This window comes from Shewanella nanhaiensis (genome assembly GCF_019457885.1).
Lineage (GTDB): Bacteria > Pseudomonadota > Gammaproteobacteria > Enterobacterales > Shewanellaceae > Shewanella > Shewanella nanhaiensis.
In genome coordinates, this window is record NZ_JAHZST010000013.1 from 115343 (window position 1) to 158665 (window position 43323).

The following is a 43323-nucleotide window of genomic DNA, read 5'->3' on the forward strand; positions in this document are numbered from 1 at the left end:
TTCTCGCTCAAAGCGGCATTAAAAATCAGCTTAGGATCGAACAAGCGATCAGAGCCGACAGCGACGAATTTGGTATGACTGCAGCGGGCTTGTGGATCATTAACCCACCTTGGCAGCTCGATACTAAGGCAAGTGAGATACTTGAATATCTTTCACCTTTGTTAAATCAAGGCGGTGGCAAAACCACCATCAAGCAAGAAGTGCCTGAATAGTATTAACAAGCCAGCTTTAAGCTGGCTCTTTTTTCATCTAGAAATAAAGGCTTAAAATGCTTCACAGGGCGTGCCCTGATGAAAAATCATCTGCCAATTGTCTCCACTTTTTTTCCAAAGGGAGCTGCGCAGAGAGTAGCGTGTAATAAACTCATCGGGTTTAATCATGGACGCACGATAAAGCAGTTGAGCCAGATCCGGTGCTAACACCCTTAACTCAAAATCGGTAGCGCAAAACTCAGGACACCTCTCTTTAGGCAGCCTCATCAATACCTCCTCCTTGCCAAAGCGAATACCTGAGCCACCAAACTCTAAAAAATCATCGTGGATCAATCTAGCAAGCTCCTCTGCCGAAGATCTGACTTCAGACTTAAGCAGATAAAGTTCAAGCTCTATAAGTTGTTGCTTCAAACCAGTTAGCATACTTTCACCTTATCACCCCCCTAATCTCTGTTTCTACTTCCAATCTTCTTTAAGGGGATTCCGACTTGTTACTGTAATTATTCACTTTATTCTTAAACATGGACTCAATTTCTAAAAAGATCCACTCCATTACAGGGCCATAAGCTTGATCCCGCCGATTAACGACGCCTATTTCAACCAGTAATGGAGAGGGAATATGCTCAGTTGATAGAGTCACGATATCATCTGAATACCACTCACTATCGGCGATATGTTCAGGAACCAGTGCCCAACCTACTCCACGAATAACCAGAGCCGTCATATAGTAGTAACTGTCGATATACCAATGGTTAGCGGCGAGTGATTTTGCCTGCTTATCCCCCATTCGATCACGGATCACTAGCTGTCGGTGCTGATTTAACTCTTTAATTTTAGGTGCCGGGTACTGAGCAAGAGGATGATTTACCGATACAATCAAAGACTGCTTAAACTGGCCGATGGACATAAACTCCAACGATTCAGGCAGTTCGTTGCGAGAGTGAAATAAGATGCCCATATCGGCTTTTCCCTCATCAACCCACAAGCCGATATCATCTTGTGAACCATTGATGATAGTGAGTTTTAGCAGCGGAAATTTTATCGATACCTGCTCAAACAGAGACTCAAATGCATTGATCGGCACCGCCTCATCCATGGCAACTGTCAGGCTTATCTCCTGCCCCGTTGATAGCGTCATGGCGCGAGACTCAAGACGCTGGCACTGCTGCAGTACAGCTTGGGCTTCAATAAACATATCTTCACCGCAAGGGGTCAAAACAGGGAGTCTGGCACTGCGATCAAACAGCTCAAAACCTAGATCATCTTCAAGGTGACCAATGGCTGTGCTAATTCGTGACTGTGCTCTCCCCAGCTTTCTTGCTGCTGCTGAGAACGAACCATATTTAACAGATAGAACAAAAGCTTCCAGCTGATACAAACTCCAATTCACTCTACTCCCCCTATCACTATCATTACCAATCCCTAAACTACCTATCCGATAAGCGGATACTAACTAACTTATTCAATCCGAAATTTGAAGATACTCTATCGCTACCCATTAATACCAGTAGAAACTCATGCACAGCTATCAATCACCATCAGATCAGACACCAAGCTCAATCAGCCGAACATTTTGGCGTTACGCCATCCCTTCGGTTGCGGCGATGCTGGTCAATGGTCTATATCAAATTGTTGATGGTATTTTTATTGGCCAGTACGTTGGATACCAAGGGCTAGCAGGTATTAACATGGCTTGGCCTATCATCTATATTTTCGCTGGTATTGGTCTAATGATAGGCATGGGCTCAGGCAGCTTACTCTCCATCAATCGCGGTGAGAATAGCCTAACTGCCGATGAAAAAAACTCAGTATCAACCAAAGTAAACAGCACCTTAGCCAGCGCTCTTCTGCTCGTTATTGGCTTTGGGTTAATCGGCTCTATCATATTAAATTTTAGTGTCGACACCCTATTGCTCATGCAAGGCGGTAGCGGGCAAACCCTACTGATGGCGCAGCAATATACCACTCCCTTTACTTGGTCTTTAGTATTTACGATTCTCGCAGCTGCGATCCCCATTCTGGTTCGCAATGATGAAAGCCCCAATATCGCCACCGGCCTGATGGTCATGGGCGCATGCTTAAATATCGTGCTCGATTATCTGCTGATAGTGCAATTTAATATGGCACTTCATGGCGCAGCCATCGCCACTATTTCGGCCCAGATATCTGTGTCTATTTTAGGGATAGGCTACTTTATCTCATCAAAAACAGACTTCAAATTTAACGCCTCTGCATTCATTTTTAGTCCAAAACTAGCCGGACAGATCATGATATTGGGCGCCTCAAGTTTTGTCATGTACCTGTATACCAGCTTCGTGTTTGCGCTCCACAACCGGCTATTTATGGAGTATGGATCTTCATTAACCGTCGGGGCATTTGCGATTGTTGGTTATCTAATGGTGCTCTACTACTTTGTCGCAGAGGGACTCGGTGAGGGGATGCAACCTCCCGTCAGTTTCTTTTTCGGCGCAAGGGAGCCCAAAAACATCAAACGTATGTTTCAGCTTGCCGCTAAGGTCTCAATCTCTGCGGGCCTGCTTTGGGTGCTGATTTTAAACCTGTTTCCCGAGGCCATTATTGGGCTGTTTAACAGTGAAGATAGCGCCTTGATGACAGAGACAATAATTGGTATTCAACTGCATCTATTTGCGATGTTTCTCGATGGGTTTGTGGTGCTGGCGATCATGTATTTTATGGCCGTAAACCAAGGTGGGAGGTCCCTGTGGATATCTGTTGGTAATATGGTGGTTCAACTGCCCTTCCTCTTTATCCTTCCTAAGGTATTTGGGATAAATGGAGTATGGTTGGCGATGCCGGTATCTAACTTAGTGATTTTTGCCGTTGTCGCCCCTATGGTCTGGAGACATCTTAACTCAGCCATAGAGTCAGATAGGGAGTTGAGTACAGCTTAATGCCGCCTATTTTAAAGCTAGATCACGCTCTGCCCACACTGAGATCACCCTAAGCTCTGATAACGCTTTAGCAGTATTTTAACTCGCTCAACATACGCTATGGTCTCAGGATATGGTGGGATCCCTTTATGCTCGGTGACCCTTGTTGGGCCTGCGTTATAAGCCGCACAGGCTAGCTCGATATCCCCATCGAAGCGTTTAAGCATCTTAGCTAAATACCGAGCTCCACCATCAATATTTTGCTCAGGTTTAAAAGCATTTTTGACCCCAAGCTCCTTTGCAGTTTCCGGCATTAACTGCATCAAGCCCATGGCACCAGTTTTGGAGATAGCATAGACATTAAAGGCAGACTCAGCATGGATAACAGCGCGGATTAAAGCGGGTTCAACTTGATGGTTTCTCGCCGCAAGTTGAATAAGATCATCGAAACGCTTCGAATAAAGCGGCATCTTTTTCCAATCAAGATCTGAGTCTGGTCGACAGGCGTAACAATCATAAAGAATCACCTGATACTCGCTCGCACCTGGGGCGTGGTCGGTAAACACGGCCACACCATTCTCATCCTGATACTGATAAACTTTCACTCGATCATCAGAAGTCGTCTCAAGGCGGTACTGCTTTCCAGCACTGGAGTTATCCAGCACATGGCGTGATGATACAGCTTGAGCTCTCTTTTCAGGCCTAGGGGCCACTGCTGAGCGATTAAGGGAGGTTGAGGAGCTGTTGATGATCTGAGCACTGCTGTTATCTAACATTTTGATGCCAACAGATTCAGAGGCTAGCTCATTAACTTGCCCCGTCACAACTAAACCACTCTCTGAGCGGCTCGCTTTATAGTGAGGCTTATCTGCAGCTTGCGTAGAGAGAGAATGTAGGGTGACTAGACAAACAAAGAGTATCTGCATCCCCCTAAACAGGCTTATCTCTCTATATGCTAATATCATCTATAGGCCCGTATATTCATCGAGTTTGAGTACTTCAATCATAGCAAATAACTGACGCATCTCTTTGTTAATCTGACTGAACTCATACTCAAAGGTGGCGCCATGAAAGATGGAGCCTAGCTCAAACCTATCCTCACTGCTTGCCAACATGATAAGTAACTTATCATCATAAAATGCGCACTGTATCTTGCCACTGAAGCAGCTAGCCAACTCCTGAAGCCGCTCCATAAAGGTCACCGTCAACAGATACCTAGCTTCAATTTGATCTGAAGAGAACACATCAAACTGCTTCTCAAACCTAACATCTTCAAGTTTTACTCGAGAGAGGCTTTTAAAAGAATCCGAAAGGAAGTTGATCAATCCTCCCCGAGTTTTCACCACCACAGTATGACCAGTAAAAGGTTTATGACAGCTCAACTGCACCATCACCCCATTGAATACAGTTTGTGTCTCACTACGTTTATCCCGCTTCACCTCTTTGGTTAGCTCAAGCTCATTAATAGCTATCTCTACCCCTTTATAAGTTCCCTGAACATAATCCTCAAAACTCGCATTATCATAACTGGGGAGTAGCTTAGAGCGTTTTAACGCCGAGAGGCTCATTTGGTGGGTAGAACTAAAGATAAAATCATCACCGAAATAGCGAAATATCTTAGGGAAGACTCGCTCTTTTACATCGGATTTATAACGTGAAACCGGTCGTGAGGACCACCAGATTAAGGGGATAAGAGGAAGAAGAAAAAACGGCCAAGGAAGCCCTAACCTCTGTTGGTTATCGATAAGCACCGAAACAGTAAAGATACCAACAAATATAGCCAAGCTCATATACAGTCGCTGTCTAAGGGCCTTTAAACTAGCAACACGGCGATTCTCAAATTTACGGGTTAATGGCTCAATATGTTCATCATAGTGAGCCTGCAGCGAGGTTAATTCATCACCGACAGCAACGAGAGGTTTAGACTGACGTTTAGGCTTAATCGGCGCCCCAAAAATAAAACTAACAATATTCATTTAAACTCAGTGAAGCTTACGGCCAAGGGCCGCAATTAAGATTAATTCAAGAAATCTGCGGCATTAACTGGCGCTTTAGCGGCTTCATCGGCCTCATAAAAAGGCATCACCTTAATATTCGCCATCGAAGCGATAATTGAACCGGGGAAGATCTCCACCGCATTATTCAACTCTGTCACCGAGGCATTATAGAAACGACGCGCTGCTGAGATATGCGCCTCAACCTCATTATAGGTCTGCATCGCCTGAAGCATGGTATTGTCAGACTTAAGCTCAGGATAGTTTTCTACCGTTACCATCAACTGCCCCATCTTGCTATTAAGGCGTTCAGCAGCCGCCAGATGTTGCTTAATCTCCGTGGCATCACTGTTGTCATAACTATTAGTAACTTGGGCTCTTAACTCTGTGATCTCAGTAAGAAGTGATTTCTCATGATCCATAAACTTCTTAGCGATCGTTAAAATATTAGGAACGACATTAGCCCTTTTCTTCAGTTGTACATCTATGCCTGACAGTGCCTCACGCCCGGCATTGCGCTTTTTGACCAAGCTGACATACCAAAGGTAGGCAATAATCACGACCAGACCTAAACCTAATAACACTCCATCCATACTATGTCCTTATTGTTCTTTATTGCTTTTATTTTTTTTATCCAGATCTTCAATCTTTATCGAGCCACAACCCACTACCATCACCTATTTTTCCCACTATTTCCAGCGATTTATCAACTAGAAAAACCGAATTAAAGAGGGTGCTAATTGTGCATATTTCAAAATAGTCAGACTAAAAAAGCCTTTCTAGGTTAGTTAAACCCGAATAAACGAACCCGATAAAGTTAAATCAGTAATTAATGCCTTTAATTACGATTTAAAATAAATTATTAAGCAAGAAATAGTGTAACCCTTTGTTAACAGTAATACTAAACAAAAAGTAGAAACGGTAAAAAATAACCACCACCTCAAAAAAAGCCAAGTTCACAGTGCTTAAAGCCTAACTAAAGCTAAGATAATCCTTATTAGAGGGGGATTGTATACTCAATAACAAAATAGTTTTCGCTTCTGTATCATTATTCAGCAGTCGTACAGGCAATAACGCTTAATATCTCTCTATCCCACCAAGGACGCTTATTAATCGTGTCTTACTTAGGCCTCTATCCCAGAGGCCATTTTTTTTATCCGCTAAACGATAAGCACAAACTAAATCCAGCCTAAAATACTGGTAACGTCATAATTAAATTATGACTAACTTGAATATCTCATTCAGTCTCGGTTCAGACAGTTATCGTTATATTAGACTCAACCAAATAATTAGCTTTTAGATAATATCTAGAGGTTAATTGCATCACCATCATCCCCTTTTTTGGGCTCATGCTTCTACCTGCATGGGTCCATTTTTTTTGCCTAAAAATCGAAAAAAAGGGCGCACTCTGCAGAGTACGCCCTATAAACACCAACAAGCTTGATTTAATCTAAAGTTAACTCAATCGTATCAACCAAATCAGCTTCAATCTGCGCTTCAGTAAACACAACAGGTCGCCACTCCCCCTTAGAGAACAGACGAGTTTGATCCACAAAGTGCTCAGACTCGGGGTCGTGTGACTGACCATAGGTTAAGAAGGCCTCAGCTTGAGGTCCAGATTCTGTAAACTCCAGTGCCATTAACCAGCTCGCTCCATGGAATACTGGGTAACCATAACTGGCAACCTTAGCACTGCTACCTGTGTTGATATTAAAGACTCCATCTATGGTTCCACCGCCGGGAATGGCAATTTTCTCATCATTTTTCATATGATATTGGATTGAGCCTAGTGGCGCAGACAGTGGAATATTCACACTAGCAAGATGCTTGACCGTGCCAGCTAACGCTTGCAGGATAGGATCGCTGTTACTGCTGCCTTCATGCTCCATCAGCTGATAAGGTGTTGCTATAGGCCTTTTGACATTAAAGCCTTTGCTAAAGAGACTATCACTCAAGGCTTGCTCACCACCCACATCAAACACTTTAAGGAACTCTCTGAAAACATGAGCCCCCTGACTCTCATTACGATATAGACCATCCCAATTTGCTAATGTGGTACACGCAGCAGAGATATCCACAACCTCCTGACTCTCAAGAGTAATATCCGTTACTCCTGTACAGCGCTCCACCAGCTGATCTTTAAGCAGTTCAGAAACTTGTGCCCGCTCACTGGTAGCCACTCCTTTAAGCTCATCAATATTGAACTTACCGTCAGCACCTGAGATCCCTAGAGGTGAATGCTCCTCTAACATAGTGGCATTCATACGGGTACGAGGGCTACGGATCGTTTGCTCTGGGCCATACACAAGGGAGTACCCCTCTAACGGCTCAGTGCCATGGGTAAGCCAATGACTACTATTAGCATTGAAAACATAATCACTACGCATAGCTTTGGGCGCACGCTCGAAAGGAACAACGCCAGGAATAGGTGTAGTGCCAGTATCTATCCACTCAAACAGTGACATACTGCCATCGAGTACAAGCTGACCACGACCGCCTTGCCACAACGCCTTACCTACAGGATCGTTATTAACAAAGTCCTTTAGCAGAACCAGCGCAAACGCATTCAGGTTAGGTGCTCTTGAGCCATCGATATAGAAGGCATTACCTTTATTATCTGTGGCCATGGTATTGACCCAAGGGATCCCTTGGTAGGTCGCAAAGGCCGCTTCAAACTCCTCAATTGAGGTCGCTCGTCCCATGGCAAACCATTGACTAACCATATTGCCGTTATTGAGATTCGCATCGCGATAGGTCACAGCACTGCCATCAGGATACCAGCCAATCATGGGGCCATAATGAGAAGAGTAGAGGGTCTTTTTCACCTCAGAGTGACTGCCATCTTCATTCTTAACTGAGACGCTATAATCTTGGCTCGTCATCTGCTTATACTCACCATCATAGAGATAACGGGTCGGATCGGCAGGATCTAACGTCAGGCGGTAGGTAGTCAAACGCTTAGATTGAGAGACGGTATGAGTCCAAGCAACATGCTCATTGAAGCCGATTAATACTCCTGGGACACCAACAAAAGAGACGCCGGTAACATTCATCTCACCGGGGATCTTCAAATGGTTCTCCACAAATCGCAGGTTACCACCCCAGGGAAAATGTGGATTAGAGAGCAGCATGCCACTACCAGATTCGGTTTTATCACGGCCTAGCGCCCAGCCATTACTGCCCAAGCCTTCGTTTTGAGCGGCGATCTCATTAAAAGTTTGCCCTAGTGCCTTTTCACTCGTGGTGGGCGAGGCTGTCGCAATTTGCGCACTTAATGCACCACCACTGGCAAATAGCGCTAACTTAAGATGATAAGCTTGCAGATCGGTCACGGTAATTTCAGGTATCCAATCGACCCCACGACAGGGAGAGGGGTAGTTTTGTGAGCCCGCTTTATCGATCACCGCCTGATTAAACCCATCCGCGTAACCTGTTAGCAAGTCAAGCTGCTCCTCGGTCATCCCCTCAATGGAGTTTTCTGCATCACTATAGATATTTAAGGCTTGAGTTCCAAAATCTGTGATGAGATTTGAGTTACCGTTTCCGGCACCAAAAGTCAGCGCTCGCTCTCCACGAACTTCAACGATCTGCTCAGCCAGAGTACACATATTTTCCTGAGCATGGGCATAAGCTTGTCCATAACCTAGGGCTTTAAAATCTGATGCTGTAATATGGGGAACACCAAAGGAGGTGTACTCAATTTTTGCGCTACTTGGTAACACAACCTCCTCTTCTGGCTCACTATCACTGCTGTTACAACCGGCTAACGCAAATGTTAATGCCAGTGCGATAGGTGTAAGGTGTCTCTGTTTATTATTATATTTCATCGCAATTAAACCTCTGGTAGCTGCCACCCTGTGAGTTCCATGGGCACACCACTTCATCAAAATAAAAGTTCATGGTTTGATAACCATTTGTTACTTTATTATCTATGTGGGTTCTACTCGACCGCCCCGACCCGTTCGGACTTTTTGATTTACAATAAAAATCATAAGGTTATAATTCACACCTCAATTTTTAGTGTTTAAATTGTTAAAAGGCAGTAACACAGGCCATTTATCGGCATCACAAGGTAGAGCAGAGGAAAGCGATGCAGTTAATGACAATCTTGTTGCTTATCTCTGTTGGAATGAGTTTCTTTATGATGGGATATGCGGCCACCACGCCCCATCAAAATGCCAAGGCGCGGCTCTGCTTTTCACTGATGTTAGTGGGTTTGATAAGCTTGATGATCGAGCTGGCAATTTTTGAGGAGGGAGGGAGTTTTCTCTACATCATCTCAATCTCTGGCCCTCTATCAGTCTCGGTTCCTATCTTTTTTTATCTCTATTTCAAAGCCAGTGTTGGTTTAAGTGATGAGTTTCAGTGGAGAAATGCCAGACATCTGGTGATCCCATTTATCTATCTCGCTATCATGATGCCCTATAACCTTTTGGATGAAGCAGGTAAGAGCCACTTCTTCTCACAGGTTTATGCTCAAGAGGTGATATCTTGGCCCCTGTCGATGACGCCTATCCGCTTCTCTCGTCTGCTTATTCTCAGTAGCTTGGGCCTGTTTTACCTCTACCTAAGCTGGCGAGAACTGCATGTAGAACTCAATAATAAGAAGCAAGATGTGCTCAGAGAGATGAACAAACTCAAGGGCGCATTTTTAGGAATAAGCCTCAGCTTTATCGTGATTTTTCTCTTCTTTCTATTTCGACTGCCACACCAATTTACTTGGATGATCTCATCCATACTTCTGGTGATAACAGCAATCAGCTGTATGATCTTTTACTATCTGCCAGTGCTGGGAAAAAAGCTCATATCAGATGCCGATCTACATCAGCTGCTCCCCAAAAAAGCACAAGAGCTCCAACAAGAGGTAGGCCAAGCAAGCCCAGAACCTGACCCACTGGATAAACAATACCGCTCATCGGTAACAACTGATTTGGCAAAAGAGGTGATCCATCATCTTAATTTATTGATGGAGAGAGGGATCTACAAAGATTCAACCCTCTCATTGGGCAAACTAGCCTCACAGCTAAAACTCAGCACCCACCACCTGTCCCAGATCATCAATCAACAAACCCAAGGAAACTACTTCGATCTGATCAATCAATACCGAATTAAAGATGCCCAACATCTACTCATCGATACCAATATGAGCATCATAGATATCGCCTATGAGGTGGGTTATAACAGCAAGTCCTCCTTCTATACCGAATTTAAACGTCGAACCCAGATGACACCAAACCAATTTAAGAAGTCTAATAAGGAGCCATAATGGTGATATTATCGCCTCTCTACGTCCATTTTTAAGCCAAATTAAGTTTGAATTAAAGCAACTAGGACACTATGAAGAGTCCACTCGGATATTTCGAGTAAGAAAAAGCCGCGACTAATGATAATTAGTACACAGACGGTAAAAATATAATAAAAGGGATAAAAAATGGGATTGAATAAAGATGAGAGCTTGCCGCAAGATCTCAACTCTTCAGGGTCTCCTGAGAAACAAAGTGGCGCATTTGTTCGCTTTCTGAATATTGTCGAACGCCTAGGTAATTTACTTCCCCACCCCATTACACTCTTTGCCATCTTCTGTATGGCCGTAATCGTGATCAGCGGTATTGCTGGTTATTTTGAGCTTACCGTGACAGATCCAAGACCTGTTGGCGCCTCTGGCCGCAGCGAAGATGGACTTATCCATGTGGTCAGCTTAATGAACGCCGAAGGCTTGAGAATGATAGTCTCAAACCTTGTCACCAACTTCACAGGGTTTACTCCCCTCGGAACCGTACTGGTCGCACTCTTAGGTGTCGGTATCGCAGAGCGCTCTGGCATGTTATCAGCGGCTATGCGCTCACTCGTAATGGGCGCTTCTAAACGTCTAGTCACACTGACCATCGTCTTTGCAGGTATTGTATCTAACACCGCCTCAGAGCTTGGCTATGTAGTGCTTATCCCGATGGCAGCCTTGATATTTCACTCTCTGGGTCGTCATCCCTTGGCAGGCCTTGCGGCAGCCTTTGCTGGTGTCTCTGGTGGCTACAGTGCAAACTTACTATTGGGCACCGTCGATCCTCTGCTCTCAGGGATCACAGAAGCAGCTGCTCAGATGATTGACCCTGACTACATTGTTGGTCCTGAGGTGAACTGGTACTTTATGTTTGTCTCGACCTTCCTTATCACAGGTTTGGGCGCCTTAGTCACAGAGAAGATTGTCGAGCCTAAACTTGGAAAATACGATCCAAGTGAGGCCAATATCGACCTGTCTAATCAGCCCATGGATGGAGTAACGGCACTTGAGAAAAAAGGGCTAAAGGCGGCAGGCATCGCCATTGTAGTCCTATCTGCGCTCGTCGCACTAACTGTTGTACCAGAGAATGGTCCCCTCAGACACCCAGAAACAGGGCTAGTTGCAGGCTCACCTTTCCTTAAAGGGATTGTGGCCTTTATCTTTATCTGTTTTGCGATCCCAGGTCTGGTTTACGGTAAAGTGGTCGGCACCATGAAGCGTGATAAAGATGTGATTGATGCCATGTCCCACAGCATGAGCTCAATGGGCATGTATATCGTACTCGTCTTCTTTGCCTCGCAGTTCGTTGCCTTCTTTAAATGGACTAACTTAGGTGCAGTACTTGCGGTATCTGGCGCCGATGCCCTAAACGCCATCGGCCTAACCGGCCCGCTGGTATTTGTACTATTTATTATGATGTGTGGGTTTATCAACCTTATGCTCGGTAGCGCTTCGGCTCAGTGGGCCGTAACCGCTCCTATCTTTGTACCTATGTTGATGTTGGTAGGCTACGCACCTGAAACCATTCAGGCGGCTTATCGTATTGGGGATTCAGTGACCAACCTTATCACCCCCATGATGAGTTATTTTGGACTGATCTTAGCGGTTGCTTCGCAGTATAAGAAGAACTTAGGAATTGGAACGCTAATCGCGACCATGCTGCCCTACTCGATCGTCTTCTTTATCGGTTGGACCTGCTTCTTCTTCCTTTGGGTATTCGTACTTGGTTTCCCAGTAGGCCCAGGCGCTGCAACCTACTACACACCATAAAGCACTTTATTATATGGCTCGGTAAACTCTGTTTATCGAGCCATACTTTTCGTACTGTTATAACTGCTCAAACAGAAGATAAAACTTGTGCTCTAAGGTACCATCGTAAACATAGATTTTATCGAATATCGCCTTAGCTTTATTGTCCACCAGCTCACGTATGTTCTCTCTCTCCTCATCGGCAATACCACTGGCAGAGTTAAACGGAGTAAAGATACCGACGAGTAAGATCCCACGCCCGAATGTTCTATGGGCTTGCAGCATGGTTTTCTTATCATATTTCTTAGCAATCACCCCATGAACCACAGATTGAAAATCAGGCTCAATCTCAGCCTCGTCACGTGTTTCATCAACAATGTGGGGGACATCATCGGCGATACTATTCATTAAGCTGCGAGCATGCTCCTCATCTAAAAAAGCATCGGTGATCTCAATCCAAGTTTTCATTTTATCTATGTTAACAATGGCTTCAGGTGGATCTGGTTGCTCTAAAATTTCAAGCGACTTCCCCTCTAGCTTTAAGTGGTCGGCAAAAGAGTTCAGCACAGCAAGTTCATGCTCCTGCTTTAAGTTTCTACGACTAACCATAGCCCTCCTCCTGAAATATATATCCAAGGAAACAGTTCTTATTTTTATATCTGAATTATATTTCTTACTTTTATATTCTCTCTATTTCCTGTTTCAAATACGCCCTTTACTGCTAACAATCACTAAGGTCTTACGCCGATATTTAGCAGCTAAAAATAAACCTATTAGCTCTATTATAGAAGATATTAAAGGTGTAGCTGATATATAAGTCTTTATAAAGACACTTAAAAGATAAAATAGACGCGGTTTTAGCACTGAAAAAATTACGATTTAAGAGTAAATTTTATTCTCTTAATAAGGGAGATTTAAGGCTCGCTTTTATCTATGAGGCAACAAAAAGCCCGGCAAGTGCCGGGCTTTTTATCAAGGAGTCATTAGATCACTCTGCGACTTCAGTGCTTGTTTTCTTTTTCTGCTCACGCTTACTGAAAATACGTTCAACAATCACAAAGAATAGTGGCACAAAGAAGATACCTAGGAAGGTAGAACTTAACATACCACCCACAACACCAGTACCAATCGCATTTTGCGCACCAGAACCAACACCGGTACTGATAGCTAACGGCACAACACCTAAACCGAAGGCCAATGAGGTCATCAGGATTGGGCGTAAACGCACTCGTACCGCATGCAAGGTTGCGTCAGTCAAAGAGGCGCCTTTCTCATAGTATTCCTTCGCGAACTCTACGATCAAGATAGCGTTCTTAGTCGCTAGACCCACAGTGGTCAACAGACCCACCTGGAAGAACACGTCGTTATTAAGGCCGCGACCATAGGTTGCCAACAGCGCACCAATAATCCCTAATGGAACCACCAATATGACCGAAATAGGTACTGACCAGCTCTCATACAGGGCCGCCAATACCAAGAACACCACTAAGATAGACAAGGCATATAGCATAGGCGCCTGATTACCCGATAAGCGCTCTTCATAGGAGAGACCGTTCCAAGCAATACCGAAACCAGCTGGTAATTTACCTGCCATCGTCTCAATACTGTCCATGGCCGCACCGGTACTAAAGCCAGGCATAGTAGCACCTTGAATGTTTACCGCAGGTAAGCCACCAAAACGCTCCAAACGCGGCGCACCAAACTCCCAGCTACCAGTAGCGAAAGCCGAGAAAGGCACCATCTCACCTTGATCGTTGCGCACGAACCACTTGTCTAGATCCTCTGGCTGCATACGCGACTCAGCTTCACCTTGAACAAATACCTTCTTAACACGGCCACGGTCGATGTAGTCATTCACATAACTGCCACCCCAAGCCGTTGCCAATACACTGTTAACATCATTGATGCTAAGGCCTAAAGCACGCAGCTTGGCATGATCGACATTAAGCTTGTATTGTGGTGCATCTTCCTGACCGTTAGGGCGTACACCCACTAGATTAGGATCTTGTCCTGCCATGCCTAACAACTGATTACGGGCAGCGATAAGCGCATCATGGCCTTGACCGTTCTTATCCTGTAGGAAGAGGTCGAAACCACCCGCTGTCCCCAACTCCAATACCGCAGGGGGAACAAATGCAAACACGAAGGCTTCTTTAATCGTCATAAAGTAGCCCATAGCGCGATTGGCAATCGACTGTACATCCTGACCAGGATTAGAGCGCTCATCCCAAGGTTTCAGACCAATAAAGGCGATACCCATGTTCTGACCCATACCCGCGAAACTAAAACCAGAAACCGCAAATACAGATTGTACGTTTTCCTTTTCAGATTCCAGCAGGTAGTCGCTCACTTTATCCATCACCTTCATGGTGCTTTCTTGAGTCGCATTTGCTGGCAACATCACTTGAGAGAAGATAACGCCCTGATCTTCATCTGGTAAGAATGCCGTTGGTAAGCGCATAAATACCCAAGCAGTAGCAACCACTAGCGCCAGATAGATAACAAATACACGACCTGTACGTTTGATAATAACGGCGACACTTGCTTCGTAACGTGACGTCCAGCGATCGAACGTACGGTTAAACCAACCGAAGAAGCCTTTATTGGTGTACCCATGACCCTTCTCCACAGGCTTGAGCATAGTGGCACATAGCGCAGGAGTTAGAATCACAGCCACCAATACCGACAGCGCCATAGCTGACACGATAGTGATAGAGAATTGACGGTAGATAACACCAGTAGAGCCAGACATAAATGCCATAGGCACGAATACGGCTGACAGTGTCAAACCGATACCGACCAAGGCACCTGTGATCTGATCCATCGACTTTCGAGTCGCTTCCAGTGGGCTACAACCCTCTTCCGCCATCACACGTTCGACGTTCTCCACCACAACAATGGCATCATCCACCAGAAGACCGATGGCCAGCACCATAGCAAACATGGTCAAGGTGTTGATTGAGAAGCCCGTCACCGCCAAGATCCCGAATGTACCCAGCAATACCACTGGTACTGCAATCATAGGGATTAGCGTTGCACGGAAGTTCTGCAAGAACAGGTACATAATAAAGAATACCAGTATTACAGCTTCCAGAAGAGTGTGTACAACCCCTTCGATAGATTTACTCACAAATGGTGTTGTATCGAATGGCAGAACCACATTCAAACCTTGTGGGAAGAATGGTTTCATCTCATCGATTTGAGCCATAACAGCTGCAGCTGTATCCAGTGCGTTAGCACCAGCTGCCAACTGAATTGCCATACCAGATGCAGGTTTGCCATTGTAGAAAGAGTTCACCATGTAGCTTTCTGCACCGACCTCGACTGTCGCGACATCACCAAGGAACACCTTGGCACCGCTCACATCAGATTTCAGTACAATCTGCTCAAACTCTTCAGCGGTTTGTAGACGACTCTGGGCAGAAATAGTCGCGTTTAACTCTTGCCCCTTCACTGAAGGTGAACCACCTAACTGACCAGCAGAAACTTGCGCATTTTGCTCACGGATCGCCATCACCACATCGGCGCTGGTCAATGAGTACTGTTTCAGCTTCATTGGATCTAACCAGATACGCATCGCGTACTGTGCACCAAATAGCTGAATATCCCCCACACCAGCAACACGACTCATTGGATCTTGAATGTTAGCCGCCACATAATCGGAAATATCCGCCTTATCCATGCTGCCATCATCAGAAACAAAACCCAGTACCATCAAGAAGCCAGCACTGGTTTTCGCGACGCCCACACCTTGTGCTTGTACCTCTTGAGGCAACAAAGGCATCGCCAACTGTAGTTTGTTCTGCACCTGTACCTGAGCGATATCACCATCCGCTTCGGCATTAAAGGTTAGTGTGATCTCTGCATTACCAAAACTATCACTGGTAGATTTGATATAGCGCAGGTGGTCAAGACCAGTCATACGCTGCTCAATCACCTGCGTTACAGTATCTTCAACCGTTTTAGCTGAAGCACCTGGGTAGTTAGCAGTAATAGCCACCGTTGGCGGCGCAATACTGGGATACTGGGATACGGGCAAGCCCTTAATGGCCATAAGTCCCGCCAGCATAATAATAATGGCGATCACCCAAGCAAAGATGGGGCGATCGATAAAATAACGTGCCATAAATTTGCCCTACTATTCTGCTTGAGCTTTCGCTTCAGAAATTAACTGAGGTGTAACTGGCGCACCTGGACGTATCTTCTGTAGCCCCTCAACAATCAGTTGATCGCCAGCCTCTAGGCCTTTAGTGATCAACCACTGATGATCGATAACCTCAGCGGTCTCCACAATACGAGGCTCAACCTTGTTCTCAGCATTAACCACCATGGCAACACCTTGACCCTTAGGATTACGAGTCACGGCTTTTTGTGGCACCAAAATCGCTTCAGGGTCGGTTCCGACCGTCAGTACAGTGCGAACAAACATGCCAGGTAGTAGCAGACCATCCGGGTTAGGGAACTCAGCGCGTAGTACTACGGCACCAGTGTTTTCATCGACGGTAACTTCAGCGAACTGCAGCTTACCTTTATGGCTGTAACGGCTGCCATCTTCCAAAAATAGGGCAACTGGAGCCGTATTATCATGCAACAACTGGCCACTGGCAATACGTTGCTTAAGGCGTAGCATCTGCGTGCTCGATTGAACGATATCGACATTAATTGGGTCAAGCTGTGAGATGTTTGCTAATGCTTGCGCTTGACCAGCCCCAACCAGTGCACCCGCAGTCACGTTAGATTTGCCGATACGACCTGAAATTGGCGATTCAACTTTAGTGTATGCAAGGTTAATTTCAGCAGTGTTAATTGCCGCTTTGGCGACAGCAACGCTGGCTTTGGCTTCCAGATAGTTAGCCTCAGCAGTATCAAAGTCTTGCTGACTAATAGATTTGCTTTTAATCAGTGAGCTAAAACGTTTAGCCGTTGCCTTAGTCGATTTTTCAGCCGCCTGTGCGCGCTCAAGCTCAGCCTTCGCACTCACTAACGCAGCTTCATACTGCGACGCATCAATTTGATAAAGAGACTGGCCTTTCTTGACCTCTCCACCCTCATTAAAACTACGAGCCAGTACAATACCACTGACCTGTGGACGTACTTCTGCTTCTAAATACGCACGGCTTCGGCCAGGCAACTCCAAGGTGATCTCCTGAGGTTGAGTTGCCACTTTTATCACATTTACAGGGACACTTTGTGGGCCTGCCGCCATACCTGAACCTTCTGGTTTTTGGTCACAGCCAGTTATCCATAACGCCACACTTAAAACAGAGGCAATTTTCACTATTTGCCGCATGAGAACTCCTAATTGACGCCACCAGTCGAGGTCACAAATACGAGCAGCAGGAAACTCCGCAGCTTATACACGTGGGCAGCATAATTTTTTGTGTAAGATTTGAACTTGTCTTTATCTCATAACTGACCGTTTGCAACAAGGAGAAGCGGTGGGAATTTTGTAAGCTAATGCAAATTTATACACTAGATCAGACTCTTATGTTACAGGTAAGTTAAATCCATCGTCAGTTAGATGTGCTTGTTGCCTGCATGTTTAATGGCCGCTGAAACTATTGGAATAATTAACTAAATTTTTCACACCTTCCGCTGACTCCTTCTGATAGCAATTCATTCATAATTGTTCATATTTATTAGCGATTGATTCATCCCATCCCCCATTGCTATTCACAAATACCCCCTATAGTGCTTCTGTGCTAACAAATACATTAAATGAGATGACTTCCATGACTATCAAGATGACACTTCAACACAAGTTACTATTAAGTGGATTACTACTATCAGCAGCCTCTGTAACTCAAGTTCAGGCTGAAGAGAATAATCAAGTGCTCGGCGGTACCATCAATGGCAACCTAACCTTTGCATCTGATTATGTTTTCCGTGGTGAATCTGAAACCTTAGACGGTGATGTTCCTGTGGTGCAAGGTACATTAGGTTGGGGTAACGATGATGGTTGGTATGGTGGTGTTTTCGCTTCTAACATCAAGTTCGCCGATCCAAACCTTGAGATCGTTACCGCACCATTTATCGGTAAAGCTGGTGAGTTTGGTGACAGTGGTATCACCTATGACGTGATGGTCTTCTCATATCTTTACCCAGGTGCTTCATACTCAAACTACACCGAACTTTGGCTTAAAGTGGGCAAGCAGTTTGGTCAAGCCAACATACAGTTGGAAGTAACACCAACGATAGATGATTGGTTTGGTGTCGATGGCTGGCAAGGTGTTAACTACGCAATTCACCCAAGCTATGAGTTTAGCAATGGCGTTAACCTTTCTGGATCAGTTGGTTACCAAGAGCTTGATGGCGAAGGCGCTGAAGGTTGGGGTCACTGGAACTTAGGTATCAGCAAAACTTATGTCGGTCTTAAGTTTGACCTTAGATACCACGGCAGCACCGTCGATGAAACACATAAGGTGTATGGTACACAAACAGAAATTTTTGATGACCGATTTGTAATCGGTGTCAGTAAAAGCTTTTAAGTTCTAAATTTTACCCTGCGACATAGCTCAATCTTTATCTCTATTTATTGCTGATTTCTTGGCGAACATCCACCAGCCCTACCGGGCTGGTTTTTTTAGTTTAAAAATTTAAATTCGACTGTCTCCAACACTGCAAGCAAGCACTCTACTGATATCAGCTAAACTGCGACCCGATTGCTGCTGCCAAGTATTAAATACCCCCTGAACCTGCTTTAAACCGCTCTTGGAGCTAAAACCAAAGTCCACCAACTTATGAGAAGTGAGGTAACCTTGGACATCCCCTGTTAGCAAAAAGGTATCTTTACCTATCGCCCGCAAAAAATAGGGACCTGTATTACCACCTAATCGAGTACCACGGCGTTTAAGCACAGCCCAAAGCTCTGTGATCTCCTCACTTGGCCAATTAGCGATATATTCAGCCAAACTGCCGTGCTCACGGGCAATATCATGGGTCATCAGAGCATTATCATAGATAGCCATGGTCTTCTTCATATGACGAATAAGATTGGGATCGCTCGCCCGCTCCTGTAACTGCTCAGGAGACAACATCAATACCTTGTGTGGCTCAAAACCAAAGAAAGCCGCTTCATACGCTGACCATTTATTCTCAACGATTCGCCAGATAAATCCAGATTGGAATACTTTTTTACTCATCTCAGAGAGAAGTTCAGCATCTTTATATTGACCAATCTCATCTGGCGTCAAACTGGAAGTAAGCAAACTCTCAAGGCTCTCATCTCCACCCTTACGCTCACTTGCTCTTTGATAAATAGATGAAAAAGATTCTAACTGGCTCATATTTTTATACTGACACTCAAACAAATATTGGGCTCTATAGTATGAAAATGATAAGAGAAAGCAAGCTAGAGAGAGGGGGATTAGCAACGAAAAATGGTTCTAGAGTCACCGGAAAAATCAGGTTATAGCCACAACCCAAGCTTACTAAGCCCACTTAAGGCATCTTATGCTGTCAACTGCCTTTTAGGCGAGTTGTTCGTTGCAGGCTTGACAGTCATTCTAGTGCCATAGGTTCGGCATCACTACTCCGTCCCCCATAAACGACTATAATTGCCAACCTTTTTACCGCCGCTAATGACCCCATCCATTAGCGGCTTTTTTCTCTCTTTTATTGAGACACCCATTTTAATTTCTTATAATTTTCACAAAATGAATGCCCTTTCTTATCAAAGTAGAAGTTTTCGCTTTCTTACATTAATAATCAGATTGAGTGCTAATAGAAATTGGTTCAGAAGAGGGGATATGGGTCAATTTACTGAAAATCAGGCAACAAGAGCATCAAGCTGGGAGCTTGATTGGTAAAGCGTACTCTCTTTACCTAAAACAAGTGAGCTAAGCGCTGTCTAGCCATCGATGGCAATTTGCAGCACCTTGCCTGCGCTTTTTCTCTTGATGTTCACAAAAAGCATCTAACTCTTGAAGTGTTCCTACTGCTCCTTTAAATAAATCGCCAAAGTCAGTCGAGAGCTTTAGCCAGTTTTCTTGAGGAATATTGAGTCTATCGAGTATTCGCTGTGAAGTTTGGCTAATGGCACCACGTTTATCCTGTCTAATAATACGCCCTGTATCATCAACGAGTTGCAGGTAATCTTTAGCGCTAAACATCAGTCCTTTTGGCATTTCGTTACGTTCATTACCCACAAATGGCAGTAACGATGTTGGCTGCTCGCCATTTAGCGCTGCTTTTATACGTCGTTGTATACTGGTGAAGTTTGAGTTTTCTGGGGTTGTAGCCATCTTGGCTCTGATAGGGTTAAGGTCTACATAGGCCATGCAAGCCAATACGGCCGCATCATCGAGCAGGGCTTGAGACTTAAACCTCCCTTCCCAAAACCGCCCTGTGCACTTGTCTTCTTTGTTCGCCATACGTGCAATAGGCTCATTTAGAGCACGCATAAACCAAGAAATATCACTCAATCGACTTCGATATTGCGCTATTGAGTGCTTTAAACTATTAACTTCAAAGCTTTCTATCACTTCTCCTTTGGTAAATTTTTGCGTGATATCTGTGCCTTTAAACAAGTTATGCCAATGCTCAACAACCTCCCTATCGCCCCAAGCATTCGCTTCATAGATATCGACTCTTAAGACCAAATGTAAGTGATTGGACATCACCGCATAAGCCGCGATATCGATAGCAAAGACCGCTGCTAGCTTCAGCAACTGAGATTCAACCCAATCACGTCTGTGGTCGTAGTTCTTGCCAGTAAGCGCATCATCACCAAACAGGAATGCTCTTCTCGTGACACGACTACAGCAATGATACATAGGTGTATCTTCTAAACTAATTTGACTTCTTCTTGGACGGGGCATAACAACCTCTCATTTCAGCTCATAAGTAAAGCATAGTAAGAGGCATCAAGACATGCCATTAATTGTGGGTGGCTCTATAAATCCTATTGTGGGTGGCTCTATAAATCCTATTAATTGTGGGTGGCTCTATAAATCCTTTAATTATTTTCTCGGCTTTTATACTCATTAATATAGTGACTAATTTCGTAAGCCGTCCCTGTCTCGCTTAATCTACCTGATTTCTTATCAATAATGATTGGTGCGTTTCCACCAACCATATATCTAAAATCACCAGTTTCTTGAAATTTCTTTGTGTTATAAAAAAAAACCCAACCAAAACTTTCTGTTAAAGTTTCATCATCAAGAATTACAAGCTCTTCACCCAAGTCTAGTTTTGCAATGTATTTTTGAGCTAAAGATTTTGCATCGTTCAGCGTAATAATTTCCATTCTTAATCTCTAATTTGTTTTCATTAAACTAAAACTTTTAAATCCATCTAAATTGGCTGCTCCACCAGTTTGTCCATCCAAGAACCTAACAGTTCCGTTTTGATTAACGACGTTGAAGAAGTGACCAGTCTGAGAACCACGAGAGCCAAATATAATACCTCGGGAACCATCACCAGCTTTAAGCATTTGAGCTTGGATTCGACTTGCACTTGTTAAAGTTCCAAAAGTATTACCAAAATGCTTTTCCAAATCTGCAACTGTTGTTATTCCGCCATTCAGTGCCGAAGCGGGATTACCTGCAATAGTCGCATCGGTTGCAATAGAGCAGTTTGCACAGTTTTGCTTTCCACCTAGTTTATTAACATTTCGTATCGAACCAGCGGTACTGTTCGCAGCTGGCAACCTAGCCATCGCCACATCCGTTATATCACCACCAGATCCAGCAACAAATACTAATCCAACCGCTTCAGCGCCAATATATGTCGATAATACACCGCCAGTTAGAATCACGGCACCAGTAAACCCAGCTTTGCCAGAGGCATCACTTCTTATCGCTTGATCTTGTTCAATACTAACACCACCCGGAGGGAGTCTGAAGTCTCCACCAGCGTCATTAATAAACCTCATGCTAGGCATGAACCCCATGGAGATTAGCTCGTCATCGCTATAGCCTCCAGAGTCACTAGCAATCTCCCCCTGCCCACCAATCTCATTAATCTTAAAATCAACTTCAAGGGTTGTTTTCTTATCTAACTGGAAAGTGGCAGTGTAGTTATTACCACCGTTACTAGTAATGGTACCGCTAATCTCTGTTCTACCCCCTTTTTTACTAGACTTCGGTAAATCCTGCGCCCCAAAACTAGTACAGCCTGCTGCAGACCTGCCCTTAATCCTTGTTCCACAATACCCTGTAGGATCCGTCCCTGCTAACGGATTATTCATAATATACGAATAAGGGTTCACACTTTGCGTCGACGTCGGACTCTGGATCAAAGGATCCACCGACATAAATCGACCCAAGTTGTAGTCATACACACGGCCGTTCATATGAATAAGCTTCTGCTCATTCAAATGCTCATGGTCGGTGAAGCCGCGGCGATTACGGTTGGTCTCGAGTAGGTCACCAAAGCTGCCTGAAGCACTCGCAGTGGAGGTGCGGCCGAAGGGATCGAAGTAGCGGCGGCTTATCACATTACCTTGATGATCTACCATAGTAGTGGCGCTGCCTAAGCGGTCTCGCAAGGTGTAGAGCAGTTGATGGCTCTTCTGCGGGGTGTAACTTAGCACGGCGATGTCAGAGATGTACGCCCGCCAGCTGCCGTCATTATCGGTTTCAAACAACTTATCAACATAGTGAGTCTTGGTCGTAGTGCCGCTCACTGTGCGGGTTTGCAGGGCACGCATATTGTCACTGCCGTAAACAAATCCTGTGCTGGTGTTATTGCCTGCTCCTCTACCTACGATAGTTAAAGGTTTATCCAGCGCATTGTAGGTCATGGTGAGGTTGTCACCGCTTATCAAGTTACCGCGCTTGTCGTACTTAAAGCTGACCTTAGTGCCATTAAGTTTCGTGATGGCACAGACAGCATTTGGCCCCGCGTTGCTGTCAGAGGTACAGCTGCTGTTGTACTCATAGGCATTGGCGGTGTTGCGGCTGTAATCAGACTTTTTAAGCAGATTACCCACAGCGTCATAACCATAATCGACGGTCGCCGCAAACGGGGTTGCACTGTCATAAATCGCAAACCCTGCGTTGCTAAAGCTGTACTGCTCTAGGCGGTTGAGGTTGTCATAAACGTAGCGCTTCTCTAACCCTGTGACCGCATTACGCTCTGCGGTGAGGTTCATAAAACTGTCGTATTGCTCATAATAGTGCTGATGCAGTAGGCCCAAACTGCTAGTAACTTGGGTGCTGGCCATGGTGCCTTCGCTGTTATAGCTGCTGCTTTGGGTTAACAGCGCGTTAGCCATCTGGCTGCCCGTTAGATGACCGGCGGCGTCCATGTCGGTGACAGTACGGTAGATGTACCCCGATGCCGCATTGCGGGTTTGATTCAGGTAGCCCGTATCGTTATAGCGGTATTCCAGCGTTAAGTTGTTGGGGTAGGTTAGCGCTTTAGGACGGCCGTAGAAGCTGTCGTACTGATGCTTGACGGTGCGAGTGACATTGTCACCGCCTGCGCTAGTTGCCACCTTGACCGAACTGGTGGCCAGTTGCAGGTTACTTGTATAGGTATAACTGCGGGTAATGCCGTTTTGAGTCTCACTGCTGAGCATGCCCTGTTTAAGGGTATCCCAAGTGTAGCTGGCACTGCCATTGGCATTACTGCCAGTGAGGGTTTTGGCTGTGATACGCCCTAAGGTGTCGAGGGTGAAGGTCTGGGTCACACTATTGGCATCGGTTTGGCTGTCGAGCTCGCCTAAGGTGTTATAGCCAAAGAGGGTGGTGCCTTGGTTAGGGTCAACAACCTGAGTTTTATGACCGAAACCGTTGTAACTGGCGACTATCTTACTGTTGTTGGCGTCTTGAATAATCAGTGGTCGCCCTGCGCCGTCATAGGCGAAGCGGTTACTGCCACCTGCGGCATCGACGGTTTCATAGAGCAGCCCCTGCATACCGTAGGTACGGGACATAGTACGACTATCGACTGTGATATCGGTTTTAAGGCCTATGTAGTCATAGGTGGAGATTAACCCGCCCGACTCACCATTTGGTAAGCTGCGCTGCGTTGGTCTGTCGAATCCATCGAACTCGCTGAAAATCGTGTAGTCAGCGCTATCGCCATCATAAAAAGGCAGCGACTCATGGGTTAGGTGCCCTAGGCTGTCGTACTTTTTATCCAGATATTGATAATTGCTGCCATCAAAACCTTGAGTGGCGCTACGCAGAGTACGACCTAAGCTGTCGAGATAGAGCTCTTGCGTTGGCATGCCGGCAGAGGTGGTGCGGGTCATCAACTTGGCATGTGTTGGTGCATGACTGCCGCTGGACGCTAACAGGTAGCGCAGGTATTTGGTCGGACTGCCTGTTTGGCTCATCTGTACTGGGCGACCGATGGCATCGTACTGAGTTTGGGTGATGATACTATTTGGTGCGGTGACCTTAGTCGGTACGCCTAAGCCCATCTCATACTCGGTTGTCGTCACATGACCCTTAGCGTTAGTGACTTTATAGGGCAGGTAGCCGTCATCGGCTTGGCTAGTGCCATTTTTGGTATAGGTGAACGAGGTGCTACGCGCCGTTAATGCACTACAACTACTGCTATCACCTGTGACACTGACCTGACTTGGTAACCCATAACTATTGAGCGTGGTCGACTCTACCCGACTACAACTGCTGCCACTGGCGGTATGAGTGACTTGAGTGGGTTTATAGTGAGTGGCGTCCCAACTGTCGACAGTGAGGGTTTGCCACAGCTCGGTGTCGGTACTTGTATAGGGGTCACTCGCCCAGCCACGCGCCGTGACGTTAGTGGTCGTTTTTCTAGACTCAAATTTACCCAAGAACCAGTTATCAGTATCGGGGATGAACACGGTATCAACCACAGTTTGGTAGCGGTTAGCGCCACCATCGATATAGTCAGTGACCACTTTAGTGCGTTTTTTGATGTTGCCATGCTCTGTGACATCGGCAGTATCAATGGTTTGTTCAACGCTGGAGCGTTGCTCGCTAGAGCCGCTGAGGCCATAGCTATGGGTGACCGTGCTGGTGTTGATGTTGTGATAGACACCGCTAATGCTGTGCTGAGGGTTATCGGCCCAAGTTTGCTCTGTTGTCGCAACCGTGGTGCCATCGATATTAACCGTTTGCGACTCGAGTAGGCTGACCTCGGGGAATTTTTGCTTAAAGACGCTTGAAGTGACGCGATTTCGCGCAACATCTTTTTCGATTATCTCCCTAAAGCCGGTGAATCCTCGGCCTTGCAGGTTATACATGGCGCCTTTGTAGGCGTATTCAGTCTCATTAGTACCGCCTACGCCGTTACTTTGCTCAAAGGATTGCACCACATACATGCTAGAGCCAAAGTTAATGTATTTACCATCAATATAGCTATGAGCAACACCATATAACTTTTCTTCACCTGCGCTTTGCACGCCTGTACTGAGTGGGCGATACAACCATTTTGTAGTATTTCCTAAACCATCAGTCGCACTCGTAAGATAATCATTAGCCTGATAAGACTCTCCTGTTGAACTTTGACTCCTTGACAGGTATGTACCATAACCATTTAACCAACTTGGCAAGCTTTGTCCACTCTTTATCCAATTACCAGCGCGCGGAGCATAGACAAACAACATGTCTTGTAGACCTTCACCAAAGATGTCAAGTATTGAAGATTGTGACGCCGAACCAATAAAGTTTGTCGGTTTACGAGTTGCTGTAACCTCTCCCCCATTTACAGTAAATTCAATTGCATCAAATTTATAAACACTATCATCTTTTCTGGCTGCATCAATAAGTTGTGTTGGTTGCGCGCGTTCTTCTGGATAGAAGTTATATGAAGGGTAGTAGTCGCCGTATAGCTCCCCACCACATTTATCAACTTCCTTAAATGTCTCATTGCGTCGATCTAATGCAACGACTTTGGAGCAGCCTTCAACAATACGTTCTCCAGGAAGTAGTAGTTCAGCAACACCATTAGTGTTTGTGTCACTCACTTTTAGTGCACCATTAAAAAGTGGCACCTGATAATGTATCTCTTCACCATAAGGGTCGACCATAGCAACATACCTACGAGTAGCAATGAGGTCATTACCCAGATTTATTGACTCACCAAACTCTGCTAGACCATTATTAAGTCTGACATAAAGGTTTGGGGTTGAAGAGTAGACACCTTCTGTAGTTTTCCAGCCTAACCAATCATTTAAACCATCTCCGTTAACATCAATAAACATGTTAAAAATGTTGGCTGATTCAACGATTGGCGGCTTTCCGCCTTCAAATTCCTTGTAGGTGAAGCCACCATCTCCCTGTCCCAGCAAAAAGCCTTGAGGGTATCCGCCAGGAATAGAAATATGGGCGCCATTGAACCCTGGAACAATCGTCTTAGTAACGAGTAAGTCAGCAAAACCATTACCGTCAACGTCTCCAATAAAATTTGCTTTACGGTAAATAGATTGGTCCCAATCAGATTCACCATCGCTGAAGATCCCAAAACTGAAAATCTCTATGCCATTATTAGAATACGGGGAGCCCACATTACCAGAATGAAGATAACGATATAGTTTAGGTTTAGCATTATCGTAATGATACAGAACTAGGTCTGGGTAACCATTACCATTAAGATCACCACTGTAGACAACACTATCTTGGTTATATTTCTGTCCACTTCCTAATGGGATGTAGGTATTGTAATCACCACTTGCACTGAGTGATATATTGAGTTGCCCATTAACTATACGGTGACTATCAGTAATGCCGTCCATATCTGCATCAAAAGCGACGCACGTTTCGATACCTATATAGCGGTTAACTTGACAATCATCGTAGTACTTACTGTGAGTACCTATCTTGTCTCCTTCGGCATTCAGTAAGACCTCAGGGAAGTCAGCTACTCCATTACCATCAACATCACCTTTTGGCATAATGTCTTTAATTATGATGACGTTATTAAATAAAGAGGAGTATTCTAATTTTTCTTGTGCAACGTTTCCAGAAGCTAAAAGCCAGTCAAAAGTCGTTGGTAATCCGCATTGCTCAACACCACCAGAATATGCACACTTTTGGATGCTGTCTAGAAGGTTTCTTTTACTCGCCGACATGCGAGAGTGTGACAATTTGTAGCGACTTACTTGATGCGAATTGCTCAAAAAAGTATCAACTCGTAGTAGTTTTCGAGTTTGTTTTATTTTTCCACCAGAAATAAATGAAATTCGTTCGTCATGGCTCGCATCGTAAATAAAATCTATATAGCGTTCCCCTTGAGAGCCATTACTACCTGTGTAGTAAATTTTGGATAACAGATGCTCACCAGTTATGCTGGTATCGTATTTATAATCTATGGTGTTGTTACCACCAGACCAAGACTCTTGCGTCACTTTCCAGGTTAGCGTGGTGGTTAAACCTCCGGGGGTGAAGCGGCTATTATTGTTACTGCCATAAGTGGCTTGTGAACCATCAGGGCGATATACAGTAAAACTGGTTGAAGCTGAGTTTATCTCACCTGACTGTACCACTTTGACGAAGCTGTCCATCTCGGTACGGTATTCAGTTCCACTGGTGCCGTAACTGCCAGACGTGATAAGTCGTTGACCATTGAAGCAGAGTCTGTCGGTACCGGCATTGAAAGTGACTGCACGGGTGAAACCATCTTGGGCGTAGGTTGCACCACAGCGGCTAATGGCAGAGCCTGCATTGAGCGACCACCCCACACCTGCTATGCCGTTACCGCTTTGAGAGTTATAACTCAGCGATACCTTAGGTCGGATACCGTTACGCCCTGGTGGTAGGTCGATTGGTATTTGGTAGCTGGCTTGACCACCAGATACTCCCGCCTTTCCTTTCAACACAGCGGCTGTTAAATCGACTGATTCTGATGGAGCTGTGTTTGAACCTGTTGCGTTATCAACAGTGGTGTCAGCAATAGAGCGCCAAGCATCAGCGCTGATATCACGTTCAATAACACTATGCTCGCCAGCATTAATATCACTAACTATATAACTATCAGTAAATTGGCCATCAAGAGAGATAATAAGATCTAGATCTGTCGTCCCTTCTAAGTTTTGGTATCTCACAGCTGCTTGCTCTTTTTTAACAGCATTAACAGCTAAAAACTCTTCATAGGTGATTTCTGATAATGTCCAAGTGTCGCCACTTTCAGTCATGACTATGACATTACCTTTATCTGCAAGGAAGATAGGAACGAATATCTCCCCCGCTATTGGGACAAATATAGGAGGGCGAACGAGATAAAGTTTGCCACTAGAATCTTGGTAAATATGGTAGGCGAGCTGCTCTATTACGATTGAGGGTGTTGGTGTTGGTGTTGGTGTTGGTATCGGAGGAGTTACAGCCTCTCCTAGCTGTAACGTGCTTCCGTATTGGCCACATATGCCTATTTCACAGGCACGGATTTTGTAATAATAGACAGAGTTTGTTCTAGCTGATAATGATATGAATAAGGGTCCACCACCTATCACATTACATCCATCACCACCGCCAAGGTTATCGCCACCAAAGGCTTTTACTGTTGAAAGACTAAAGCTGGCACTACCACCACCAGAATTTCCAGCCCCCGTGTAGACTGTCGACCACGAACTTGCATTGGTGGACTCTTGAATTTCATAAGTCGCAGAATTACAACTATTAATACTATTCCAGTCAAGTTGAACACTGGAAGAATACTTTGTGCCGCTAAGTGATGGGGCCGTTGGGCCACTGATGGGGATAGCTGATACAGAAAGTGAAAACAGAACAGATACAGTGATAAGAAGCTTCATCATCCATGAAGTAGGGCGCATAATAATCCAGATACCAATCGAAGGTTGTATGAAACGTAAACATTTTGAAACATAATGTCAACAAGGTCGAGAGTTGGTTTTATTGCACTTTATTAGAAATAGTCTACCAACATATAGCGCGTATTCAGCAAAAATATCTAAAAATAGGTTTAAAAACGACTTATATCGCTTCCTTGTAAATAAGGTGGTTTTTAAGTTTCAGCACACAACGCCTCATTGAACTCTACTAAGATTAAACTAACTAGTATTAACTCTAGATACACTAATACAAGCTGGACAAACTCTTCTCTTCCCCCTAGTTTTAATAAACAATCTCTATATATTTTGTCTCTTTGCAAATAAAGAATAAACAAAAGTCAGTCAAAGAATTAGATATCAAACTTACGAGGGGATGGCGATGGATTCAGCTCAGCTCTATCGAATGTTAGTGTTTGCTAATGTGGTCGAACAGGGCTCCTTAACTGGAGCGGCTGATGAGCTAGGGATCAGCCGCTCTATGGTGAGTCAACACCTTAAAAAATTGGAACAGAGATGTGAGACTCAGCTGATTGAGCGTACAACACGTAAGATGGCGCTAACGGAAGATGGTCAGCAACTTTACCACCACTGTGCTGAACTCCTGTTACTGGCTAAACAAGCTGAAGAGACCACCCAACCAAAAAGCACTGAGCTCAGGGGTCGGGTTTCATTATTAACCCCTATCTGTTTTGGTGAGCAGTTTATCACTCCCCATATTGGTGAGTTTCGCCGACAGTTTCCTAAACTCGAGATCAACCTTCAATTAGATGACAGACGCATCAACCGCTTAGAAAACAATGTTGATATCGCCATTCAAAACGAGACTCAACAACCAACTGATACCAGCTTTATCAAACTAGGTCAGTTCGATGAATATATCGTGGCTACGCCTGAGTATGTGCAACAACATGGCTCTCCCCTACATCCTGATATGCTGTTAAACCACCAATGGATATTGCAAACTTCGACTCATCTGCCTCAATCACTTCTGTTAGAGAACAGCTATGGTGATAAATTTACCATTAAGGTTTCTCCGTTTATCTGCTGCAATAGCAGGCATGGAATTTCACAAATGGTTAAGCAGGGAGCCGGAATAGCTATATTGCCCAGTTACTTAGTTGAAAATGAGATAGCAAAAGGTGAGTTAATACATATTCTGCCTGACTATCATCTCGATAAAGGCGGGGTTTACGCCATTCACCCTTTCGATAAAGTGATCCCCCCAAGAGTCAAAGCATTTTTAGACTTTATCCAAACCAAGATGAAAACTGAGAATATGAAAGATTGAATTTGACGCGGAACTGAGTTAAGAATAATAAGCTAGAGTTACCAATAACAGCAGTTGAATTCACTGCAATACATTTAAAACATCGAGTACAGACACAGTCACCAAAGCACAACTATCTAGGAGGCGGGAATGGAACTGTTTTATCACCCACTCTCCCGTTATTCGCAAAAAGTCTTGCTTGCACTCTATGAAAAACAGGCAAACTTTTATCCTAGAGTGATAGAGCTTTCCGATCCCCTCTCCAGACAAGATTTTTGCCAATTTTACCCTCCAGGGAAAGTGCCTCTACTTAAGAGCAAGAAGGGGGTGTTGATACCTGAATCCAGCATTATTATTGAGTACATAGATAATGAATTCTCTAAAAGAGGCACCCGCTTAATCCCAGCTAAACGCTCCATATCTCTTGATACTCGACTGCAGGATAGATTAATCGACCTTGAACTCAGTAATGTACTTTTTGAGCATGAGCAGCAAAAGCTTAACCCTGAGGACACCAATCATATAAAGCTTAAGCAGCTAGAAAAAAGCATCGAACGCTTTCTGCAATACCTCGATGATATTCTCGAAACTAACCACTGGGTATGCGGGGACAGCCTAACCTTAGCCGATTGTGCACTCATCCCTTGTCTTCTCTATGCTAAAGAGCATTTTCAAATATTTAAGTATGACAACCTAAGCCGCTACTGGGATCAGGCACAGTTACGAGGAGCCTACCTTCAAGTAAAAGAGGAGATAGAGCTGGCCGAAACAGAGGTATTAATAGGCCGTAGGCCAATACCATAATAGTTCTAGGTTCTAGCAAAAGCTTAATCATTAAAATGCACTGGGTCCTACATATTGCGCTCTTTTTTTAACTGCAAAAACTCTTTCCATTTCACCACTTCTGCCGGCAACTCAGGAGCGGGGCCTTCAAAATTGACCTCTTTCACCATGGTATCAATCGGAACTTGTTTGCCCTTACACACAAATACACCACGTACATGCACGATACAATGCAGGGTATTTTCACTGACGAACCTTTGCTCAATATAGAAATACTTTTCATCCCACCCTACCAGTCTGGTTTCAATCTCAAACTTAGTAAAAGGCTTGATATCTCTGATATAGGTAAACTCGGCCGCATTAACAATCGGCATCCATTTTAGTTTAATAAAGCGGTTCAAAAAGCCCATTTCAGCCAGCATATAGGTTCTGGCCAGATCCAAAAATGCCGGATAACGAGAGTTAGTGACATGAAAATTGATATCACAATCACAAGGTAGAGCACGATAAGCGATGCGGCTGGTGCCTAAAAAACCGATAGATTTACAGTGGCGCACACGCCAAACAAACAACCAAAACAGCCTAAAATAGAGATTCATCTAGAACTTAGCCCACATCCTTGAAAATTAAGAGCGCAAAGGCTAACAAAGGTCATACCAGATAACAAGACAAGCTATATCGCTTATCCTCTCTCGGCTTTTAAACTAACTCACTCTCATGCACTTAATCGGGTCGATAAGATCAGCTATCCCTAAACTATTTATATGCGATACTGTGTAAAATTTTCCTTTGATAAGCATAAAGATAACCGATGAAAATCTTAATTGTTGGCGCAGGAATAGCTGGATTAGCTCTCGCTCGCCGCCTTGACCAGTTACAACAAAAATACACGCTGATTGAACGTTCACCTGGGTGGAGTCAGGATGGCGCCGGGATCTGTTTACCCGCCAATGCCGTAACAGGCCTAGAAAGATTGGGGTTAAAAGAGGAGCTGCTGAAGCTCTCCTACGCGGTTCAGAAGATAAAATATGTAAAACCTAACGGTCACTTACTATCATCGGCCTCTCTTCTTACTCCGCCATTTAACGAGCAACCTTTCCTCGCCCTTCCTAGGGCTAAGCTTCTGACACTGTTACGCAAAGGAATGGAGAGTAAGGTCACTTTCAATACCAGTCTACGCACCATAGAGCAGCTAGACAGAGGGGCAAAGGTTACTTTTAGCGACTCCCATGTAGAGGAGTTCGATTGTGTAATAGGCGCAGATGGTATCAACTCGCAGGTGCGTGAGCTGATATTTAATCAGCCGGAACTTGAAGATCTACAAGTAACCAATTGGCGATTTTTAATCGAGCAGCCAACAGCCGATCTTCAACCAACCTACTACTTAGGCTCAGACAGTTTCTTCATGCGCTACCCAATGCCAGACAACAAGGTTTACTGTTACGCTCATGTGTTCGATAAACATCATCAATGGACTAAGTTGCAAGACAAACAGTGGCTACTGAAGCGTTTTAAAGGCTTTGAAGATAAAGTAGTAGAAGCCATTCAAGCGGTGCCTTGTGATGAAGAGATTATTCCCGGCCGCCTACAATCTGTCGCATCCAGAGAGGTATACTCCGGCTCTGTTTTGTTAATTGGTGATGCACTGCACGGCTGCCCTCCCGCACTACAACAAGGTGTAGGAATGGGACTGGAGGATGTTCACTGCCTTGCAGATCTATTTGATAAACATCAAGAGCTTGATACTATTTTCAGTCTCTTTAAACAACAAAGATTAGAGCGAATATCTTGGGTCATCGACGAGTCCAACCGGATCATAAGATTAGCCTCTAAAGGTCGAACATTCTTGGGAAGGGTCATACGTAACTTTGTTGTCAGAAAAGGTGGTCCAGCAAATGTAAATGGCTGGCGTAAACTGCTCCTGTGGGATAGCTAACTTTGAACTTGTGAATATAAAAATTGGCCATAAAAAATGCCAATCGATTTAAACCGATTGGCATTTTTTGAGATTAAACAAACTTAAGCGTTAATCCCTGAATGACGCAGCAGTGCATCTATCTTTTGATTCGATGACCACGAAAACGTTTAAACAATTCAATTTTACACCCAGATTTAAGCATTAATCCCTGAGTGTCGCAGCAGTGCATCAATTTGTGGCTCACGACCACGGAATCGTTTAAACAGCTCCATCGGCTCTTCACTTCCGCCCATCTGCAATACGTTTTCAAGGAAGCTACGGCCAGTTTCCGCGTTAAAGATCCCCTCCTCTTCAAAACGCGAAAACGCATCAGCCGAAAGTACTTCAGCCCACTTGTAGCTGTAGTATCCAGCGGCATAACCACCAGCAAAGATGTGAGCAAAACTGTGTTGGAAACGGTTAAAATCGGCAGCCTTAATTACAGCAACCTGACTACGCACCTCATCGAGCTTACCCTGAATATCTGCACCCTGTTGTGGGTCATATTCCAGATGCATTCTAAAATCAAATAGAGAAAACTCCAGCTGACGTAGCATCCCCATACCCGATTGGAAGTTTTTAGCTGCCAACATCTTATCTAGCATGGCTTTCGGCAGTGGTTCACCAGTTTCATGATGACCAGAGATCTCAGCCAGCGCTTCCTCCTCATAGCACCAATTCTCCATAAACTGACTTGGTAGCTCTACCGCATCCCAAGGCACGCCATTGATACCAGATACTCCAGCCACATCTATCTTGGTCAGCATATGGTGAATGCCATGACCAAACTCATGGAACAGTGTCGTAACCTCATCGTGAGTAAAGAGCGCAGGCTTACCATCAACAGGTGCATTGAAGTTACAGGTTAAGTAAGCAACCGGATTTTGCAGGCCGTTAGGCGTCTGGCGGCGAGCACGACAATCATCCATCCAAGCACCACCGCGTTTGCCTTCACGGGCATAAAGGTCGAAGTAGAAGCTACCTCTATGCTCACCTTCACTGTCCTCTATCGTGAAGAAGCGCACATCTTTATGCCAAGTATCAAACTCTTTCTGCTCGGTGATCTTAAGCCCAAATAGACGGTTTACCGTGTAGAAAAGGCCAGATAAAACTTTGTCTTCTGGAAAATATGGGCGTAAAAGCTCTTGAGAGATCTCATATCTGTGATGCTTTAACTTCTCTGCATAGAAACTCAAATCCCATGATGCTAGCTCAGTGACGCCATACTCCTGCTTTGCAAACTCAGTTAACTCAGCCAGCTCGGTCTTACCTTGCTCTTTGGAGCGTAGTGCCAACTCATTAAGAAACTCAAGCACCTGCTCTGGGCTTTCAGCCATCTTAGTGGCTAGGGATTTATGGGCAAAGCTATCGAAACCCAGTAGTTGCGCAAGCTCATGGCGAAGGGACAATATCTCATCCATTAACGGACCGTTATCAAACTCACCGGCATTAGGCCCTTGGTCTGAAGCTCGAGTAACGAAAGCTCGGTAGCACTCCTCTCTGAGCTGACGATTCTCGCTATAGGTCATCACAGGCAGGTATGAGGGGAAATCTAAGGTAAATAGCCAGCCGTCTTGCTCTTTCGCAGCAGCCATCGCTTTCGCTGCGGCAACGGCGGACTCAGGCAGTCCGGCAAGCTCAGCTTCATCCGTCACTAGCTTGGTCCAAGCCTGAGTGGCATCGAGTAGCTGATTTGAAAAGCTGCTGGTTAGCTCAGACATACGCTTAACCAGCTCTCCATAACGCTGCTTATCGGCATCATCTAGCCCAATCCCCGACAGCTCAAAATCTCGTAAGCTATGCTCAATCACGGTTTGCTGCGCCTGAGTCATCTGCTCAAATTCGGCCGAAGCTCTCAATGACTTATAAGCCTGATACAGGGGCTGATGCTGACCGACAAAAGTGCCATATTCAGATAACAGTGGCAGACAAGCATCGTGGGCTGCGCGCCACTCTTCCGTACTCACAACTGAATTCATATGGGAGGCTGGAGACCAGATCTTACCTAAAGCATCATCCGTCTCCTCAAGTGGAGCAACAAGATTATCCCAAGTGAAAGGCGCTGTTTGCGCTAATACTTCATCGATTTTACTACGACAATCTGCAATGCCTTGCTCAACAGCAGCTTGAATATGTTCAGGTTTAATCTTGGAAAAAGGGGGTAAAATTGTGCTGGTTAGCAAAGGGTTGCTCATGATTATTCCTCAGCATCTGCGATAGAGAGATTGGAGCGCTAAAGGAGCGCAAAAATCTGATTAAGATAGATATGGGGCTTTTACTTCAATATTCAAGTAAAACATTTATGCGCATAATATGGCTGACTATCAGGCTAAATAGGCCAATACTTTGACCCAGCTCAAAAAAATACTTTACCAAATCTTTACACTGCCGGAGTTGATAAGCCGATCGCAAATACAAAGCGTTATCATTTACACATTAAAGCTGAGCTGTATCATCCGCAAAACTGAGACACCTAGCCTATATTTGAGTCATATATGAAGAACACACTCACACTACTAACATGCTTGATCAGTATGGCAGCTCCTGCTGCAGCTGACACAAATTCGGCTATCGACGATTCCCATAGCACTAACAAGTTCACACCCAATCAAGGCAATGAAACACAGTATTTAATCGATCTTGGTTGGGACTCTGACTATATCTCTGAGGGGCGAAACAACTTAGACAAGGGCGGCATCTTTTGGAGCAGCGCCGCCGTTCAACATGGGAACCTCAATGTCTACGCCACCATGGGCCGCGCCGATAGTCAGCACTACACCGAGTGGAATTTAGGACTGGAATACAGCATAGCCCTGAGTGAAAACCTAGAGACCACTTTAGGCTACCAAAGAATAGAGTCTTATGGTGATGAGCGTTGTAGCGACAACGAGCTGTTTGGCTCGCTCACCTATTCAGGCGTTGAATGGCTGACACCCTCGATTAACTACACCTATGCTACAGAGGCCAGCGGCTACTTTGTCGAGGCCAGCCTGCACAGCAGCTGGGAACTTCTAGATGGGTTTACATTTACCCCCTATGTAACTCAAGCCTTTGACTTTCAATATGCAACCGAAGAGCACAATGGCCCGAACCATTTTCAATTTGGTGTCGAAGCTGAGTACCAGTTAGCTCAAAATATCATTATCTCCGGCCATGTTAGTCACACGATCGCTCAAGAGGATATCAAGTTAGAGGCTAAAGTGGATGGAGTAGAATCCAGTTTAGATCAAACCTTTGCAGGCGTTCACTTTACCTGGGTATTCTAATACCAATTAGGTTAAATATCGGTTTGAAAAAGTGACTCTTGTTGACTAGATTTATAGTCTTGATACAGATATACCCAAGCCACCTCAAGTTGTTTGGGTATAGAACAAAAGACAGGGACTGTCTTTAAACTCTCACAGAGGAACATGGAATGTCACTCTCTCATACTCCAAGGCTGAATGCTTCGACTCGTTTACCACTGCTGCTCACCATTTTAATTCTCAACCTAATCCCCTCTTCCCACGCTAATAACTCTCCCCCCTTGCCACTGGGCTCTGTACTCGACAGCCAAGGTAATCCCATACAGCTGCCATCAAAACAGGAGAGTGCACTGGAGATCCCCGCAATAAAACCAACCAAAGAGTATCAATCCACTCCCACTAAGAACAAAAAGAGAAGCCAAAGTAGATCAAAGAAGAGCAAGCTTTCACGTAAGCAGCAACTTGCCAGTCGAACAAGTGTGGCGAATGATCCTGGCTGTCGCTGGCTAGATGCACGTATGGATCACCTTGAAAGAAAACTCAGTTATAGCGGTAACTCAAATACCAATAGCTACCATAGAAAGGAGCTAAGTATTAGAGAACAGGAGTGGAAATGCTTAAAATGCGGCGCCGAAGGACCCAAGCAGACAGATCACGACCACTGCCAATATCGACGTTAGTTTTTGGCGAGCAATAAAATGATTAGCCATCAGGTCTACTCCTCCAGTCTAAGCGCAAACAATCAATTACTGGTTTGCGCTTAGTTTTCCCCCTACAATGTGGACAAAGCTTATAGTGTATAACCCTTCTGGAGATAATAATGGCCCAACATTTTGACTATATCTGTCTTGGCGCAGGTAGTGGTGGTATAGCATCGGCAAACCGAGCGGCGATGCGCGGTGCTAAGGTACTATTAATCGAGGCAAAAGCCTTAGGTGGAACCTGTGTCAACGTAGGCTGTGTCCCTAAGAAGGTGATGTGGTACGGTGCTCAAGTTGCTGAGGCGCTACATCTATACGCTAAAGACTATGGTTTCGATGTCACCGTCAATAAGTTCGATTGGAACACCTTAGTTGCCAGCCGCGAAGCCTATATCGAAAGAATCCATGGTTCGTACGATCGTGGCCTTGAAAATAACAAGGTCACACTAGTCCGTGGTTATGGCCGCTTCGTTAATGAGCGCACCATAGAGGTTGATGGCCAAGAGTACACAGCGGATCATATTCTGATCGCCACTGGCGGTTCACCTAGCATTCCCAATATTCCAGGTGCTGAACATGGTATCGATTCTGACGGTTTCTTCGCGCTAAGAGAACAGCCTAAGCGTGTAGCTGTTATCGGTGCAGGTTATATTGCCGTAGAGCTTGCCGGAGTACTGCACTCACTTGGCAGCGAAACCCAACTTTTTGTCCGTAAGCATGCTCCACTACGCGGCTTCGATCCTATGCTAAGCGAAGCGTTAATGGAGTCGATGGCAACTGATGGCCCGACACTTCATACCAATAGCACCCCAGAATCAGTCAGTAAAAATGCTGATGGCAGCCTAACCCTTAAGCTTGAAAATGGTAAAAGCTTTGAAGTCGATAGCCTGATCTGGGCTATTGGCCGTAAACCTTCAACCAATAATATCGGTCTGGAGAATACCCAAGTTAAGCTAAACGATCGTGGTTATGTGGTTGTCGACGAGCAGCAAAATACTACCAATCCAGGGATCTACTGTGTCGGTGATATCATCGAAGGTGGCGTCGAGCTAACTCCAGTTGCCATTAAAGCGGGCCGCCTACTTTCAGAGCGTCTATTCAATGGCATGGCTGATGCTAAGATGGATTACACGCTTATCCCAACGGTAGTCTTTAGCCACCCAGCTATAGGCACCATGGGACTTTCGGAGCCTGAAGCTGTTGCTCAATATGGTGCAGATCAAGTTAAGTGCTACACCTCAGGTTTCACCTCTATGTACACAGCGGTCACGTCGCACCGTCAAGCCTGTAAGATGAAGCTAGTATGCGCAGGCCCTGAGGAGACCGTTGTCGGTATTCACGGCATAGGCTTCGCCATGGATGAGATACTGCAAGGTTTCGGTGTTGCCATGAAGATGGGCGCAACCAAAGCGCAGTTTGATGCCGTTGTTGCAATACACCCAACTGGCGCCGAAGAGTTCGTCACTATGAGATGATCTGGCTAACCCGCCAAATTATCGACAACAAAAACCGCCTATTGGCGGTTTTTGTTTTAACTTAACTAAATAAACCTTGAGTATTATCTACTAGGACTAGCCAAGCGATGTAGATAGCTGGACTTAAGCACACAAAGACAATGGTCGTCCCAGCAAAATGATAGCCAGACCCCACCTCATCTTCTTCATCATTATCTGCACCACCGATATGTTTTAAAGCATCCGCAAGTTCATCATCACTTGAATTTGATGAAAAAAGTTTCCCGATTGCTTCTCCCATTTCAGCCGGATCAGACACTGGTCGATATTGGTCAATATCCAACCTCTGACCTAAGCCATTCTCAGTTATCAATAATTCGCTGTATGAGTAGACTGAATTAGGGAGCACGACATCTGAATCAATTTCTTTCTCATCGTCATCGTCATCGTCATCGTCAAAGTTATAACAGGCGTGAAACTCCTGACCTAAAATAAAACCTACAATCAAGATGATTGATGATGAAGTCACCACAGAGACCATCCACTGATAGGGTAAAGTAAGCCAGTTTGCATAATCAGCAAAGACCACAATCGCCGAAGTTAATAGGAAGAGATGCAAGGCTCCCCACCAAAAGTCCCGCTCTTGGACAAACCAACTGCCTTTTATGATGTAGACTTGATAGGCTGAAAATAGAAAAATATAAAGGTAAAAATACCAACTCATAACACGATCTCCTTCCCAGAAAGTACACCTTGCTGAGAAAGTGAATTCAATACCTGTTTAGGGAGCAATACAGCCCAAGCCTCCTCCTCTTCTCCCTCAGTATCTAGAAGCCCCATAGTAAAGTTGGCTTCTTTTTTTAGCATTAACGCAAGATGAATAATAAAGTTCTCAGAGACTGATCTAGAAAAGTGTTTAAAGAACCAATGCTGAGGCCCCTTACAAGTGTCAAACTTAAGGTCGACACTCTTAAAATCTTCATCAAATACACAGCTAATATTTTCAATCTCTAGAATTGTTGCATTGGCTGCGACCTTTTTCATCACCTCAGAATAGTACTCTTGTGGATCAAAAATCTCTTCGCTTTGCCAAATAATACTCTGGTCAGCCAACACCTCCTGTACAAAGTGATTTGTGCACAGAGGATCACTGCGAAGGTCATAATCCTCAATATACTCCTTGATTTGGCTTTTAACTTCTGATGATAACTTGAGTACACCAGCTTTAAGCAAAACCATTAAAACTCGCTTCATCTCACTTTTGTTTTCCGACACACTGATCGGATTGTCGAACTCTCCCTCATCAAGGTCACACTCTTCAAACTCATCCAAATCTTCTTTGAGTGCTTTATAAGCACGTACCTTTTGCTTTTCTGAAGCCGTCCCAGAAAAAGCTGCTGCAACATCCGATATAGGCTGTAAAGCTCGTCTCTCTTTCCAACTTGAAATTGCTGAAAACAACAAACATGGCAACCAAAACCCCCAAAATGCAGGCCAGAAAAACCAAGTTTCACTAAAAAAACCAAAAAATAGAGAGAGGATTAAAGCTACAACTCCTGATTTAACCCCAGAGATAAGCCACATAAGTAGATAAGCATTTTGCAGTAAGGTAAATATTCTCAATGTACGATCCTTCGTATTAATTACATCTACTTAATAAGTTAAATGGACTCTTCTTTAAAGGCAATAGTATTAAAAATAAACCCGGCATATAGCCGGGTTTATCGTCAATCACCTATACAGTCTAGAAACTTGCGGTAAAGGTGTTAGAGCATCCAGAGGAGTCACAGATCTTATACTCAGCGCTATCAGCTGTGGTAGTTCTGAAACGGTCACGGAAGCGACCATCATTACTCGTCTCAGCCACCATCTCACCATCACGATAGATGCTGACAGTGTTTCCGATCGCACCATCCCATCTGAGATCCACCATCACACTGCCACGGCGTGACTTAAGTGCGCGGATAACTGAAGCCTCAATGTCACTTACAGGAATAGTCACATCATAGCTCTGACTCACAGCGTGTTGAGCGCCGTCATCATCAGTAACAGTCAGTGAGACAGTATAGTTACCAGAACTATTGTAGTTGTGAGTTGTGTTCTCACCACTACCAGTACTGCCATCGCCAAAGTCCCAAGCCCAAGTTACAATGCTACCATCGGCATCTGTACTGGTACTACTGAAGGTGCCTTCACCATCAGTAAAACTGGCATCGAAACTGGCAACCGGTGGCAGATTAGTCTGATCGGCGCTATAGGAGCCAGTCAGTGTCAGTCCGTCATAAGCAGAGTATGCATTAACCATCACATACCAAACACCTGCATCAGGCGTCGGGAAGCTACAGGTCTCATTGCTGCTTGAGGAGTAGGAGCGACAATCGTAGTCACTTAACGTCGGCAGAGTACCTTGTTTAGCATAAAGATCTGCATCACCATTTGACCCCGCGGTAATGAACTCCAGATCCGTCGCACCTGCCGGCACCTGCATATAGAAATAGATAGCCTCACCAGTGTCTGCCGCAAGATCGGTTCTCGGTACATCATTAACCAGTTCATCCTGACCTTGGTCGAAGATAGCTGCCTGAGTGTAAGCCGTTCTCGACGCCCCCTCATCATCGGTCACTTTAAGCGATACCTCAAAGTTACCGCGAGCAGTATAAACATGGGATGGATTCTCAAGCTCGCTGGTATCACTACCATCTCCGAAGTCCCAAAGGTAGCTCACAATAGTGCCATCTGGATCTTCAGAGCCTGCACTGCTGAAATCTACAGTGGTATCAACAAACCCTAGATATGGGCCATTCATACGAGCAACGGGAAGTTGGTTGTCACCAGGATCGGTTGCATTCATTCCGTCTATGGCTATTTGACCTGTGTTTTCAGGATCAAGCCAAGTACTCAATCGGGTGCTAGCCGTACCGCCACCATCCCATGAGGTATGTATACGTCCATACCAATCTGACAAGTCATTACCACATGCTGCACCACCGCCGTGGAGCTGACCAATTACTCGCTTATTTTGATCGAATAGGTGTGAGCCCGACGAGCCACCTTCGGTTGTCCCCAGATCCCAGTCAATAACCCTAATATGGGTGCCATCCCCAGGGCTGGGGTTGCTGCCATATGAAGTAATTGTGGTTGCGTCATTTTCAAAACTGATACGCTTTTCATCTACGCTGGGGTGGTGAATAGCAACGGCTGATGTAGAGGTCTCATCGGCAGCATTCCAACCCGCAAGAAAGACGTTGTGGCCAGGATCGAAAGGATCATCAAGCTCAACCAGTGTCATATCAGATGGAGAGTAACCAGCCCTAAAGATCGCACCAGTATTAAACTGATCTAAGGTTCCATCACCCGGACCACCACTGTCACCGCTACCTGGATCTCGACAGTAACTACTCTCAAAGTTCCAATAGGTTACCAGTGAAGCCGCGTTACCAGCATTAATGCCACAGTGATAAGCGGTCAGGAAGAAGCCACGTCCATCATTGGCGGTATTGTTCAGCGCACCACCTGAACAAAAACCTGAACCACCTAAGCTGATTGCAGCCGCAGAACGTATCTGATCGCGCCATTCATCACCTGCACCACAAACAACATCAACATTACAAGAGCCTGAAAGGGTCTCATAAATATCCTTTATATTAGCCCCTAAATAACCATGGTTAACCGCACTCAACTTAAGTTTGAGTTGCTTTAACTGCTTGGTTGGAATATTGACCTCGATAACTGCACTGTCCCCTCTCAACATAGGTGTCCAGAGTTGACCATGCTCATCATTATCTTTTGCAGTAAAGGGACGGATCTTTTGCGAACCATCTGGCGTATAGATATGCAGTGAACCGCCTTCAGGCATAAAGAACTCACTAAAACCAAAGTTTAGTGATAGTGCATCGCTAGAGACAATTTTGGTGCGCCAAATAGACATTTCACTGCTTTTACCATCTTGGGTCACCAGCTGCGATTGCCACTTATCAGGCGTAATAGCGACTTGAATTGGTTCAGCAAACTTAAGCAGATAACTGTCCGTGTTGAGTGCCCGTTCAACCTCATCACGCTGTCTCAGTTTTGCATTATCTTGTGCTGGCATCTCTTTGATTTCTGTCTTTTTTGCTAATTCAGGTTGGCTCAAAGAGAGAGGTGGGGCGGCTTGAGCCCCTAAACTTAGAAAAATACCGGCGGCGCCGATATAATATTTGATATTTTTAATATCCATAAAACCCTCGTTAATATTTTTATAAAATAGATCCGTCTCAGGGTGTGAAGAGTAAAAAGGCTTTTAACAGCATCGAAAGCAGCAGTACAACTCAATTTATTTTACTATTCACATATAAATATAAAGTAAGTCATTGTTATAAGAGCAATATTAATAATGGCGGTATTCACTAGTTAAACATGTCATATTGATGTGTTTTTAATTACATCAATAACATTGTAATTATCCAATTGTTTTAATTAAGATTAATGAAACAATTTAATAGATTCAGTTAGATTGCCAAAATTAAATAAAGCACTACAAAGATAAGTATTAAAAGCGGCACTATCTATACCTAACTGTATTTTTAAGCGTTAGTTACTAGCTATAAAGTTTTTAATAATTAATTGCTGGTGATTTTGTAGTATAAAAAGGTGAATTACAGATTTGTCTATTACTCATTATTACTAGGAAGGGGTAATACCAATCAGTATAAAGATTTGATCGCTCAGCGAGAGTTTAGCGGTTCTGAGGTAAGGTCTTTAATTGCTCCTGCATTAATGACATTCACCACATCCATGTGGTTTGCAACGAGTGAAGAGCATAGTGAAACTAGGGTTTAGCTCCCTCTTTGTTTATAAAAAGTCACAGCATCAGCACCGCTAAAACTCGCCTGTAAGGAGTGTTTTTGGCTGCCTACTTCTGCGTTGAATGAATTCACAAGGGAACAACCATTCTATCATCCATTCGCCTTGAATTAGTTTGCCAAAAGACACTCTGAGTAGATCAACTTGTATGGATAATAAACCTACCTAATTTACAAATAACTCCCAGTTTCGGGTAATGTGAGACCCAGGCTTTAGCTGCAACT

The 43323-nt window shown here is 44.7% G+C and carries 29 protein-coding genes (1 of these 29 running past the window's edge); 11 read left to right on the top strand and 18 right to left on the bottom strand.

Going from position 1 to position 43323, the window contains the following annotated elements; all coding sequences use genetic code 11:
• Positions 1–212: the end of a 23S rRNA (adenine(2030)-N(6))-methyltransferase RlmJ gene (locus K0625_RS17075; protein ID WP_220110797.1), read on the top strand. The gene continues 631 nt to the left of window position 1, outside the view; only the last 212 of its 843 coding nucleotides appear in the window; its start codon lies off the left edge, out of view; its stop codon occupies positions 210–212.
• 51 nt (positions 213–263) lie between these two features.
• On the opposite strand, the gene K0625_RS17080 is transcribed toward K0625_RS17075, so the two are convergent.
• Complete coding sequence (locus tag K0625_RS17080; protein ID WP_220110798.1) at positions 264–635, bottom strand: nuclear transport factor 2 family protein; 372 nt, start codon at positions 633–635, stop codon at positions 264–266.
• 49 nt (positions 636–684) lie between these two features.
• Positions 685–1602 carry a LysR family transcriptional regulator gene (locus K0625_RS17085; protein ID WP_220110799.1) on the bottom strand — a complete coding sequence of 306 codons (918 nt, stop codon included), beginning with the start codon at positions 1600–1602 and terminating at the stop codon, positions 685–687.
• 127 nt (positions 1603–1729) lie between these two features.
• Between K0625_RS17085 and K0625_RS17090 the strand changes: the two genes are divergently transcribed.
• Positions 1730–3124, top strand: a complete 1395-nt coding sequence (locus tag K0625_RS17090) for an MATE family efflux transporter (RefSeq protein WP_220110800.1) — start codon at positions 1730–1732, stop codon at positions 3122–3124.
• A gap of 44 nt (positions 3125–3168) precedes the next feature.
• On the opposite strand, the gene K0625_RS17095 is transcribed toward K0625_RS17090, so the two are convergent.
• The 4 genes from K0625_RS17095 to K0625_RS17110 all read right to left on the bottom strand — a co-directional run bounded on the left by K0625_RS17095 (position 3169) and on the right by K0625_RS17110 (position 8924).
• Entirely contained in the window at positions 3169–4068 is a 900-nt protein-coding gene (locus tag K0625_RS17095; RefSeq protein ID WP_220110801.1) for a lytic transglycosylase domain-containing protein, read from the bottom strand.
• Entirely contained in the window at positions 4069–5079 is a 1011-nt protein-coding gene (locus K0625_RS17100; protein WP_220110802.1) for a DUF3137 domain-containing protein, read from the bottom strand.
• A 41-nt stretch (positions 5080–5120) separates the two neighbouring features.
• On the bottom strand, positions 5121–5690 hold the full coding sequence (locus tag K0625_RS17105) for a LemA family protein (RefSeq protein WP_220110803.1): 570 nt from the start codon (positions 5688–5690) through the stop codon (positions 5121–5123).
• 852 nt (positions 5691–6542) lie between these two features.
• Positions 6543–8924: an acylase gene (locus tag K0625_RS17110; protein WP_220110804.1), complete on the bottom strand. Its 2382-nt coding sequence runs from the start codon at positions 8922–8924 to the stop codon at positions 6543–6545.
• A gap of 263 nt (positions 8925–9187) precedes the next feature.
• Here K0625_RS17110 and K0625_RS17115 point away from each other — a divergent pair, with 263 nt between their 5' ends.
• Positions 9188–10363: a helix-turn-helix domain-containing protein gene (locus K0625_RS17115; protein ID WP_220110805.1), complete on the top strand. Its 1176-nt coding sequence runs from the start codon at positions 9188–9190 to the stop codon at positions 10361–10363.
• Positions 10364–10528: 165 nt separating this feature from the next.
• A complete protein-coding gene (locus K0625_RS17120) occupies positions 10529–12145 on the top strand; it encodes an AbgT family transporter (protein ID WP_220110806.1) in 1617 nt (538 codons plus the stop codon).
• A 57-nt stretch (positions 12146–12202) separates the two neighbouring features.
• Here the strand turns inward: K0625_RS17120 and K0625_RS17125 are convergent, their stop codons facing one another.
• From K0625_RS17125 to K0625_RS17135, 3 genes are all read right to left on the bottom strand, one after another.
• On the bottom strand, positions 12203–12733 hold the full coding sequence (locus K0625_RS17125) for a hypothetical protein (protein WP_220110807.1): 531 nt from the start codon (positions 12731–12733) through the stop codon (positions 12203–12205).
• 379 nt (positions 12734–13112) lie between these two features.
• A complete protein-coding gene (locus K0625_RS17130) occupies positions 13113–16250 on the bottom strand; it encodes an efflux RND transporter permease subunit (protein WP_220110808.1) in 3138 nt (1045 codons plus the stop codon).
• A gap of 12 nt (positions 16251–16262) precedes the next feature.
• Complete coding sequence (locus K0625_RS17135; protein WP_220110809.1) at positions 16263–17414, bottom strand: efflux RND transporter periplasmic adaptor subunit; 1152 nt, start codon at positions 17412–17414, stop codon at positions 16263–16265.
• 442 nt (positions 17415–17856) lie between these two features.
• Here K0625_RS17135 and K0625_RS17140 point away from each other — a divergent pair, with 442 nt between their 5' ends.
• Positions 17857–18612, top strand: coding sequence for a TorF family putative porin (locus tag K0625_RS17140; RefSeq protein ID WP_438944509.1), 756 nt, complete (start codon positions 17857–17859; stop codon positions 18610–18612).
• Between the two features lie 108 nt (positions 18613–18720).
• Here K0625_RS17140 and K0625_RS17145 read toward each other — a convergent pair whose 3' ends face one another.
• The 4 genes from K0625_RS17145 to K0625_RS17160 form a co-directional block, all read right to left on the bottom strand.
• On the bottom strand, positions 18721–19410 hold the full coding sequence (locus K0625_RS17145; RefSeq protein WP_220110810.1) for a DNA-3-methyladenine glycosylase I: 690 nt from the start codon (positions 19408–19410) through the stop codon (positions 18721–18723).
• 552 nt (positions 19411–19962) lie between these two features.
• Entirely contained in the window at positions 19963–20943 is a 981-nt protein-coding gene (locus tag K0625_RS17150) for a transposase (protein ID WP_220110811.1), read from the bottom strand.
• Positions 20944–21080: 137 nt separating this feature from the next.
• The gene (locus K0625_RS17155) at positions 21081–21371 is read right to left on the bottom strand and encodes a YrhB domain-containing protein (protein WP_220110812.1); all 291 of its coding nucleotides are present in this window, start codon (positions 21369–21371) and stop codon (positions 21081–21083) included.
• Between the two features lie 9 nt (positions 21372–21380).
• Entirely contained in the window at positions 21381–28832 is a 7452-nt protein-coding gene (locus tag K0625_RS17160) for a toxin glutamine deamidase domain-containing protein (protein WP_220110813.1), read from the bottom strand.
• 397 nt (positions 28833–29229) lie between these two features.
• Here K0625_RS17160 and K0625_RS17165 point away from each other — a divergent pair, with 397 nt between their 5' ends.
• Together K0625_RS17165 and K0625_RS17170 are read left to right on the top strand one after the other, a co-directional pair.
• Entirely contained in the window at positions 29230–30138 is a 909-nt protein-coding gene (locus K0625_RS17165) for a LysR family transcriptional regulator (RefSeq protein WP_220110814.1), read from the top strand.
• A gap of 129 nt (positions 30139–30267) precedes the next feature.
• Entirely contained in the window at positions 30268–30921 is a 654-nt protein-coding gene (locus tag K0625_RS17170) for a glutathione S-transferase family protein (RefSeq protein ID WP_220110815.1), read from the top strand.
• Between the two features lie 47 nt (positions 30922–30968).
• Here K0625_RS17170 and K0625_RS17175 read toward each other — a convergent pair whose 3' ends face one another.
• Positions 30969–31499 (bottom strand): thioesterase family protein, encoded by a 531-nt coding sequence (locus tag K0625_RS17175; protein ID WP_220110816.1) that lies wholly within the window; start codon positions 31497–31499, stop codon positions 30969–30971.
• Positions 31500–31711: 212 nt separating this feature from the next.
• Here K0625_RS17175 and K0625_RS17180 point away from each other — a divergent pair, with 212 nt between their 5' ends.
• A complete protein-coding gene (locus K0625_RS17180; RefSeq protein WP_220110817.1) occupies positions 31712–32836 on the top strand; it encodes an FAD-dependent monooxygenase in 1125 nt (374 codons plus the stop codon).
• 176 nt (positions 32837–33012) lie between these two features.
• Here the strand turns inward: K0625_RS17180 and prlC are convergent, their stop codons facing one another.
• Entirely contained in the window at positions 33013–35052 is a 2040-nt protein-coding gene (gene prlC / locus K0625_RS17185; protein ID WP_220110818.1) for an oligopeptidase A, read from the bottom strand.
• 300 nt (positions 35053–35352) lie between these two features.
• Here prlC and K0625_RS17190 point away from each other — a divergent pair, with 300 nt between their 5' ends.
• From K0625_RS17190 to gorA, 3 genes are all read left to right on the top strand, one after another.
• Complete coding sequence (locus K0625_RS17190) at positions 35353–36123, top strand: hypothetical protein (RefSeq protein WP_220110819.1); 771 nt, start codon at positions 35353–35355, stop codon at positions 36121–36123.
• Between the two features lie 149 nt (positions 36124–36272).
• On the top strand, positions 36273–36782 hold the full coding sequence (locus tag K0625_RS17195) for a hypothetical protein (RefSeq protein WP_220110820.1): 510 nt from the start codon (positions 36273–36275) through the stop codon (positions 36780–36782).
• 140 nt (positions 36783–36922) lie between these two features.
• Positions 36923–38278 carry a glutathione-disulfide reductase gene (gorA, locus tag K0625_RS17200; RefSeq protein ID WP_220110821.1) on the top strand — a complete coding sequence of 452 codons (1356 nt, stop codon included), beginning with the start codon at positions 36923–36925 and terminating at the stop codon, positions 38276–38278.
• A gap of 61 nt (positions 38279–38339) precedes the next feature.
• Here gorA and K0625_RS17205 read toward each other — a convergent pair whose 3' ends face one another.
• From K0625_RS17205 to K0625_RS17215, 3 genes are all read right to left on the bottom strand, one after another.
• Entirely contained in the window at positions 38340–38981 is a 642-nt protein-coding gene (locus K0625_RS17205; protein ID WP_220110822.1) for a hypothetical protein, read from the bottom strand.
• Complete coding sequence (locus K0625_RS17210; RefSeq protein ID WP_220110823.1) at positions 38978–39880, bottom strand: hypothetical protein; 903 nt, start codon at positions 39878–39880, stop codon at positions 38978–38980. The genes K0625_RS17205 and K0625_RS17210 overlap by 4 nt, the downstream gene beginning before the upstream one ends.
• 121 nt (positions 39881–40001) lie before the next feature.
• Entirely contained in the window at positions 40002–42473 is a 2472-nt protein-coding gene (locus tag K0625_RS17215; RefSeq protein ID WP_220110824.1) for a PKD domain-containing protein, read from the bottom strand.
• Positions 42474–43323 lie beyond the last annotated feature (850 nt).

Excerpts from the sequence above, each read along its gene's own strand:
- K0625_RS17080 (WP_220110798.1), bottom strand. The coding sequence starts at position 635 with ATGCTAACTGGTTTGAAGCAACAACTTATAGAGCTTGAACTTTATCTG.
- K0625_RS17090 (WP_220110800.1), top strand. The coding sequence starts at position 1,730 with ATGCACAGCTATCAATCACCATCAGATCAGACACCAAGCTCAATCAGC.
- K0625_RS17095 (WP_220110801.1), bottom strand. The coding sequence starts at position 4,068 with ATGATATTAGCATATAGAGAGATAAGCCTGTTTAGGGGGATGCAGATA.
- K0625_RS17100 (WP_220110802.1), bottom strand. The coding sequence starts at position 5,079 with ATGAATATTGTTAGTTTTATTTTTGGGGCGCCGATTAAGCCTAAACGT.
- K0625_RS17105 (WP_220110803.1), bottom strand. The coding sequence starts at position 5,690 with ATGGATGGAGTGTTATTAGGTTTAGGTCTGGTCGTGATTATTGCCTAC.
- K0625_RS17110 (WP_220110804.1), bottom strand. The coding sequence starts at position 8,924 with ATGAAATATAATAATAAACAGAGACACCTTACACCTATCGCACTGGCA.
- K0625_RS17115 (WP_220110805.1), top strand. The coding sequence starts at position 9,188 with ATGCAGTTAATGACAATCTTGTTGCTTATCTCTGTTGGAATGAGTTTC.
- K0625_RS17120 (WP_220110806.1), top strand. The coding sequence starts at position 10,529 with ATGGGATTGAATAAAGATGAGAGCTTGCCGCAAGATCTCAACTCTTCA.
- K0625_RS17125 (WP_220110807.1), bottom strand. The coding sequence starts at position 12,733 with ATGGTTAGTCGTAGAAACTTAAAGCAGGAGCATGAACTTGCTGTGCTG.
- K0625_RS17130 (WP_220110808.1), bottom strand. The coding sequence starts at position 16,250 with ATGGCACGTTATTTTATCGATCGCCCCATCTTTGCTTGGGTGATCGCC.
- K0625_RS17135 (WP_220110809.1), bottom strand. The coding sequence starts at position 17,414 with ATGCGGCAAATAGTGAAAATTGCCTCTGTTTTAAGTGTGGCGTTATGG.
- K0625_RS17140 (WP_438944509.1), top strand. The coding sequence starts at position 17,857 with ATGACTATCAAGATGACACTTCAACACAAGTTACTATTAAGTGGATTA.
- K0625_RS17145 (WP_220110810.1), bottom strand. The coding sequence starts at position 19,410 with ATGAGCCAGTTAGAATCTTTTTCATCTATTTATCAAAGAGCAAGTGAG.
- K0625_RS17150 (WP_220110811.1), bottom strand. The coding sequence starts at position 20,943 with ATGCCCCGTCCAAGAAGAAGTCAAATTAGTTTAGAAGATACACCTATG.
- K0625_RS17155 (WP_220110812.1), bottom strand. The coding sequence starts at position 21,371 with ATGGAAATTATTACGCTGAACGATGCAAAATCTTTAGCTCAAAAATAC.
- K0625_RS17160 (WP_220110813.1), bottom strand. The coding sequence starts at position 28,832 with ATGCGCCCTACTTCATGGATGATGAAGCTTCTTATCACTGTATCTGTT.
- K0625_RS17165 (WP_220110814.1), top strand. The coding sequence starts at position 29,230 with ATGGATTCAGCTCAGCTCTATCGAATGTTAGTGTTTGCTAATGTGGTC.
- K0625_RS17170 (WP_220110815.1), top strand. The coding sequence starts at position 30,268 with ATGGAACTGTTTTATCACCCACTCTCCCGTTATTCGCAAAAAGTCTTG.
- K0625_RS17175 (WP_220110816.1), bottom strand. The coding sequence starts at position 31,499 with ATGAATCTCTATTTTAGGCTGTTTTGGTTGTTTGTTTGGCGTGTGCGC.
- K0625_RS17180 (WP_220110817.1), top strand. The coding sequence starts at position 31,712 with ATGAAAATCTTAATTGTTGGCGCAGGAATAGCTGGATTAGCTCTCGCT.
- prlC (WP_220110818.1), bottom strand. The coding sequence starts at position 35,052 with ATGAGCAACCCTTTGCTAACCAGCACAATTTTACCCCCTTTTTCCAAG.
- K0625_RS17190 (WP_220110819.1), top strand. The coding sequence starts at position 35,353 with ATGAAGAACACACTCACACTACTAACATGCTTGATCAGTATGGCAGCT.
- K0625_RS17195 (WP_220110820.1), top strand. The coding sequence starts at position 36,273 with ATGTCACTCTCTCATACTCCAAGGCTGAATGCTTCGACTCGTTTACCA.
- gorA (WP_220110821.1), top strand. The coding sequence starts at position 36,923 with ATGGCCCAACATTTTGACTATATCTGTCTTGGCGCAGGTAGTGGTGGT.
- K0625_RS17205 (WP_220110822.1), bottom strand. The coding sequence starts at position 38,981 with ATGAGTTGGTATTTTTACCTTTATATTTTTCTATTTTCAGCCTATCAA.
- K0625_RS17215 (WP_220110824.1), bottom strand. The coding sequence starts at position 42,473 with ATGGATATTAAAAATATCAAATATTATATCGGCGCCGCCGGTATTTTT.